Consider the following 57,671-nt stretch of genomic DNA (forward strand, 5'->3'; position numbering starts at 1 on the left):
CTCTCCATTGTAGAATGAAGTGTGAGATCGTGACCATTTATAAATAAACGGAAACGTATCTATTAATTATTTAATATCTGTCGCCGTTCCGGATCTGATTTGAATTGACTTATAAAAATCTCATTCTTCAGCTTTCGTCTTTCGACTACTCGCTGCGCTACATGATCATAAAAACTTAAAGAACTTCTCGCCTCCGCTTCGCGCTTCGGCCTTGTATATCATCCCCAAACGGGGCCGATCTGTCATTTTTCCTGCGGCTCCGGGCGTCGCGCCCTGTGCCGTTCCCCGTAGTTGGGACTGCAAAGGTAGAAGGTTTTTTCGGTTCCGCAAAATTTATTTTAAAATAATTTTTCGGTCGTTTTTCTCGGTCGATCGTCGTGCGGAATCCGCCTTTCCGATCATCCTTTCCTTCCCTTGTTTCAGTGGCCGTATGGCCGTCCCTCCCTTGCGGAGTGGTGCAAAGATAGGGACTTTGGAACCGTATTTCCAAGACCCAGGGTGAACATTTTTCTCGGTAACGCCGTAACTCGCTAGACTATTGGGAGATAATTTTATCCAGATGGACCGAAAATGTGCAGGATATGCCGCAATATGGTCGGAAGCCTGTCCAGGGGCAGCTTTTGCAGGGAAGGGAATATCCATTATCCTTACTCCTGATTGCTTTCTGTCACCGTCCTATCGGGAATGTGCTTCTGGGCGGATTCCGAGGGGTTCTGTTCGACACACCTTCGGATCTCCTTCGGAACTCGTTCGGAACTCCTTCGGATCTCGTTCGGTTCAGACCGAACGAGATCCGAACAAGATCCCTAGAAGATCCGAGAGAATTCCTTGGGAGATTCGAAGGAAAACGGGGGAAATTAGGGGTTGGACATGAATTATAGTGGGGTCATTATATTATCCAGGTCATTAATATGATATTATTGAAAGGCTGACTATCACTTTTAACAAAAATGCAGACAGCGTAAAACTGATTCAATCTAATAGAATAGATTCTTACAAAACAACCAAAACAAGATAACTCGACAATAAAAAGCATTGCTAGGCATCAAGGAGATGGTATAAGTAATAGGAAGAAAAATCTAAAGCCCCGAAAACAAGAAAGTAGTGATGGAATTGGAAAAGCTCAGAATACAAGACCAGATAATTTAAACACTGAATATCACCAAACCTACTTTATATCATTTAACATAAGGAGGAGATAAAGAAAGTCATTCTGCAGAGCGAATTTGTGAAAAATACCCTTATTGGGGTATGGTGAACCTAAAGGTATCTCTATAACTTTAGTAACCAACCAATTAATTAACAGCAAGATGAAGAAGCTCCTATTTTTGATTGTTTTAATATGTATTGCAATTCAAGCCAAATCGCAAGCTAGTCGGAAGGACAGTACGGCATTACCACTTTATAATTTATTTCAATTGGCAAAATATATGAATGCCAAAGGGCTGAAGAATCATCAAATGGATCAAGTTTATTACACCTTGACAAGTATACTCGACCGATCACAGCGATCAAAAACAACAGAAGAATCATCCCAAAAACTAAGATTAAATTTCATAGAGGATTATGATGCATTGAAAATCAATATTATTAAAAAGGATATTAACAACAACATTTTCGATATACCTAGTGTTGAAAAAAAACTTCAACTTAATCCTAACTCGACAAATAAACATAGGAAAGATTTGCTTCAAGAGGTAATTACTCATGAGCAAAATGTCAATAAACTAAAGGAGGAAAATCAAAAGTTACCTATACTTTCTAATTTAAAAGGAAAGTTGGATGGGCATCAATTCACTTTAGCTAGATTAGATTCAGTAAAATCTAAAACGGAAATTGATAGTATAAGAAAAGTTGTCCAAAAAGATATAGATGATATAAAAAATCAGAACATTCACCCTATCAAAGGTCTGACATTGAATGATACAGTTGTTAGTTTACAAAAGTCCATTGCTGATACAATTAGCAAACATGAAAAAACTCGAGATTCTTTAATATCGATGGTTGACTCATTTAGCACGAAATCGGCCCCTCATATAGCAGAATATGCTAAGGTTATTTTTAACGAAATAAAAAAATCTAATAAGACCTCCTTATTATTGGATTTCAGTTCCCAAGGTTTTGAGAGTTCCTCAGAAAAATCGACTCAGATTATTCAGGTTCAAAGTACTATTCAGCAGGCCGAGCAGAATAGCCGGTCTTCCTTTTCCTTACCCTCGGAGTCGGATTTGATTCAAGCGATGGCCATTTTCTTGGCGAACCGAGCAAAGCAAGAGACAGTTATATGGTTTTTGGATCGATTAAAGCAGGACATCAACAATCCATTTGTATATGATGCCTTTCCCAACACCCATAAAATGTTAATACAACAGACCAATTTTAACAGTCCAGATTTTGGTTCAGCATGGCGATTGGCCTTTGCGGAAGATTTCATTCATTTACCATCTAATTTAATTGCAAGCGATTGGATCGATCGAAATTGGTCTGGAAGTAAGAAAAAATTAGATGAATTGAAAGTAACCGTTGGCTTAGGGCAACAATTACTGCAATTGGTTCATAAACAGTATTCGTATCGTGACATCATCAAGCACTTTCATTTGAACCCAGCTGTTCCAGATACTTCCAAACTAAATTACATCAATCAGATATTCGACAATCTGTATATTCTCACCAATGAATTCTTTATGATTGACAATGTGGATACGAAGCCTACTTATCGATTGCTAAGTTATGAGGAACTGTCCAGTCTCACAGAAGAAGAGATAAACACCTTATCGTCTTTGATAGAAATAAAATATGGGAGTTACTTCAAGACAAAGAAGGGTCAGTTTCCGGACCTAAAAAACCTTAGCAGTTTATTATTGACCCTATCGCAGTTTGACAAGATAGCGAAGCAAGATCAGGGCGGTCAGGAATCCGGACAAAAGAACAATTTCTGGGAATTTATGGATCAAAACATCCTACAGATTAAAAACACATTTGAATTTAAACCTGAAGAAGTACGTGTGATCGATAATTTTAAATCTGCCCTTTCGATTTATAAACATATTTACCAGAAGAACTTTGATGTTGCCTTGGATACCTTATTGGGTATTTTACAAAAAGAGGTTTTCAAACAAGGTATTTCTGTAAACATTCACACATCTGGAAAGATTGATTTGATAGAAATGGGTTCTGATGGTGTGGAAAAAGATATATCCACCTTGAATAAAAAAGGAAGGTTTAAGCCCAAAGAGGAAATAAAACTTAAAATAAAGGATGGGAAAATCACTATAAACGACAATTTTCCAATAACTATTGAGGATGCACGAAAAGCTATTAAATTTCTGAAATATGCTTCTACAGCCAATAAAAAAGACAAAGAAAATATTATCAACCTGGCTATACAAGATTCCAAAAATGAATTTTGGTATAAATTAGTTGACTTATTAAATCCTGATTTGAACTCAGGAGGGAAGAAAGATAGCACGCAAATATACGATTATGATAGATTAGTATTGATTGGTTTTTTGATTGACTTTATGGATAATCCGATGGAAGCCCTACGAACTCCTATTTACAGTGAATATGCCGCGGAGGTTAGCAATGACTATTTAAAGAATAGAGGATTACATCATTTAGCGAAATTAAAACAAGTCACCAGTTTCTTTTCGGATATTTCGAACAGTACGGATGAGAAGAGTTTGGCGGCTGCGATTGATCGCAATGTATTACCGGCGACCTCTTATCGGATGAAGCGGGAGTCCAAATTCAGCATCAGCATCAACGGTTATGTCGGTCCATATGCAGGGATGCAATGGGTCTTAAATTCACAAACAGATTATAACAATGGTTGGATTTATGGGATTACCGCCCCAGTTGGTTTCACCTTTTCAGGTAGTAACCAGGGAATCTTTCTTCAAGTTCTGGATCTAGGCAATTTGGTGAATCAATATTTATGGCAGAGTGATCCGGAGATTGATGAGGAAAAGCTGAAAGTTCGTCAAATTATTAGCCCTGGTATTAATTTCATGAAGTACCTAAAAAACAGTCCATTTGTATTTTTTGTTGGAGCGAATTATGTCATGACAGAAACTACAGAAAAGCCAAAAGGATCTTTAAACCTATTTCAATATAAGGCGGGAATTCAAGTCGATATACCCATCATAAATCTGAACCGATAATTTTTTCATTAACATTTAAAACTAATCCTCAAAAGATAAAGCATGAGATTTCCAGTGGATTTGAGGTTGAAGGCCAATAGCGGGGCAAGCTGCTTGCCTGGAATGGTTCAATTCTAGGCGCTTCGTCTGTTGCATAGATTGCATTTCGAACTCATAATTTATTTACACTAAAAAAGGGAGGCCATTCCACAGCCTCCCTAAACTAACGAAGTAAGCAAGGCTTACTTCCACCCTCCACCTAATGCTTTATAAAGCACAATTTGATTCAATAATTTTTCTTTTTGCACATCCACTTGCGCCACTTGCGCGGCAATGGTGCCTTTTTGCGCGGTGATAATATCCAAGTAATTAACTCGTCCAGCCATAAATAAGGCTTCGGCAGCAACAATGGCTTCCTCCAAGGCCTGGGTCTGTGCCTGCACATGCACTTCCCTTTTCACGATAGCATCTTGGGTTTTTAATGCCAAAGACACCTCGTTGACAGCTTGCATGACCTGTTTCTCATAAGACAAGAAATGAATACCGTACTCCGCTTTCATGGATTCATATTGTGACTTCAATTCGCGCTGTTTGAAGATTGGCATGCTAATTCCGCCAAAGAGGCCATAAGTAACAGACTTATCGAGCGTAAACAATTTGTCCAGGCTGAACGATTGCAGCCCCAGGTAGGGACTAATAGCAATAGCAGGCAAAAAGGACAACCTGGAAGCTTCTAGGTCATGTTGACTAGCCTTTAGTTCCAAGGTAGCTTGACGAATATCCAACCTGTTATTTAGCAATTCCGAAAGGGAGCCAATTTGCAGATCTTGAAAAAGAGCTTGCTGACCATTGACATTATCCATTCTACTGATGGGTTGATAAACACGACCGATTAAGTTATTAATCTGATGTTCGTAGGACAGGATATCCTGCTCGGCGAGTTCCCGATTGGCTTTAGACTCGGCGAGAATGGAACGGAATTGTTGTACCGCCAATTCGTCAGCCCTACCGGCATCCTTCTGCGCCTCGATGATTTCTAAGGCACGTTCGTGCAATTTGATATTCTGTTCATAGACTTGGATCTTTTGATCCAAGCTGATTAATTCATAATAAGCAGAGGCAATACTAGCCACGAGTTCTGTTTCCAACAGACGCTTTGTTTCGTGTTTGGCTAGGAACTGTGCAAATGCAGCCTCTCTCCTATTTCGAAGTTTCCCCCAGAGGTCAATTTCCCATGAAGACCTCACCCCTACAAAATAATCGGGGATAAAAGGTTCTGGGATTTTCTCATCTGCATTCAGATTTTCGGAGAAATTAGAATCGTAGTTACCGATTCCGGATTCGGTATAATGACCATACTTACGGAGTCCGGCTTCCACCGCCGCTTCTAAAGAAGGCAGACCAGCTGCTTTTCGCATTCTGAAATTTGCTTGTGCCAATTCAATTCGATGTATCGTTTGGCGGACATCGTGGTTATTTTTCAGTGCCGAATCTATAAGTGAGATTAATTTGGCATCTGTAAACACATCTCGCCAAGGCAAATTCGCCAAGGTTTGTGCAGAGTCTGTCATTAAATCGGTAGCATTTGCTTGGATAGTGGTATCCAACTGCTTTTCACTTGTTTTGTTTGGAACAGCACAAGACCCCATAAATGCTATTACAGCTACAGCAACAACTGCTTGTTTTAGTTTCTTGGTTTTATTTCTTTTAAAAAAAAAGATTAATATAGCCCAAAGTGGCTAATAAAGAGTAGTTTACAAGAACCGAAAGTGCTATCGGTAACGATTTAGTAATGGTGCTTACTGCACTCGCTTTCATCTGATTACCTTGTAAATCATTATTGCAAATTTAATAAAAAAAGGGTTAAGTCGTAGTGTACTTAACCCTTTTTCTGCTTTTCCAATATACATCAAAAAGCGTAATTGGAAATAAATCTTTCCCAATATGGGGACACAATGTGATAATGGTTTACATATTATTTCCAAGTTTTGGTATATCAATTAAAATGTGGTTCCGAAACAAGTAGTGATAACTTTTAACAGACTAAGCTATGGAAATCGTGTTGAACAAAATATTATCGGAAATTCAGCGTCAGGAAGATATGCTATCTTCTCAAATGATGCAAACTGCGGATGAGGCTTACCAAATGACCTTATTCTTAAAGGAAATGCTGTTTACTATAAAGATGAAAGTCTTGCAGACCGGATTTAAGGACGAACGGCAGGAAATCAATTTTTTCAAGAATATCAAACCGCAGATTTTAGGAAAACTTATTTATTACAATAAGGTATTCCGTATTGAAACCACCTGTCCTGTAAGTACCGGGAGAATACATCAAAGCTATTTTGAAAACCAACTGAAAATCCTGAAATCCGAATATAAGGAAAGCATATCCAATGAAGATTTTTACAGGTACTACCGTGCAGGCAGAACAGACCGTGACCACAGTTATTTCAGGCTCGGAAAAGTCAATTACCACGATGGTTTAAAGAGTGCCGTATTTGAAATTGACCTTAGCTTTTCAACCTACTACGATAACAAAGTTGCCCACATTATAGCCAATGAATTACTCTATACTTTTTTGCTTACCAAAATCAATCCTGAAAAAAATCCCGATACCATTTTAATGAACGGGGATGCAAGCAAAGACATTTCGTGGACTAATTCACAAAATGCACTGATAGAATTGATTTACGCCCTGTATGCTTCCAATTCTATTGCATACGGTAAAATAGGCATCAGAAAATTAGCTCTGATTTTTCAAATCTTATTCCGAACGCCCTTGAACGATATACACCATTCTTTCCACCGAATGAAAACAAGGGCAGGCTCCCGGACGGCGTTTTTAGACCAACTCAAAATTTCCCTCGAAGAGTATATGGATAAAGACCTTTAGCCGTAACAGCAAAAGTGTTTCAAAGCAGTACATTTTGTGTACTGCTTTTTTTGTCCATATCTGCCAATTGGCAAAAGTTGGCAAAAAGCTACAACAAAATAACTGAAACACGCTAAAACCCTTATTAAACAAGGATTTTCCTCATTGCAAAAAAAAATCAAAAAAGTGCCAAACCAATGGGTAAGCATTGGCAGACAAACACTGCCACACTTCTGAATTTTGCCCTGTGAACATTAAACAGCAGTGCAATGAATATTATAACAGTTGACGAAGAAGTGTGGAAGCACCTCAATGAGCGGTTGAAAGCCATTAGCGAATATATCCTCAAACTGGAAGATACAAGCTACGATAGCTTATGGCTCAACAACCACGAAGTCTGCCAGTATCTCCACATCAGCGAAAAAACGTTGTGGCGTATGCGCACCAACGGGCAGATAGCTTTTTCAAAAATGTACGGGCAGTATTACTATACGATTGGTGCTATCAAGGAAATGCTCAACGCTAACGCCGTGCAGACGACCGATGAATATGTGGAGCAGCTTATGGCGAAAGGCAAAAGCTATATCGAGAAAGGCAGAAAGCTGAAATCAGGTAATCATTAAAAGCGTACCCGTATGAATATCGACAAAATGGAATTTGTGGCGTGGATGGAACGCATAATGGACAGGCTGGACATTCTTGGCAACCACATAGACGATTTACAAAAGAAGCGCAACAGCATAGACGGCGAAGAGTTACTGGATAATCAGGATTTATTGCAAATGCTGAAAATCAGTAACCGTTCCCTGCAACGGTATCGCTCCATAGGTAAGCTCCCTTATTATACCATTAGCGGAAAACTGTATTACAAGCTATCCGATGTGCATCAGTTCATCAGGGAAAGTTTTAACCCTCCGTTACCTAAACTGGATGCCAATAAGTGACAAACGCTGCCTTTGAGTGCCACATAAAGCAAATCAGTGAAGGCTTCCTTTACATTCGATCGTGAAATTTTGAAATTTTCAGATTATGAGCGAAGAAACAACTAATAAACAGGAAATGCCCGAACAGCTTTCGGACATCTTACTCGTACTGGATAAAGAGAAAATGAAAATCCAGGCAGTAAAGAGTATAGACGAAAACGGGAAAATGGAAACCGTTGACCCCACGAAGAAAAATCAAAACCAGTTTATGCGTGTGGATAAAAGCGGTGATTTCTTTTCCAACTTCTTTTCCAATTTTTTCAGCCAGTTAAAGAACCCTACAAACTTTACTTTCTTCAAAGTGCCTGCCTCGGTTGCTGCTGAAAAAGCAGAGGAATTACAAAAGCACGTAGATAAGCCCACTCCACAGGGCGAAAAAGTGCTGAAAGAACACGAAGTGAAAGCAGAACCCCAACCCGATAAAAAACAAGAAAATCAAAATAATATGGCAACAGCACAAACAACAACGGAAACAAGCGAATATCGCTACAAGCCGGAGCAGATTGATTGGGACACAATGAAAAACCTCGGATTGAGCAAAGAGTATCTTGAAAAAAGGAACCTGCTCGACCCTTTGTTACGAGGTTATAAAACCAATGAGCTTTTACCGATAGGTATCAACCTCGGGGGCTCGATCCTCCGCACGGATGCCCGCCTGTCTTTACAGCAAGCGGAAGACGGCAATGTTATCGTGGCAATACACGGTATCAAAAGAGAACCTAACCTCCACTTTGAATTTTTCGGTCACAAGTTTACGGACGAAGACAAGAAAAACCTGCTCGAAACGGGTAATATGGGGCGTATCGTCAATTTGGTAAACTCCAAAACAGGCGACCTGATGCCGTCTATTATCAGCATTGACAGGCTGACCAATGATGTGATTGCGCTACACACGGAGTTTATCAAAATTCCCGATGAAATTAAGGGCGTAAAGCTGAATGACGAACAAAAACAAACTTTAATGGAGGGTAAACCACTCTATTTAGAGGGTATGACTTCCACGAAAGGAACGGAGTTTTCGGCAACGGTACAATTCAATGCGGACAAACGATATGTTGAGTTCCTGTTTGACAGAAGCAACAACAATCAGCAAGCGCAAACGAACCAACAGAACACCCAACAAAGCAACCAGCAAAGCCAACCGCAGGAAGCTCCAAGAACTTTCAGGGGCAAAGAACTGGATGATGAGCAGTACAATAAGTTCAAAGCCGGACAAACCATATACGTTGAACTGAAAGATAAAAAAGACCAACCGTATAAGGGTTATATCACTTTCGATAAAGATACCGGAAAGACCAATTTTGAGTTTCCCGGTCAGTACAAAGCACGGGTAGAACCTGCCGAAACCCATAAAACGCAGACTGCCGTCAATTCGGAGGGTAAAACCAACGAAGCGACCAGGAACGTCCAAGAGCCTTTGAAGTCCGGGCAGCAAAGACCGAAAAACGAAAAGCAGCAGGAACAACAGGACAACAAGCCTGCAAAATCCAAAGGCAGAAAAATGTAATACAGTATGAAAACAATCATTGCAGAAAAACCAAGCGTAGCAAGGGAAATAGCCGGACTTGTGGGAGCATCCGATAAAAAGGACGGCTACCTGACAGGTAGCGGCTATTTTGTTACGTGGGCATTTGGTCATTTGATAGGACTGGGAATGCCCGAAGACTACCGGATTTCGGGATTTGACAAAGCATCCCTGCCAATATTGCCCAACCCCTTTTTATTGACCGTTCGCAAGGTCAAAAAGGACAAAGGGTACACCGCCGATACTGGCGCATTAAAGCAACTGAAAGTCATTGAGCAGCTTTTTAAGCAAAGCAACAGCATCATCGTTGCTACCGATGCAGGTCGTGAGGGCGAACTCATTTTCAGGTACATTTATGAATACCTGAAATGCAACAAACCTTTTGAACGCCTTTGGATAAGTTCGCTTACCGAAAAGGCAATAAAGCAAGGCTTCGACAACCTGAAAGACGGAAAAGAATTTGACGGGCTGTATCAAGCAGCGCAAGGCAGAAGCCGTGCCGACTGGCTTGTAGGCATCAATGCTACACAGGCATTGAGCATTGCCGCAGGAAACGGCATTTATTCGCTCGGAAGAGTACAAACGCCCACACTGGCTTTGATATGCAAACGCTACCTCGACAATAAGAATTTCACGGTAAAGAAATACTGGCAGATACAATTAACGCACAACAAAGCCCAGGTTGATTTCAAAAGTATTTCCGCAACCAAATGGGACGAAAAGCAACTTGCTGATGATACCCTTAAAGCTATTCAGCGTGGCGCAACGGCAACCTTTACATCAGTAGAAACCAAAAGCGTTACAGAACAACCGCCCTTGCTTTTCGACCTGACAGGCTTACAAAAGGAAGCCAACAAAAGGCTGAAATTATCTGCTGAAGCAACGCTCAATATTGCGCAAAGCCTGTACGAAAAGAAGTTTATCACGTACCCACGTACCGGGAGCAAATACATCCCTGAAGATATGTGGGCAGAAATTCCAAACCTCGTGCGGGCATTGCAAAATCGTGAGGATTGCAAGCAAGCCCTTACCAAAATCAAATGGGGACGGTTCAACAAACGTATCGTGAATGACCTCCGTGTAACGGACCATCACGGTTTGTTGATTACGGACAAAGTGCCGTCCGTACTTAATGCAGACGAAAACAAGATTTACAATATGATTGCGCTTCGCTTGCTTGAAGCCATATCGCAAGCCTGTGTCAAAGAAATAACCGATGTATCATTACAGGTATTGCATTACGACTTTACGGCAAAAGGCTGTAAAATTCAGGAAGCGGGTTGGCGTTCCATAAAAGGAAGTTTTACCGATGACGGCGAAGAGCCAGTGCAGGAATTACCTGAACTGCATAAAGGCGACGAACTTGCCATAAAGGAAGCCGCCGTTTTGGAAAAGCAGACCAAACCGCCAGTGCTTTACACCGAAGCCGGGCTTTTGTCGGCTATGGAAACCGCAGGGAAAGAAATTGAGAACGAAGAAGAGCGCAAAGCCCTCAAAAATATCGGTATCGGTACCCCTGCAACAAGAGCCGCCATTATCGAAACCCTGTTTACCCGTAATTATATCCAACGGGATAAACGTTCTTTAATCCCTACAGAAAAAGGATTACAGGTGTATGGGCTTGTTAAAGACCGGAAAATTGCGGATGTGGCAATGACCGCCGAATGGGAACTGGCATTGCAGAAAATCGAAAATAACGAAGCGGATGCCGGAACGTTCCAAAAGGAAATGGAAACCTATGCCAAATCTATTACTGATGAATTGCTGCAAACCTCTATTGCAAGCACTAACCAACCCAATCTGACCTGCCCGAAATGCAAAAGTCAGCAGCTTATTATCCGTGACAAGATTGTGAAATGCCCTGATGAGGCTTGTAACTGGGTACAGTTCCGCACCGTCTGCGGTGTACAAATCAGTATCGAAAATGTAACAAGCCTTGTCAATAAAGGCAAAACCTCTCTTATTAAAGGAATGACAAGCAAAGCGGGAAAGAAATTCGATGCTTACATCATTCTGAAAGAAAACGCTGAAAGTTCCTTTGAGTTTGAGAAAAACAAAAGCAGTAAACGCAATGGAAAATAAACCGTCAATCGTACCCAAAGAAATCAGGAACCTGATTTATACTATCCGGGGCAAACAGGTAATGTTGGATAGCGACCTCGCTGCCTTATATCAGGTAGAAACAAAGAACCTGAACAAAGCCGTTAAACGGAATATTGAGCGTTTTCCTGTATCATTCTGCTTTCAACTGACCGAAGAGGAAGTTGAAAACTTGAGGTTCCAAATTGGAACCTCAAGTTTAAATTACGGTGGCAGGCGTTATTTGCCCTATGTTTTTACCGAACAGGGCGTTGCAATGGCATCTGCCATACTCCGGTCTGATATAGCCGTTAAAATGAGTGTGGAAATAATGGAAGCCTTTGTAGAAATGAGGCGTATGCTTATCAGCAACGCTTCTTTGTTTCATCGTTTGGATAATATCGAATTAAAGCAACTGGAAGCCGACCAAAAATTTGAAGAGATTTTTAAGGCTTTGGAAAGCGACAAGCTGCACAGCGAAAAAGGCATTTTCTACAACGGGCAGGTATTTGATGCCTACACCTTTGTTTCCGATATTATCCGAAGTGCCGTAAGCTCAATTATCCTGCTTGATAATTACGTGGATGATACGGTGCTTATTTTACTGGGTAAGCGTAAAAACAATGTAACCGCTACAATCCTTACCAAAAGCATCAGCAATCAGTTACGGTTAGACTTACAACGCTACAATAGCCAATATCCTCCAGTAACTATTGAGGTTTTCTCCGATGCCCACGACCGATTTTTGATTATTGATAATGCAGAACTCTACCATATAGGAGCATCACTCAAAGACCTGGGCAAAAAATGGTTTGCGTTTTCAAGAATGGATATTGAAGTCGGCAGGATGCTCCAAATCTTAAATAATGAATAAAAAACCTCTGATAATTCGGAGGTTTTTCGCTAAATAGGTTATACTCACAAATTTAGACAAGTAGCTTTCTAAAGTAAATTATTAAGCTTCTCTTATTTACAACAGCTATTTCCTGCTTGTATTGGCGGGCATTTTACAGTACCATAACTGCAATACACACAACAATCCCCCTGTAATGGTTTTAATCTTGTTTTGCAATTTTCACATTCATAAAAATACTGGCAAGCATCTGTTGGCATTGTTTCCTCTTTTTTGTGTCCACAGTTTGGGCAAGTTATTATTGATTTTAATTTAATTTCCATTATGATATAACTTTACTTTTTAGTGATTTATAACCTGTCGAATTGATAGCTTTTTCGATTTCGGCAATACTTGTTTGCTTGTTGTCAAACTTAACAATAGCGTTGCCTTTCTCATAGGAAACGACAACTTCGATAATTCCTTTTAGTTTGCTAATCTCTGTTTTAATATGATGTTCACAACCTGAACAAGTCATCCCTTTGATTGTAAACTCAACTTTCTGGATTTTGGAAGTTTGGGTAATAATTGCTTTACTTTCGGTCTTTGGAAAAAAGATGTGGGCATAAAGGGGAAATGACAAAAGTAAAGCCGCCATAACAGTAATAATTCCTAAAAATGATTTTGTTTGCATAAAATTCGGTTTTTCATTTATTTCACATTCACAGTCAATTTGCTTTTTGGGTTTCAACTTTTGAAACCAAGCAAAACCAAGCACTAAAATTGTCAAGCCAATAAAATATGGTCGGAAAGGTTCGAGCCAAGAAAAGGTTGAAGCAATCCCGCTTGTCCCTGCTATTAGAGCTAAAACAGGCGTAATGCAACATAATGACGCAGCAATTGCTGTAAAAAGTCCAGTGCCGATTAGTTTGTTGTCCGTTTTCATATAGTTTATAAAATTTTATTATCATCAAGTATTTCAAAAAATGGGGTCAACATTTTTTCATACTCTTTTGTCAATGAATAAAAAATAGTTTGTGCTTTTCTTTCCGTTTCAATTAGTCTACGGTCTTTGAGCTTTCGTAAATGTTGAGAAATTGCAGAAATTGTCATACCGAGAATATCGCTTAAATCACAAACACATAGTCGTTTTTCTTCATAAATCAGAAACAGGATTTTCAGTCTTACATTGTTTCCCGCCAATTCAAGTCCATTCGACAAATAGTCAAACGAACCGTGAAGTTCTGAAACTCGTTCTTTACAGCGATTGATTTGTTTAATGTCCGCCTGTTGTCTTATACAAGAAGTACTATCCATGTTGCAAATATAGTTAATTTGCTTATTTAAGCAATTGCTAAAATACAAAAAGTTAAAACCGGCTTGGTTGAACTGTTTGTTCCTACTGTATATTTTCGTAAAAGGTTAGTAAATTTCCGTATAAGTCCAAAGTTGCAAATTCTCTTGTGTCGTAGTAAGTGGTTTCTATTTCGGTTTTTTCATTGTGTAATACTTCCTTTTCTTTTAGTTCTTTATACAGTTCGTCAATGCCTTTTATTTCAATCCGGCAACTGTGTGTACCTGCCAAAAAACTTTCCGCTCCGCTACTAATCGGTTTGAGAAATAAAAAAATACTTTTCCATTTCCAGCTATAATTACAGGAAGCCCATAAATGTAAGTCTATACCATTCCTAATTAATATTGCAAAGGTTTCTTCCATATGTCTGCAATCAAAGCCCAATCGGGCTTTATAAAAGGCAACTGCTTTTTCAATATCCCGAACAGGAAATGCAGGTATGGTCTTTATTAGTTTTATCATTTTCGCGATATTATTTTAATTATTGAACCTTATATTTTTTGTACATCTGTTGAAATCATATTGCCATTTCATAACTTTTGCTTGTTTCTAACTGTAATACTTCTTCTTTAACCATAAACTTGCACGTACTAATAGAATTAGTACCGGAACTTCTACCAACGGTCCTATAACGCCTACAAACGCTTGTGGGGAATGAATACCGAAAACGGCTATTGCTACCGCTATTGCCAATTCAAAGTTGTTTCCTGTGGCTGTAAATGCGATGGATGCGTTTTTGTCGTAAGGAACGTTTAAAGATTTATTGATAAAGAAGCTGACAAAAAACATTAGTACAAAATAGATGATTAACGGTATGGCTACTTTTACTACATCCATTACTTCATTATAGCCATACGTATATTATTTTTTAAAACCTTTTTGAAGCTCCTGCTATGTACCTAATTATTTTAACATTTGATTTGGAAAATAGAAATAAAGGCAATACTTTTAAAGTGCGAGTAAAAAAGTTAAAATGCCCTATTTATATAGTGCCAAAGCAATGAGGTACTGTATATACGGCGGTGGCTTTTGTGTATAGCAGACTATTATAGGACTACCATACGGTAAGCCTATTGCTGTATATACTTTTTGGTGCAGGAGCAACAAAAAGGAAATGGTTTAGCACCGCATTAAGGCGGATGGGTTATGGCGGTATGTACAAATTTCGTTCTCATAAATAATATTTTATGTGGTTATGGAACGATGTTTCGGGAGTGTAAAGAATTCTTTGCAGAAAAAGCAAGGAGCGGTTTCACACTTTCAATCCGTGGGTGTCCTACGACCCTTACAAATAAATTGTTTGCAATTGAAAGCTTACGTGAAAACCGCTCGCATGCCGTATGCAAAAGTAAGAAACTTTTTAGACATGGAGCGATTTCACGATACTCTCGTCTGCAATTTTAGGACTTTACGGAACGAGAAATCATCGTTTTAATTGCCCATGAAAGGCTAATTATCAATTCGCTATTACAAATATATAAATATTTTTTAAATGTGGCAATAAAACCACAAATAATTTTTAATGGAAAATAATTTTACCAAAAGCTTTGAAAAAATTGGGCAGCTAATAAGAAATAAAAGACTAGAAAAGCGACTAACACAACAACAATTAGCTGATAGAATCCCAAAAACTGATCGCGCTAAAATCAGTGATATGGAAAATGGAAAAGAAGATTTTTATTTTTCGACTCTACTGAAAATATGTGATGCTCTTGAAACAGATATTGAGTTCTTTTTAAAAGAAAAATAACTATAAAGGTTTATGAAATTTCCTACTCCGGAATACGATAAAATAAAAGTAACGGTGGAACAAACATTTAACGAAGCAGGAACTAAAGTTATAAAAAGCGAAGTTATAAAAATTGAACCCATAAAATAAAGCATTCAATTTAAACGAGATAACACAAAAAAGAGTTACTTTTAAAGTAAATAACTTTTATTATGAAATGGTCTGCAAAACCCATAATACATAAAGAAGAAAAACGTATCGGCGTGTATTTTGAAAAAGATGCAGATTTGATTGCTCGCATTAAAAAACTTGAAGATGCCCGATGGAGCCAATCTCTAAAAGCTTGGCACCTACCAGATACGGAAGAAAACAGAATTTTATTTAAAATCCCTTTACAATCGTTACGCTTACCCTCAGATGAGGGGTTGGTGCAAATAGCCCGTTTTAAGCAATGGCTACGTTCTAAACGATATAGCGAAAACACCATTAATACCTACAGCGAAGCCCTAAAATCATTTCTGGTATTTTATAGAGATAAAGCAATTTGTGAAATTACAAATGAAGATGTGATTATTTATAACAACGAGTATATTTTAAAAAACAACCTTTCCTCATCGTATCAAAATCAAATTGTGAACGCCATTAAATTATTTTTCCGTACGATATTAGAAACTAAAATTGAGATTGATAAAATTCATCGTCCAAGAAGAGAAAAAAAACTACCAAATGTTTTAAGCAAAGAAGAAGTGAAAGCTATTTTAAACGCTCACAGCAACATCAAGCACAAAACAATCCTTTCCCTTATTTACAGTTGCGGTTTACGTTGTGGCGAATTATTGGCTTTACAACCATTTCATATCGACTCTAAAAGAAATTTGGTTTTAATAAAAAACGCTAAAGGTAAAAAAGACCGTATAGCTCCTTTGTCTAGAAAAATTTTAGAAATGTTACGAGAGTATTATAAAGTATACAAACCAACTACATACTTATTTGAAGGACAAATAAAAGGACAACCTTATGATGCACGTAGCTTGCAACTTATACTGAAACATGCTTTGCAAAAGGCTGGAATTACAAAACCAGTAACTTTACATTGGTTAAGACACAGTTTTGCAACCCATTTATTAGAGAGCGGTACCGATTTACGGTACATTCAAGAGTTATTAGGACACAAAAGTAGCAAGACAACCGAAATTTACACACATGTGAGCACAAAAAATATCCAACAAATTAAAAGTCCGTTTGATGACTTATAAGAAAAAAGCGATATATTTGAGATGGAAATAATGCGATATAAACCTTCGCTAATCTACCTTTTTTTAGGTGTATACACGAAGGTTTGTTTCGCCTATATACTAGTTGGTGGTAATTTAAGACAGTCTCTCAAATTTCAACCTTGAATCTTTGATATCATTAAAATTTTCGACAGCCCATCCAACAAGATTTTTAATATGAGGAATCAAACTTTTACCTCTTTTTGTTAGTTCATATTCGACACGCGGAGGAATAACCGGATGAACCTTACGCTTCACTAATCCATCTGATTCAAGCCTTTTTAATGTTGTTGAAAGCATCTTTTGAGAAATCGAGCCAATGGCTTTATGAATCTCATTAAAACGAAGCAATCCTTCTTCATCTAAAATAGATAAAACCAACATAGACCATTTGTTCCCAATATGGTTTAGCACATTACGTATAGGACAATTCTCGATATCCGAATATTTGTTTAACATTTTTTCATCCATAACTTACTGTAAATCAGTGTTTATAACTTTTTTGTAATTAGCTTACCATTTGGTAAGCTCTTTATTTCATCGATAAAATTAAGTATTTTTGCTTACTTAAAGTAAGTTAATATAAAAAATATATCTAAAATGAATGTACTATTATTAGGCGCAACAGGAAGATTGGGAAGTGAAATACTAAAAAGATTAATAGATGAAAAAATTGAGACTACAGCTCTTGTCAGGAACCCCGATAAATTGAAACTAAATTCAGAACACCTAACAGTTGTAAAGGGAGATGTTACTAATTCAATAGACCTAAATAAAGCAATGAAGAGTGTTGATGTAGTAATAACTGCATTAAATATTTCAAGGAAAAGCGACTTTCCTTGGGCTAAACTTCGTACCCCTAAAACATTGCTTTCTGACACGATGAAAATTTTAGTGGACTTGGGTGAAAAAAACGACATTCAAAAAATAATAACCATATCAGCTTGGGGAGCAAATGAATCTAAAAATGACCTACCAATGTGGTTTAAATGGCTAATTAATAACAGTAATGTCAAATATGGTTATGAAGACCACGAGAGACAGGAAAATATACTTGTAAAATCAGATGTAGATTGGATGATAATTAGACCTGTGGGATTAAGTGACTCTCAAAAAAATAAAAAAGCTAACATTTCGACAGATTCAAAGACCTTTGGCTTATTGGTAGCCAGAAAGACCGTTGCAAATTTTATCGTTACAAATTTAAAAGGCAATCAATTTGTTAAGAAGATAGTTACTATATCTTAAATTGAATAATAAAAACTACCACCAACAACGTATATAAAAAACAGCGGTTTAGGTGCTTTCTTTAAAGTTGGTTTTGTAAATTTATCGTCAGTAATAAACCGAAAAGTTAGTGCATAAAAATCCGCTACTTTTCATATACAAGACCGTTATACACAAGCAAAACGAACACTTTTAGATTGTTCTTCGATAATTGAATAATGCGATATAATTAACAAGCATAACTAAAAGACCTAAACCTACAATAATTGCAGAGTGTATTAAATTAAGTTCTATAAACTTTTTATTTGCTCCTGATAAAATTGAATACCAAAGAATAGGGCAAAATACTCCAATCAATATAATATTACGTCCTGTTTTTATACCTAACTTGAATGACAGAATTCTGTCATTCAAGTTTTTATTGGTATGTGATCTAGTCTTTCCCTTAACTGCGTCAAAACATTTTCTTCCTATAAAAGAATAAGGACAAGCTTTGAAAAGGAAGTTAATAATATTTTTAAAAGATCTCATAAATTTCACTTTAAAAGAAAAAGTAAAAGATAAAACCTCCAACAATCGCCATTGTCATAACCGAAAGAATAAATGCCATTATTGCTTTTGGTTTTAACATTGAAGAGATGAGTGCTATTTCAGGTAAACTAGCACCCGTTCCGCCAATTATTAAAGCAATTGCCGCGCCCATACTCATACCTTTCACAATAAGTGCTTTTAATATAGGAATAGCCATCTCAATTCGCAGATATAGAGGAACACCAATTCCTGCCGCAATAGGGATAGCAAGTGGACTATCATTTCCTAGATATTTTTGAATCCAAGTATCTGGCACAAATGCTACTAAAGCAGCACTTATAACCGCCCCAATTAAAACATATGGAAGTATACGTTTGAACAATGCCCAACCAAACGAAAATGCCTCATTCAATTTCGGATTAGATTCACCACATACGCTATTTGATGAAGTACCGCAACTTGCAACTTGTTGAGATGAATTATTATTTGATGAAGTACCGCAACTTGCAACTTGTTGAGATGAATTATTATTTGATGAAGTACCGCAACTTGCAACTTGTTGAGATGAATTATTATTTGATGAAGTTCCACAACTTACAACCTGTTGAGATGAATCTTCAACATTAGTGTCTTTGGAATCTAGGTTGATTCTTTTAACTTCATTCTTAATCGATGTTTTTCCAAAAAGAGTTCCGAATAAAACCGAACCGATAAAAACAATGAGAAAGTAAACCAATGCAACTTTCCACCCAAAAACACCAAAAATAAAACCTACCACAACAAAATTTGCCAATGGCGCTGAAAGTAAAAAAGAAAAAACCATAGCAAATGGTGCTCCCATCTCTACCATCCCCATTGATACTGGAACCATAGAGGCACTACAAAATGGTGTGGGAAGACCTAGCAATGCCCCCATTAAGCCACCAAACTTACCTGTTTTTGATAATCTCTTCTGAAGTTTCTCTTGTGGAACAAAGGCTCTTATTAAACCAGTAACAACCGATACCAATGCAATAATAATTACTAAACCTACACCTACATGTAAAAACTCATCTAATGCTAAACTTAATTTTTCGTTCATGATATTTATTCTTAAATTTGTAAAAAAACTATTCCTATTTATTTTTTAATCAACTAATTCTATTTATAATTATCACGTCTATCTGATAATCATCTACTTATTCATTTACACTTTAAATCCTTCTTTCAAGTTTTTTTGAAAAAATTAATTTAATCCATTTTCTTATTTTTTTGTCATGATATTTATTTTAAATATTAGTAATACACATGCGCTTATCTACATATGTTGTGGTAAAAAAAAACCTTTTGCTTATTTTCCCATCCCTATAAAAATGATTAGTTCGTTCATTCTTGAATTCATATGCTTAGTTAGTAACAATTTAATTTTGGTTTTTTATGTGTTCTATCCTTATTACTCGTACAACCTCTTAAAACAATTACCAAAATCCATTATATTTTTTTTCATTCATAATATTCATTCCAAATATTAGTAATACATATGCATTTATCCACATATGTTATGTTCGTAAAATTCAATTACATATTTTTCCCAATGGCTAAGAAATATGTTGATTATTCTCTTTAATTATCACGCTTAGCCAGTAGTGATTTACATTTATTTATTTCCTTTTTCATTTGTGCGGTAGGCATTGCTTTTATAGCTTCTTGAACCAAGTGCCTAAATTCACTGGTAATTGGAGTTAAATTATAATAAACCCATTTACCATCTCCCACATCCGAAATTAAATTCGCCTCCTTTAATATTTTTAAATGTCGAGATACATTATACTGGTACTCATCCAGTACCTCAACAATTTCTGAAACACAAACTTTTTCATCAATATTTGTAAGCAACCAAATGATTTTTAATCTTTTGGTATCCGATAAGGCTTTAAATACTTTAATGCATTCATCCATCTTTTCAATACAATAAACATATGCGTTAATGCGCATATAGAAAGCGATGCAAATATATAAAAACTTTTTAATTTATTAGTTTTTATCTAAAAAAGATTAATAAAGCCTAAATCGGCTAATAAAGAGTAGTTTACAAGAGTGGAGAACTCTATCGGTAACGATTTAGTAATGGTGCTTACTGCACTTGCTTTCACTTGATTACCTTGTAAATCATTAATGCAAATGTAATAAAAAATGGGTAGAGTACATTAGTGCTTTACCCATTTTTTCGCCCTTTCCTTTCTACTGAAATATCAATAAAATCTCCCCACTGGGGGTATTCTGTGATATTGGTTTCAATATTATTCCCAAATTTTGGCATATCAACAATAGATGCAGCTCCGAAACAAATTGTGAGAACTTCTAAACGACTATGCTATGGAAATCGTGTTGAATAAGATATTAGCGCAAATTCATCATCAGGAAGATAAATTTTCTTCTCAAAAGATGCCAACGGCGGAAGAGGCTTATCAAATGACCCTGTTCCTAAAGGAAATGTTGTTCAATATAAAAGCCCAAGTCGTACAGGATGGATTTACAAATGAACAGCAAGAAATTGACTTTTTCAAGAACATTAAACCACAAATCTTAGGGAAGCTCATTTACTATAATAAAGTCTTCCGCATCGAAACTACCTGCCCTGTGAGCAATGGCAAAATACACCAAAGCTATTATGAGAACCTATTAAAAACCCTCAAATTACAATATAAAGAAACTATTTGCAATGAGGATTTTTACAGATACTACCGTGCAGGCAGAATAGACCGTGACCATACTTATTTCAGGCTCGGACAAATCAATTACCACGATGGATTAAAGAGTGGTGTATTTGAAATTGACCTTAGCTTTTCAACATATTTTGATAACAAAATAGCCCACATTATAGCGAATGAATTACTTTATACTTATATGCTTACTAAAATCAGCCCCGAAGAAAATCCAGATTTGATTTTATTAAATGGAGAAGCAAACAAGGATATTTCGTGGACAAATTCTCAAAATGCACTTATCGAACTGATATATGCTCTTTATGCTTCTAATTCCATTGCACACGGAAAAATCGGCATCCGAAAATTAGCTTTGATTTTTCAAGTGCTATTCCGAACTCCCTTAAACGATATACATCACTCTTTCCACCGAATGAAAACAAGGGCAGGTTCCCGAACGGCATTTTTAGACCAGCTCAAAATATCCCTCGAAGAATATATGGATAAAGACCTTTAGCTACATTAAAAAACGGTATGTCCAGAGCAGTACACAAAATGTACTGCTTTTTCTTTGCCCATATCTGCCAATTGGCAAATGCTCTCAAAACTTCATTACAAAATATCCAAAATCCCCTAAAATCCTTATTAAACAAGGGTTTTCACTAATTGTAAAAATTTTCAAAAAACCGCCAAACCAATTGGCAAGGCTTGGCAGACAAACACTGCCACCTTTCACAATTTTGCATAGCGAACTTTAAAAAGCTGTGCAATGAAAATAATAACCATTGAAGAAGAAGCGTGGCAACAGCTAAACAGCCGTATCAATGCCATTGCCGACTACCTGAAAAGATTGGATGATAGAAGCTATGATGACCTGTGGGTCAATAACCACGAGGTATGCCAATACCTGCATATCAGCGAAAAGACCTTATGGCGCATGCGCACCAAAGGCGAGATTGCTTATTCAAAAATCTACGGTCAGTATTTCTACACCATAGGAGCAATTAAGGATATGCTCAATGCCAATGCCATACAGAGCAGTGATGAATTTGTGCAGGAGCTTATGGCAAAAGGCAAAAGCTATATCGAAAAAGGCAGAAAGCTAAAGGCAGACAAAAAATAGGTATGAACCCTTAAAGTATATTCCTATGAATATTGACAGAATGGAATTTTTGGCGTGGATGGAACGCTTAATGGGTCGCCTTGATATACTGGGCGATAATATAGACGAGTTGCAAAAGAAACGCAACAGTATAGATGGCGAGGAACTGCTCGATAATCAGGATTTGCTTCAAATGCTGAAAATAAGCAACCGCTCTCTGCAACGGTATCGCTCCATTGGCAAACTACCTTATTATACGATAAGTGGAAAATTGTATTACAAGCTATCTGATGTACATCAGTTCATAAGAGAGAGTTTTAACCCTCCCTCAAAATGAACGCCAATGAAAGACAAAGGCTGCCTTTGAGTGCCAAATTGAGCAATACAGCCAACGCTTCATTTACATTCGGCAGTGAATTTTTAAAACTTTCAAAATATGAGCGAAGAAATCACAAACAAACAGGAAATGCCCGAACAATTATCGGACATATTATTGGTGCTGGATAAAGAAAAAATGAAAATCCAAGCCGTAAAGAGTATTGACGAGAACGGAAAAATGGAAACCGTTGACCCCACGAAGAAAAACCAAAACCAGTTTATGCGTGTGGATAAAAGCGGCGACTTTTTTTCCAACTTCTTCTCCAATTTTTTCAGCCAATTAAAGAACCCTACCAATTTTTCATTCTTCAAAGTGCCTGCACCTATTGCAGTCGAAAAAGCACAGGAAATGCAAAAGCAGGTAAATAAGCCCACTCCAGAAGGCGAAAAAGTGATGAAAGAACACGAAGTAAAAATAGAGCCGCAACAGGATAAGAAACAAGAAAATCAAAATAATATGGCAACAACACAAACAACACAGCAAGCCAGCGAGTACCGCTACAAACCGGAGCAGATTGATTGGGACACAATGAAAAACCTCGGATTAAGCAAGGAATACCTTGAAAAAAGAAACCTGCTTGACCCTTTGTTACGAGGTTACAAAACCAATGAACTTTTGCCGATAGGCGTTAACTTCGGAGGTTCTGTTCTTCGCACAGATGCCCGATTGTCTTTACAGCAAGCCGAAGATGGAAATGTTATCGTAGCAATGCACGGTATCAAAAAAGAACCCAACCTGCATTTTGAGTTTTTCGGACACAAGTTTACCGATGAGGACAAAAAGAACCTGCTCGAAACAGGTAATATGGGGCGTGTGGTTAACCTGACCAATTCCAAAACGGGCGAACTGATGCCATCCATTATCAGCATAGACAGGCTAACCAATGATGTAATTGCCTTACGGACGGATTTCATAAAAATTCCCGATGAAATTAAAGGTGTAAAACTGAACGATGAGCAAAAACAAACTTTAATGGAGGGTAAACCGCTAAAGTTAGACGGTATGATTTCCACGAAAGGAACGGAGTTCTCGGCAACGGTCCAATTCAATGCAGACAAACGTTATGTGGAGTTCCTGTTTGACCGCAATAATTCCAACAGGCAAACTCAAAGCAACGGTCAAACTCAAAACAATCAGCAAAGCCAGCCGCAGGAAGCTCCAAAAACATTCAGAGGTAAAGAATTGACCGATGATCAACATAAGGATTTCAAAGCCGGTCAAACCATCTACATTGATGGATTGAAAGATAAAAAAGGGCAACCATATCAAGGTTATATCACTTTCAATAAAGAAAATGGAAAAACCAATTTTGAATTTCCAAATCAATATAAGGAAAGGATAAAACCGACCGAAGCCCATAAAACGCAAACTGCTGTCAATTCGGAAGGTAAAACCAATGAGGCCACCAAGAACATCAAAGAGCCTTTGAAGTCTGGTCAACAAACACCGAAAAATAAACAACAGCAGGAACAACAGGAAAAGCCCAAAGCTCCAGCAAAAACCAGAGGCAAAAAAATATCTTAAAGTATGAAAACAATCATTGCAGAAAAACCAAGCGTAGCAAGGGAAATAGCAGGACTTGTGGGAGCATCTGATAAAAAGGATGGCTACCTTACAGGCAATGGCTATTTTGTTACGTGGGCATTCGGTCATTTAATAGGATTGGGAATGCCCGAAGATTACGGGATTTCGGGATTTGACAAAGCAGCTTTGCCAATACTCCCCAATCCTTTTTTGCTGACCGTCCGGAAAGTGAAAAAAGACAAAGGTTATACCGCCGATACAGGTGCATTAAAGCAATTGAAAGTCATTGAACAGCTTTTTAGCCGTAGCAACAGCATTATTGTTGCTACCGATGCAGGACGTGAGGGCGAACTCATTTTCAGGTACATTTATGAATACCTGAAATGTAACAAGCCCTTTGAACGCCTTTGGATAAGCTCGCTTACCGAAAAAGCCATTAAACAAGGCTTTGATAACCTTAAAGACGGGGCAGCATTTGACAGACTTTACCAGGCGGCACAAGGCAGAAGCCGTGCCGATTGGCTCGTGGGCATCAATGCTACACAGGCATTGAGCATAGCCGCAGGAAATGGTATCTATTCACTCGGAAGAGTGCAAACGCCTACATTGGTTTTGATATGCAAACGCTATCTGGAAAACAAAAATTTCTCGGTAAAGAGATATTGGCAGATACAGTTATCGCACAACAAAGAGCTGATAGATTTTAAAAGCATTTCCAAAACCAAATGGGAAGACCAAAAACTTGCCGATGATACGCTGAAAGCCATTCGGCGAAGCGAAATGGCAACGGTTACATCGGTAGAAACCAAAAGTGTAACGGAGCAACCTCCTTTATTGTTCGACCTAACCGGACTGCAAAAGGAAGCTAACAAAAAACTGAACCTTTCTGCCGAAGAAACGCTCAATATTGCCCAAAGCCTCTACGAAAAAAAGTTTATCACATATCCACGTACCGGGAGCAAGTACATACCAGAAGATGTGTGGGCAGAAATTCCCAATCTCGTAAGAGCTTTGCAGGACAGAGAAACTTGCAAGCAAGCAGTGTCAAAAATAAAATGGGGACGTTTCAATAAACGCATCGTGAACGATTTGCGTGTTACCGACCACCACGGATTATTGATTACGGATAAAATCCCGTCTGCCCTGAACGCAAAGGAAAGCTCCGTTTATGATATGATTGCCTTTCGGTTGCTCGAAGCCCTTTCACAAGCCTGCATCAAAGAGATAACCGATGTGGGTTTACAGGCGTTGCATTATGATTTTACGGCAAAGGGTTGTAAGGTTATAGAAGCGGGCTGGCGTTCCATCAAAGGCAGTTTCTCCGATGATGATACCGAGCCTGTACAGGATTTGCCCGAACTGAAAAAAGGCGATGAACTTAAAAAAAAAGAAGCCTCCGTTTTGGAAAAAAAAACCAAACCGCCTGTATTATATACCGAAGCAGGGCTTTTGTCGGCTATGGAAAGTGCAGGAAAGGAAATCGAAAATGAAGACGAACGGAAAGCCCTGCAAAATATCGGTATTGGCACTCCGGCTACAAGAGCCGCAATAATTGAAACCCTGTTTACCCGTAACTATGTACAACGTGAAAAGAAATCCTTAATCCCTACCGAAAAAGGATTGCAGGTGTACGAATTGGTCAAAGACCGTAAAATTGCGGATGTGGCAATGACCGCCGAATGGGAATTGGCTTTGCAAAAAATCGAAAACAACGAAGCCGATGCAGGGGCATTTCAAAAAGAAATGGAAACTTACGCCTCATCTATTACCAATGAACTGTTGCAAACTTCGATTGCTCAAAATAACCTGCCAAAATTGGTTTGCCCGAAATGTAAAAGCCAGCAACTCACTATCCGTGATAAAATAGTGAAGTGTCCTGATGAGGCTTGTAATTGGGTACAGTTCCGTAATGTATGTGGCGTACAAATCGGCATAGCCGATATTGAAAGCCTTATCAATAAAAAGAAAACTTCACTCATCAAAGGAATGAAAAGCAAGGCAGGTAAGAAATTCGATGCTTATATCGTGTTGAATGAGGATTGCAAAACCTCTTTTGAGTTTACCAAAAATAAAAGCTACAAAAAGTAATGGAAAATAAGCCTATTAGCATAATGGAAATCAAAAACCTGATTTATTCCATACGTGGAAAGCAAGTGATGTTGGATAGCGACCTCGCTTCCTTATACCAAGTGGAAACAAAAAACCTCAACAAAGCCGTAAAAAGAAATATTGAAAGGTTTCCTGCTTCTTTCTGCTTTCAACTGACCGAAGAGGACGTTGAAAACTTGAGGTTCCAAATTGGAACCTCAAGTTTGAGCTACGGCGGAAGACGTTATCTGCCCTATGTTTTTACCGAACAAGGGGTCGCAATGGCTTCTGCCATACTCCGTTCAGATATAGCGGTTAAAGTCAGTGTTGAAATTATGGAAGCCTTTGTAGAAATGCGGAGAATGCTTACCAGCAATGCCTCTCTTTTTCATCGTTTAGATAACATTGAACTGAAACAATTAGAAGCCGACCAAAAATTTGAAGAGATTTTTAAGGCTTTGGAAAGCGATAAGCTCCACAGTGAAAAAGGAATTTTCTACAATGGGCAGGTTTTTGATGCCTATGTCTTTGTATCAGACATTGTTCGTAATGCCAAAAACTCCATTATCCTGCTGGATAATTATGTGGATGACACAGTATTGACCTTATTGGGCAAACGCAATGATGATGTTACTGCCACAATCTATACCAAAAGCATTAACAATCAACTACGTTTGGATGTACAACGGTACAACAGCCAATATCCTCTGATTGAAATTGAGATTTTTTCCGATGCCCACGACCGATTTTTGATTATTGACGGTACGGAGCTTTACCACATCGGGGCATCACTAAAAGACCTGGGCAAAAAATGGTTTGCCTTTTCGAGAATGGATATTGAGGTGGGCAGAATGCTCAAAATCTTAAACCAACAATAAACCCTCTAATTCAGAGGGTTTTCTTTAGTTTTTTGATGCTTCAAAATGCTCTTGTACGTTCTTAAATTAACTTCAATAATATTTTTTCTTTAGCCATAAACTTGCCCTTACCAATAATATGAGTACCGGAACTTCTACCAGTGGGCCGATAACGCCCACAAATGCCTGTGGCGAATGAATACCGAAAACCGCTATTGCTACGGCTATTGCCAATTCAAAATTGTTTCCTGTGGCTGTAAATGCGATGGATGCGTTTTTATCGTAAGGAACTTTAAGGGATTTATTGATAAAGAAGCTCACGAAAAACATCAGTACAAAATAGATTACTAACGGTATTGCCACTTTTACTACATCCATTGGCAATTCCAATATTTTATCGCCTTTCAGACTGAACATTAATACGATTGTAAACAGTAAAGCATATAATGTAATGGGCGATATTCGGGGTACAAATTTCCTGTTATACCATTCTGTACCTTTTGATTTGATAAGGAAGTAACGACTTAAAAAACCTGCTAAAAATGGAATGCCTAAGTATATCAATACGCTTTCGGTTACGTCTTTCATTGATACGCTTACATTGAAGTTGGCTAATCCTAATTTTGAAGGTAATACGTTGATGAACAGCCAAACTAAGAAGCTATAAGAAAGTATCTGGAAGATACTGTTTAATGCAACTAACATAGCTGTATATTCTCTGTTTGCTTTAGCTAAGTCACTCCAAACGATTACCATTGCGATGCACCTTGCCAAACCTATCAATATCAAGCCTGTCATATAATCGGGTTCGTTCCGTAAAAACAAAACTGCTAAACCGAACATCAGTACCGTGCCGATAACCCAATTCAGCAATAAGGATATACCGATTACTTTTTTATCCTTAAATGCCATAGGTAACAATGAATAATCAACCTTTGCCAATGGCGGGTACATCATCAATATTAAACCTATTGCCAACGGAATGTTTGTAGTGCCTACGGATAGGGCATTTGTAATTTTTGAAATACCGGGAAAGATATATCCCAATCCTATACCTACTGCCATTGCAAGGAATATCCATAAGGTAAGGTATCTGTCTAAGAATTTTAGTTTTGGTTGCATTGCGTGGCTAATTTGTAAGTTCTTTATATTGGTTTGATGTCAATAATTTTTCTAATTCTGCAATATCTTTTATTTCAATTTTTATCAGCCAACCATTTCCAAAAGGTTCTGAATTGATTAGTGTTGGTTCTTTTAATAAGCGTTGGTTCGTTTCAATGATTTTACCCGATACAGGCATAAATAAATCACTGACCGTTTTAACCGCTTCAACAGAGCCGAATACTTCATCCTGCTGAAAACTATATCCAACATTGGGTAAATCTGCATATACGATTTCGCCCAATTCGCTTTGTGCAAATTCTGTAATGCCTATTGTACCTGTGTTGTCGTGTACGCTTATCCACGTATGTTCTTTTGAATACTTTCTATCGGTTGGAAATTCCATTTTTATAAATTTTTAGATTAGTAACCTCTCCTTAAATTTTCTGCGTATTCGTTTGGTAAAATGCTTTCCTCTACTGCTTTTGCTGCTCTTTCAATATCATAATCAAAGCGTATAAATTCCACACTGATACTGTCTTTATCCAATACAGAACTTTGCTCGTTGATAGTAAGTATTACATAACCGCCTCTTACATCGCTGTCTTTCGGCTTTCCTACCGAACCTATATTGATGGCGTGTCTGAAATGGTCTTGTCCGTCAATTCCCGAATTTAAAATACGGTGGTATGGCTTATGCGTATGCCCGAAACACATAATGTCTGCGTCTGCCTGTTCCATAATTCTAAGCATACTTTTTTCTTCCCTGTCTTCAAATAAGTATTCGTTTATCTTTCTTGGGCTACCGTGTACCAATAGTAAATTGAGCTTGTCCTCGTTCAACTGAAATTCTACTTTGATATGTGCCGGAAGTGTACGCAAATAGGCTCTTTCTTCATCTTTCATAATAGAGTTGGTAAAGGAAATAGATACGCTGCCATTGCCTTTTTCACTATCGGTTTTATAAGCACATCCGCAATCATTGCTCATACGCCCGATGCCAAAATCATAATTCCCTGCAATGGTTGGTATTTTCCTTTTACGGATTTCGTTCACTACTTCATTTGCCCAAATGTTATAGCCTACCAAATCGCCTAAGCAATAAATACTGTCGGGATTTCTTTTTTCTACATCTTCAAAAAATGCTTCTAATGCAGGTAGATTGGCGTGAATGTCACTGAATAATGCGATTTTCATTTTTATTTATTTTTATGATTATACTATTAACAACATCCTGAATTTGGTGTGCAACAAGTGGTACTGTTTAGCTCTGATAGTTTTACCTTTTGTTTCTCTGTTGGAATACCGCAAGCATCCTGAGCAAGACAAGCGGTTTGTTTATTCTTCAATACAAAATATTTTCCGTTAAAGTCTAAATCGTATTTACCAATCGTTTCGCTTTGGTATTCTACTTCTATTTCAGCATCTTCAATACCCAATTTTTCTTCAGACAGTTTGATGATATTCAATAGTTTTCCTGGTTTCAATCTATGTTCATAATCGTTGGCATTCCATAGCTGAAAGTTTACTACTTTTTCATTGCGGATTACACCGCCGCAATCAATAAAATTTTTATTGATTTGTCCCACTTCGGTAACGTGGAAATGTTCGGGAACAGGCGTTCCGTTCTCTAACTGAAATTCAACATTCTCTAATGTTGGTAACATTTCTTTGATTTTTGATAGTTTCATATTAACTGAATTTTAAGTAGCACAATAAATGTTATATTGCAATATAACGATGTTAAATATTAAAAAAATGCTATGGGCAGCACTTGGTTACTTTTACCTCCTGATTGAAAAACGCATTAAATTCCTCTTGAATTTCATTCCATACTTTTTCATCAATACAATAGCAAACAGATTTTCCCTCAATCGTTCCCTGAACGATACCGATGTTTTTTAATTCCTTTAGATGTTGTGAAATGGTTGCCTGTGCCAACCCTAATTCCTCAACCAAATCGTTACAGATGCAGGCATCTTGATTGATGATATATTGAAGTATAGCAATCCTTGCAGGATGCGCCAAAACCTTAAATCGAGAAGCCAGCTTATTCTGTTGGTCTGTAAATATTTCTGATTTGGTAAGTCCCATAGTTTACACTTTTACATCGCAATATTACGATAATAAGTTTAAACACAAAAGTAGTTTATGAAAAAATATTCAAATCTTAATTCTTTTCAAGTTTCTATTTCAATTTACTAAGTGGTAAAACCCTACCTCTCAAAGCCAAACCCTGCCACTTCTGCAAAGGGGCTCATCTACTGCTATAATTTTAGGCTTCAAGTAAAATTCTAAGCAAAATTATAGTATGGATACACAGCAAAAAGACCTATCGTATTTCAGGTTACGATTACAAGAATTATTAAATACCAGCTTTCCCGAAAAAGCAAATGACCAAAAATTTATTGAGCAACGTTCTTCGTGGGGCGCCAATGCTTACGAGGGGGCTTTTAGTTCGGGAAACGCTATTGAGCAATGCAACGAAATAGCCAATTACATACTTTTTGAGGGCTTGCACTTCTCCAAATTCGACACCGTTTTTCAGGTGGTATGCAATGAGTTTGATACCATAATGGCAGATGAGGAACTGCGACCGTTCGCCCTGAAAATGTTCGCGGTTTGTGAGCCTGTTTTCTCCGGCTACCAGCTAACCGATGATTTCGCTTATAACACAGAGTACGACCTGCTCTATACCGAAATAACCGGAACCATCGCAATATGGATAGAGGAAAATGGGCTTCAGTAAAAAGCAACATCTCCAACAGAACATTGATGCCCTGCGAATTGCTTTTAAACTGGAAAAGGAGAAACGACAAGCCACCGTAGGCGAAAGACTGCTAATGATGCAATACAGCGGATTTGGCGGTCTTAAATTCGTGTTGAACCCCATAGCGAACGAAATAGACATCAATAATTGGAGAAAAACAGAACACGACCTTTTCCCGATTACGCAGGAACTCCACCAACTACTCAAAGAAAATTCAGAAGACGAAAAGCAATACCGCAGGTATGTGGACAGTATGAAAAGCTCCGTACTGACGGCTTTTTATACACCGCCACAGGTCATAGATGCGATTTCCGCAACTTTGCGTGAAAGCGGTCTGAACATTGATAAATTCCTCGAACCCTCCGCAGGTATCGGGTCTTTCATACAATCCTTTTCAGAAAATAAAAAAGCCAGTGTTACTGCTTATGAAAAGGATTTGCTCACAGGCAAGATTTTAAAACAGCTTTATCCCGAAAGGATAATCCGTATAAGCGGTTTTGAGGAAATCCCCGAAAAGGGACAAAACAGCTTTGATGTAATCGCCAGTAATATTCCATTTGGCGATACTTCCGTTTTCGACCTTTCCTATTCCCGAAGCAGGGACAGTGCAAAAGTACAGGCAGCCCGAAGCATACACAATTACTTCTTTCTGAAAGGTGGTGATATGCTCCGTGAGGGCGGTTTGCTGGCTTACATTACTTCACAGGGCATTCTGAATAGTCCGAAGAACGAGCCGATACGCAGGGCGTTGATGCAGGATAATAATTTGGTTTCGGCTGTCCGCTTACCCAACAACCTGTTTACGGAATATGCAGGTACGGAAGTCGGCAGTGATTTGATTATCCTGCAAAAGAATACGGGAAAACAAAACTTGACCGAAGCCGAAGAACTGTTTTGCCAAAGCAGGCAAACGGAATACAACACTCCGGGCAATGCGCTCTTTCAGGACAGCACAAGGATTGTGCATACCGACCGCAAATTAGATACCGACCCTTACGGACAACCTGCACTCATCTATACTCATAAAGACGGTGTTAACGGAATTGCCCAAGACCTCAAACAAATGCTTACGGATGATTTTGGTAAGCACCTGAATTTGAATTTATACAAAGGCGAACGGAACGATGAGCCTGCATTACAAATTCCTGTTACACCAACACCAACGGTTACACCTCCGGTTATCGAACCTGTAACCATTCAGCCGGAAATACAATCTTTATCTGTTCCTATAATCAATCGGGAAAGTCCGCAGGAATTAAAGCAACTAAGCATTTTCGACTTGTTTGAAAATGTGGACGAGCCTGTAATGGTTGCTGCTCCATCCAAAAAAACGACACAAGTTAAAAGGCAAAGCACCAACAAAAGAAGAGGTGCAATAGGTCGCCAACCTGACCTGTTCAGCAGTGCGATGCAGCAACCTTATACGCCTCCGATTACCAATAGAACTGCCAACGGAAGCCCATCTACCAATGGCAAAAAACAGGAAGCTATCGGCGACCTGTTTTCACAAATAAACGGGAATGGCCAAGCTGATAAGCCAGCCGTTCCCAATACCATTCCCGAACCTGCTCCTTATAGTGGCGAACTGCAATCGTACCACCGTAACGATTGTCTTGTTGTGGATAATGGTTGGGTCGGTCATCTGCAAGATGTAGATACATCAGACGGTACGGCAGTTTTCCACCCTTTGCAGTTACCGACCTTACAGAAAGCAAGAGCCGAAGCGTACATTGCTGTACGTGATGTTTACCAAGACCTTTACAATAAAGAGGCAAAGTTTCAGACCGAATACAAGGAAGAAAGGGAAACCCTTAACCGCCTTTACGATGCCTTTGTCAAAAGGTACGGAAACCTTAACAGTGCCGATAATATCAAGCTCATCAAAGCGGATAGTTCCGGCAAGGAAATCCCTTATTTGGAGCGTGTTGTTGGTGGCGTGGTACACAAAGCGGATATATTCAGCCGTCCGGTAAGTTTTTCAACGCTAACCATAGCAACCGACAATCCCGATGAAGCGTTGGCTGCTTCGCTGAACAAATACGGAAGCGTGGATTTGGACTATATGTCCGAAATCAGCGGTATTACCGATGATGCTTTGAAAGAAGCCTTACACGGTCGCATTTACTACAATCCTTTGCAAAAGGAATATGAAATATCCGAACGCTGGATTGCAGGAAACGTAGTAGAGAAAGCCCAAGAGGTACTGAACTACATTGAAAACAATCCCAATGATACTGAAGCCAAAACAAGCCTTACCGTTTTGGAAGAAGCCCGACCAAGACGAATTGAGTTTGAGGAACTCGATTTTAATTTGGGCGAACGCTGGATACCCACTGGCATTTATGCCCGCTTTGCTTCACATCTTTTTGATACGGACGTACTCGTTCATTACTCTGAAAGCTCCGATGACTTTTCAGTAAAGTGCGACCGTAAGAATTTGCATATATGGGAAAAATACGCTGTCAAAGCTGAAAGCAGAACGTTTGACGGGATTGCCCTGCTCAAACACGCATTGGTTAATACCACGCCGGATATTACCAAAAAAGTAATGGTTGGCGACCAAGAGGTCAAGGTGCGGGATATGGAAGCCATACAAATGGCGAATACCAAGATTGACGAAATCCGTACCGCCTTTACCGAATGGCTCCACGCCCAAAATGATGAGTTTAAAAGCAGGCTGACCGACCAATACAACGATACTTTTAACTGCTTCGTCCGACCGAACTATGACGGAACGCATCAGGACTTTCCGGGCTTAGACCGTAAGGCATTGGGCATTGAAGACCTGTATTCAAGCCAAAAGGACACGGTTTGGATGATAAAGCTGAACAACGGTGCTATCTGCGACCACGAAGTAGGTGCAGGAAAAACGTTGGTTATGTGTACGGCAGCACAGGAAATGAAGCGTTTGGGACTGGCACACAAACCGATGATTATCGGTCTGAAAAGCAACGTTCACGAAATTGCCGAAGCCTACCGCACCGCTTACCCACACGCTAAAATCCTGTTTCCGGGCAAAGAAGATTTTACGCCCCAAAAACGCCTGCGGATATTCGGCGATATTAAAAACAACGATTGGGATTGTGTAATCCTCACACACGACCAATTTGGTATGATACCGCAGTCGCCCGAAATTCAAAAGAAAATACTCGAAATCGAATTGGACAGCGTAGAGCGTAACCTCGATGCCCTGCAATCGCAAGGCAAGGAAGTTACAAGGGGAATGCTTGCCGGAGTAATCAAGCGGAAAGAGAACCTCGAAGTGAAGCTCAAAACCCTGCAACACGATATTGAAAACCGCAAAGATGATGTGGTTGACTTTAAGATGATGGGCATAGACCATTTGTTTGTGGACGAAAGTCACCAGTTCAAAAATCTAATGTTCAACACAAGACATACACGGGTTGCGGGATTGGGCAATGTGGACGGTAGCCAAAAGGCATTGAACCTGCTCTTTGCTATCCGTACCATTCAGGAACGCATCAATGCGGATATGGGAGCAACTTTCCTTTCGGGAACGACCATAAGCAATTCACTTACGGAACTGTACCTACTTTTTAAGTACCTGCGACCAAGAGCATTGGAAAAACAAGGCATTCACTCTTTTGATGCGTGGGCTGCTATTTATGCAAGAAAAACAACGGATTATGAGTTTTCTGTGGCGAATAACATCGTGGCAAAAGAACGTTTTCGTTACTTTATCAAAGTACCCGAACTGGCACAATTCTATTCTGAAATTACAGATTACCGAACAGCAAAGGATATCGGCATTGACCGCCCCAATAAGAACGAGGTATTGTATAACATACCGCCTACTCCAGACCAGGAAGATTTTATCAAAAAGCTAATGGAGTTTGCCAAAACAGGAAATGCTACCTTATTAGGAAGAGAACCTTTATCACAAAGCGAAGAAAAAGCAAAGATGCTTATCGCAACGGACTACGCCCGTAAAATGTCTTTGGATATGCGGATGGTAAGCGGTGCGTATGATGACCACCCCGATAATAAGGCTTCGCATTGTGCGGCAAACATTGCCAAGTATTACAACCAATACAACGCACAGAAAGGAACGCAGTTCATTTTCTCCGATTTGGGAACATACAAGCCGGGCGAATGGAATGTGTACTCCGAAATCAAACGCAAGCTCGTGGAAGACCACGGCATACCTGCACACGAAGTCCGGTTTATACAAGAGGCTAAAAATGATAAGCAACGCAAGGAACTTATCAAAGGAATGAACGAGGGCAAAATCCGTGTACTGTTCGGTTCTACAAGTATGTTGGGTACAGGTGTGAATGCACAGAAAAGAGCGGTTGCCATTCATCATTTGGACACGCCTTGGCGACCGTCTGATCTTGCTCAACGGGATGGTCGGGCAATAAGAAAGGGAAATGAAATAGCCAAATTCTTTGCTGATAACAAAGTAGATGTAGTCATTTATGCTGTTGAAAAATCGTTGGATAGTTACAAATTCAATTTACTTTACAATAAACAGCTTTTCATCGACCAACTAAAGAATAACAATTTGGGTAAAAGAACAATTGATGAAGGCAGCATGGACGAAAAATCGGGCATGAACTTTTCAGAATATGTGGCGATCCTTTCGGGTAATACCGATCTGTTGGACAAAGCCAAATTGGAAAAACAGATTGCCGGACTGGAAAGCGAAAAGCAGGCGTTCAACCGTTCTAAATACAGTGCGAAATATAAATTGGAAGACTATACGGCAGAATTGGACAAAGCCAAATCTCGTTTTGACCGCATGAGCTTAGATTGGAATAATCTGCAAAGGCGTGTTCAAAAATGTCTAGACGGTTCTATTGCCAATCCTATTCAATTAGAGGGCTTATCGGCTAATGCAGATGTAAAACAAATCGGTGCTAAGCTCAATCAGCTAGCAGAAAAAGTCCGTACAGGTGGCGATTATGAAGAAATCGGCAGTTTGTATGGTTTTCAGCTCTTGGTAAAAACCGAAATTTCTCAAAAAGAAGGCATTGATATTCGGGTAAACCGCTTTTTTGTACAGGGCGAGGGAAACATTAAATACACGCACAACAACGGTGCAATGGCTAAAGACCCCGAAACAGCAGCAATCAATTTTTTAAGAGCTTTGGAAAAATTACCTTCTTATATCAAGAAAGAAAAGGAAAATATAGACGAGTTTCAAAAAGATCTGCCTGTTCTTCAGCAGGTGGTTAATGGCACATGGTCTAAGGAAAATAGATTAAGTGAACTTAAAACAGAACTCGCTGCTGTCGAAAGAAAAATACAATTGTCCATTGAGCCTGTTAATCAGATTGAAGAACCTGCTGAACAAGTCGAAAAAAAGGAAAATCAGAAGATTTCAGAAAGTATTATCAGAACGAAAAGTGTTCATTTACCAAGAGGTATATTGTGAATGTAAATGGATTAATAAAGAAAACGGGAATCTGTAAGTTTCCGTTTTCTTTTTAATTTCTAATCTTCTTCCTGTTCGTCCATCCGTTTTATTAATGCATCACGCAAGTTGTCAAGGAATTTTGTTCTATTTATCTTTCGGGCTTTCAATTCCATAAATGTATGGTAGAAGTCGCCCAAATCAACATTGAAAATACTTTCAAATGTTTTAGCTATTATTTTAATATCAGTATGATCAAATGCACCTTGAGCATGTAAGGCATATATCAATTCAGTTAATGCCGTTTTACTTCCTCGCCAATTTAAGTTAGGTAACTCTATTGATTTACTTTTATGTACCGGTCTGTGAAGTTGGTCTTCAAGATATACTTGTATCAGATCATTGGCTATAATTTTAGCTGCTTTGTAATCGTGAGATGTAGAAAATCTATGATCGGTTTCAAAATAGATTGTATCCAAACTTAGTTTTAGATCGTGTTTACCACGAACAAATAATTTATCGTCAATAAAAGAATTATTGGTTCTATAGTATTTATAAAATTCAAGGTTATTTTCAAAATACTTTTTAAGTTTTTTTAATTCTTCATTCAAATATTTTTTTAATGCCTTTGTGTCATTAGGTTTTTTCATTTCTATCTTGTAGATAGCATTATGAAAGATAAGTTTTGCAACAATAGCTGGTTTTTGATATTTGAAAAAATGAATTTCGTCGTTAATATTCTTAAATCCATTTTTTAATACAAACTCTTTAATTTTAGATAGAGCATTTACGATAAGTTTTATTACCTCTTCAATACGTTGGATAGGACAATTAGCTTCAATTTCAAGATCCCTAATTTCGTCTTCTAGCTTGTTTAGTGTTTCTTCGTAAAATTTATTCATTAAACTATATTAAGATATTAATATTTTTCTTATATACTTTATAAATGATTTGTTTTAACAATCGTGTGCTTCATTTCTCATCTTATTTAATTTTCTGACAATCAAATAACTGAATTTCAACTAAAATATAACTGTATTAACATTTTATTCATTATGATAAGATTGAATGTAAAAAACGTCGCCTATTCAGTTATTAAGAACTATTTCTAATCACATGCTTCTCTTCAAACATTGTTTCGAAGGAAAGAGCTATAAGGAATTATTAAAAAAAAATAACTCGAATAAGATAAAGCCTTGCGAAAGTGGTGTTTCGAAAGGCTCAATTATTTGTAATAGTTATTTCGGATATATAGCCTATTGTTCTATCAATGTTTCATTTTCATTCCACCAACTTTACCTGTTTTGCTCAGCGCAATTTTTAAAGACTTTATAAGTTCCTCCGCATTTCCAATTGCCCAATAGTGTAAGAAAAATACGTGTGGCTTTTCCTGCACCATGTGATTATGAACAGCAACCACTTCAATTCCATTTTCAATAAGCGCCTTAATCACTGGAGCTACTTCATCCTCTAGCATAGCAAAATCTCCTGCGATTGCAGCCTTTTCCTCTGTTCCTTGAATGGCAATCCAGGTATTATAACCAAAGAAAGTTGAGATTGGTATTCCATGCTCTGTAATGGGCGCATCTGGGCGACCAATGGTATATTTGTAAACGCCATTATTCATCTCTCCTGTGATACCCAAGATAGCGTCCAATTTTTTTGTGTCAATCGTGTTTTCAACCTTTCTCCCTGCAAAAGTACCTTTCAATGGATCTGCACCTCGCATTTCTTTAACTTTATTCAATACTGCTTTTGCCTTCATTGCCATCTGTTCAGCGGGACCACTTCCTCCGATATGCATATACATGACGTTCGGATGATTTCTAACGAAATGGTTATGTATCGCCGTAATGGTAAGTCCCTGCTTTATAACCTCGAACTGTACTTGTTTCAGATCAGTTTCTGTAATTACGATATCACCCATGATCATTGCACCATCGGTACTTGGCGTAAATGCTATCCACGTACCCAAACCCATTGGCGGTATGATTTTAAATCCGTCAACCTCTATATCCAAATCATTCTGAGGCACCGTTATTTTAAACTCTCCATTGTTTTCGACGCCTTTCATTTCCAAAATAGCCTCTATTTTTGCTATATCTAATTTTTTTACTGAGGCGTTATGCATCATTTTAACTTGCCCCTTCTTCTGTGCATAAATAGAATTGCTACAAGCAAGCGTAATAATTGTTGAAAATGCGACCAACTTAATAATACTAATTGTCTTTTTCATAACTTTAATTTATTTAAAATTTATACTACTATTTTTTAATTAACGGGATTATCCGTGTATCTGTTTTCAGTTCTTCCGATCCTTTTAACACCAAAGTATCTCCTTTTTGGACATCACCAAAAATTTCAGTTCTATCTCCCATATTAAATCCAGGGCGAACATCGATCCAATGCGTTACTCCATTTGACACTTTAATTACAAACTTTTTCTCCAAGGTAGTAACCACCGCTGATGCCGGAACTACAATTCCTTCCTGTTGTCTTAAAAATGATAATTTTGCATCCGCATAACTGCCTGGCTTTAATTTATTATCCGTATTACCAATTTCAAATTCCCAAATCTCGCTTCGACTATCATGATCTATTCGTCCTGCTTTCCGTACCAGTTTTGCCTCAAATTTCTTATCAGGCAATGACCTTGTAGACACTTCAGCAACACCATTAGATAAAACAGCATCCGTGTATATTTCTGGAACTGAAACCTGCAAACGCAGAACACTATTATCTGATATTTCAAATAACGGCTTATCATTGGGAGACCCCACAAAAGAACCTGTTACAATATTTCTTTTTGTAATAACTCCACTATACGGAGCAACAATAGCAAGATAGTTGCCAATTTGTTTAGCCGATGCAACAGATGACTGATTAGCCTTATACTCAAGGCTATCGGCCATCATTTGATTTTTCACACGCTGCAATTCGCCAGTAGCAATCACACCGTCAGTTCGAGAAGCAGAATAAATCCGTTCAAAATAATCTTTACTGGATAAGTAACGTGCCCGTGAAGCATTAGCTTTATCGTTCAGCTCTTGGATACGTGTATTTAATTCCGGCGCCTCAATCAAAGCCAAAACCTGTCCTTTGCTAACCTTAGAACCAATATCCACCAGCATTTTACGTACATAGCCCGGCACCTTTGCCCTTATTTGGGCATCTTCTAGTGGAAGCAGCTCCGCAGGAAGAGCAAGTATTTTTTTAACCGTATCGGTTTCAATTGTAAATACATTGACCGAGTCAATTTTATTTTCATTAACATCACTATTTTTTTCCTGACCATTTTGAGTGCAGGCAGCAACGAATAGCAGAAGTGATACACTCGCAACTGCATTAATTATCGGTAATTTATGTTTAAATATTCTTGTCATAATATAGAGAATTTGTATCGTTTGGATCAAGAGATACGGATATTTGCTTCTTTTTTCTTAACATTTCATAAACTAATGGAACCAGCCAAAGACTAATTACTGTACTAAATAACAATCCCCCTATCACGGCAATGCCCAAAGGTGCAGTTTGCTGTCCGCTTTCACCCAAACCAAGAGACATCGGTATCATTCCGGCAATCATTGCTGTACTTGTCATAATAATAGGGCGGAAACGGCTAAGTGCCGCCTGCACACCAATCAAGTTATTATCTTCTTGATTCTTTCGGATACTTTCAGCACTTGCTACAATCAAAATAGAATTAGATACCGCGACTCCGACAGCCATTATACAACCCATAAATGACTGAATGTTTATAGTATTACCAGTAAGCCACAGCAGCAGCATAGAACCTGCCAACACACCAGGAAGCACAGATAACACTGAAAGACTTAATTGTAGAGATTGAAAATAAGCAGTCAACATCAGACCAATTACGACAATCGCCAGTAAAAGTCCGTTAGACAGTTCACCAGTTGTTTGATTCAGCATTTCCGATTGTCCTCGCAAATACACCTTAACACCCTGAGGCTGCTCACCCAATCTCTGTATTGCCTCATTGATATCCTTCACTGCACTACCAAGGTCTTTTTTGTGAATATTAGCCGTAAGCGTGATAAACCGCTGTTGATTAATCCGATCATATTCACCTATAGTATTCCCTGTTTTCCAATCAGCTACATCTCTTAGATAAACTGTGTTATCTCCAGATTTTCCCACCGGTATCTGATTCACCTGTTCCGGATTATTCATTACAAACTGCGGGTATTCTACCTGCACCTGATAAGCATTTCCAGAAGCTTTATCCAACCAATACACCGGCTGCGTATAACGGCTCGAAGAAGTACCTTCTGCGACAGACCTTCCCGCCTCATCAACGGTCAGACCCATTTGACCTAGTCGAATACGATCATAATTGATATGCATAGTCGGGTAATCCAATGGCTGCGCCAACTGCAAATCACGCAGATAAGAAATAGAGCCAAGAGATTTTTTTAACCGATCAGCCAATTCTCTACTCTGTGTCAGATTTTTTCCCTGAACCACAATCTCAACAGGGTTACTGGCGCCCATACTCATGACCTGATCCACCAAGTCAGCAGGTTCAAACGACAATTGAGCACCAGGTAGACTTTTTGTAACCGACCCACGTAATCGTTCTTTCAAATCTTCGATTTCCACACCAGAACCCTTTTTCAAATTCACTTTTATAACAGCTTCATGAGGACCACTCGTGTATAAAAAGATAGGGTTAATCGCAAATGTAGGTGGTTGTAAACCCACAAATGACGAAGTAATAGCTACATTATCTTTTCCTGCCTCATCAGCTAATAATTGCAAAGTCTTTTTAGTTGCTTCCTCCGTACGTTCTATCCGTGTACCCGTAGGCATTCGCAACCTCAACTGAAGCTGTCCTGCATCCACCTTAGGGAAGATTTCCGACCCCGCCTGCCTATACCCAACGAAAGCTGCCAGCAGTAGAAGCACAAGAACAATGGGAACAGCCAATTTTCGCATTGGAAATGTTCTCTGAATTGTCTTGGATAGACTTTCTTTAAGTTTATCCAATCGTGGCTCCGGATGTTGTTTATAAGTATCTTTTAACATCCAGTTAGATAACACAGGAACCAACGTTTGTGACAATAGGAAAGATGCAATCATCGCAAATCCCACAGCCAATGAAAGTGGAAGAAACATCGAACGCGGTACGCCAGTCATCAGCACAGAAGGTACGAAAACAGCTAAAATGCTCAATAAAATCAATATTTTGGGAGTAGCGATTTCTTTACAAGCATCCCATATTGCTCTCGATTTTGATTTCCCTAATTCAAGATGATGATGTATATTTTCAATGGTCACCGTCGATTCATCCACCAATATACCGACCGCCAAAGCAAGTCCCCCTAAAGTCATGATATTAATAGTCTGTCCCGTGAGGTAAAGACACATAACCGACACTAACAACGCCAGAGGAATAGTAACAATCACAATGATGGCACTACGCAGATCCCGTAAAAAAAGCAACACCATCAGTCCCGTTAGTAAAGCACCAAGAGCACCTTCAACAAGCAAGCTTTTTAAAGAGTTTACAACATATCCAGACTGATCAAATTCATAAGATACCTTTATATCATCAGGGATAGCCGATTGCATATCAGGTAGCGCTTTCTTGATAGCTTGTACCACATCCCACGTAGAAGCATCCGCTCGCTTAGTGACTGGAATATATACTGAACGCTTACCATTGATCAACGCATAACCAGTTCCTACGTCAGCGCCATTATCCACAGAAGCCACATCTCTTACCAGTACGGAAGTACCATCAACATTTTTGACCGCAACATTTTCAAGCTCTTTAAAATTATCAACTACACTATTGGTTGCCGTAATTACAGCTTTATCTGCCGTACGCATTGTTCCAGCTGGCAGTATAGAATTATTTTTCGCAATTGCAACGGCTATTTCGTCCGGTGTCAAGTTATAACTTCTTACTCTTTCCGGATCCGCTTTGATAACGATTGTTCGTTGATTTCCCCCAAATGGAGGCGGAGCCGATACTCCTTGTAAAGCCGCAAACATAGGTCGCACCTTAAATAAAGCCAAATCCTGAATTTCATTGAGCGATTTTGTCTCACTCCTGAATACCAGTTGACCTACAGGAACAGACCCAGCATCATACCGCATGACGAATGGAGGCAATGTACCAGGAGGCATAAAGGACCGAGATCTATTCACATAAGAAATAACCTCCGCCATCGCATTGGCCATATTCGTACCATCATAAAACTGAAGCTTAATTAAACTCAATCCCTGAATAGATTTACTCTCGACAGCTTTAATTCCCGTGACGTACAGAAAGTGATACTCATAGTAAGAAGTAACATACCCTTCCATTTGCTGAGGTGATAATCCGCCATAAGTTTGAGCAACATAAATAGTAGGCGCATTTACCGCTGGAAAGATGTCAACTGGTGTCTTCTTGATGGAAAGTATAGAAAAAATCACGATCCCAACGACCAACACCATAATCGCAATAGGCTTGCGAAGTGCCAGTTGAATTAATTTTATCATATCCCTTATTTCATTTCATTTAAAAAAATATTCACATCACCTTTTACAGCAGCTTCCAGCAACTGAGCCTTCCAAGTATCCCAATAAGCTTGCTTAACATCAAGTTCAGATTTCAATAAGGTATACTGAGCCTGTATCAGGTCCGAAAAATTAACCAAACCAGTATTATACCTAATCTGCATAGCTTGGAAAGCTGCTTGTGCAGACCTTAACTGCTCCTTGGTTTCAGACACCACCTGAAGACTATGATCAAGTGTAGTATTGGCAATCTGTTGCTGAGAGAAGAGTTGAGAACGTTCATTCTGCAAAAGTTCTTCAGCACCCTTTGATAAAGAGGATTGATGTGCTAATAGCCGTTTAGCTTCACCATACTTCATAATCGGAAAAGTAAGTTGTAACCCTACACTGTAATTATATCGAGTAAGGTTCAACCCCTCCCAAGCATGTAAACTGCCATCAGCCAGAAAACCAGAACCCCTAGCAAAACCTGCTCCCCATACATTTATTTTAGGTAGATATGATTTTTTAATCTGCTGTTCCTTTGACTGGCTTAATTCAAATTGGCTTTGCGAATATTTGATAATTGGATGTAAATCAAGATTACTATCCGTCAATATTCTACTTGAAGGTAATGTCGACAAAAAAGCAGAATCCCGAGGAACAGGTAGATTCTCGATTACAATTAAACGAGCCAGATTCCATTGCAAAATCTCCAACTGTTTATGCGAATTGATGTATTCCACTTTCGCTTTTGATAATTCAGACTGAAACAATTCAGTATCGACACCAGCTTTTATCCCGCTGCTAGTCAATACACGACTTTGCTTTAGATTTGCTTCCACACGCTTAATATTCTGTTGATGTATATGCAGATTAGCATTCGCCAACAGGATATCCAGATAACTACTGATGATATTGATAGCGTGCTGAAACTGTTCTTTTTGTAATAAAGATTTCTGAACAGTAGCCTCAGCGACAGCGGTATTTATACGGGCATCTCTTTCACCAAAAGTAACCGCCTGCCAATTCAACAATATTCCTGCTGCACTTCCTGTGCCCGGTTCAAATTTATTCTCGGTAGACGGAGGACCTGAGATGGGCAATATCCCGTTTGGATTAAAAACACCTATCAGGTTATTAGCCGTAGAAATCCCTGCCTGATAACTAGCATCAAGAGTCGGCAACCTGCTATATTTTACCACATCTACATGCTTTTCTGCCGCTATTGCGTCAAACGTTCTGGCTCGGAGAAGATGATAATTCTGATTGCCCAAAACGATAACATCGTTCAGACTTAGTAACGTATCTTGCTGCGCCGAAGCCTGGGTTACAGAAATCGCCATTATAAAAATGGGCAGACATTTCTTTTTAAAAATACTTTGCAACATAATATTTATCAGCTATTGATAATTTTGATTATGTAGCAAAGCTATAATGTGATTTTGGAGAGATTTTGGAGAAACAATCAGCTAAAGCAAATTTCTACATTATGCCAACCATTTATATAATTGTATTTTACAGTGTAACCATATAATTGACAGATTTGCTTTACCAGCGCCAATCCTAAACCTGTAGTATTCTTTTGATAAGTGTTCTTCCGGAAGCGTTCAAATAAGGCTTCTGGATCTATGAGCAAAGGATTCCCTGTATTTTCTATTTTTACCTTACTGTCTTCTATACTAATTCTTATTTCTTTTTTTTCATTATTATGTACGATAGCATTATTGATAATATTTGAAACAAGGATTTCAATCAATGTTCGATTAGCGGTAACCGTAATATGGTCAACAACTGTACTTGTCATACGAGGACAATCATCTATGTATGCTTCACAGTTTCCTGATATTTCCTGAACAACCTCATTTACATTTATACGTTCAGTCTCAGGAAATTGATTATTCTCAATTTTGGCAAGTAATAACAAAGTCTTGTTCATCTCACTCAAGCGATTTGTTGCATTTGTTATATCACCTAGCAATAGCGCTTCCTTCTCATCAATATTTGGATAATTAATAAGTAATTCAAGCTTGGCCCGGATAATAGCAAGTGGTGTCTGGCTTTCGTGCGAAGCATTTTCAACAAACTGCTTTTGATTATGATAGGCTCTATTTACATTTTCAACCAGTTTATTGAGTGATTCATTAAGCCTGTCAAATTCAGTAGTTCCAGTTAACGCAGGAAGTCGCAACTCATTGTTCCTGTTAAGATCAAACTTTTCAGCAGCATCTATACTTGAAAAGAAAGGTTGCCAAAGCCTAACAGAGCTTTTTCGGCTTACCAGGACAATCGTAATCAATAAAACCAAAAGGATAATCGCTTCCGAAAAAAATACCTTGGCAATAAGATGAGCTGTCTCCGTTGAAGAAATATAGGTCGAGACAAGATAAGAAGCATTCTTCCATTGATATTCTTTTGTTAATACCTTAAAAGGAAGTTTCTTTCCTTCCATTTCATAGAATAGGGCGGTATCTCTAGGGATATTTAATACCACCTCACTTGATGTATTTTTCTCTTCAATACTATATTCACCGGTTATGTGTCGTTCTAGATTTCCCGATGTAGCCATAAAGCTGTTCCATACATTTTGTTGTTTTAGCAAAAGATACTTCTCCTCAGCGTGGTGAGCATGTCCTTTCAACACAAAATAAAAGATAGCCGAACTGATAACTAGGATAAGTGGAAGCCAAATCAACAATGATTTGGTATGACGTTGTAAAAGTGGGCTACTCATAATGAAATCTTATATCCTAATCCATAAACTGTCTGTATCAACTCATCACAATCTCTTTCTTTCAATTTACGTTTTAGGTTTTTTATTTGAGAGTAAACAAAATCAAACGACGGCATATTATCGGTGCGGTCTCCATACAAATGCTCTGCTATAGCCTGCCTGCTAACCACCCGGTTAGCATTATTGAGCAGATAAGCCAGTAGATCAAATTCGCTTCTGGTAAACTGAAGTTCTTCCCCATGACAGGTAATTTGTCTATTTAAAAGATTAAGCTGTAAACTACCCACTTCAAGTACCGCGCTACCTTGATTATACTTTCTACGGATCAAAGCTTTTACCCTGGCATTTAGTTCAGACAAATGAAAAGGTTTGGTAACATAGTCGTCTGCTCCCAACAATAACCCATCAATTTTGTCATCCAGGGAATCACGAGCGGAGATGATAATGACACCATCTTGCTTTTTATCCTCTCTAATATGTTGTAATAGTTTTAATCCGTTTCCATCAGGAAGATTGATATCAAGGATAATACAATCATAATCGAAAGATTCCACTCGTTCGATCCCTTCATAAAACGTTGTGACTCCCTCGCAACGGAAATATTCCTGCTTGAAATATTCCAAAATGCTTTGTAACAAATCGGATTCGTCTTCGATTACCAATAGCCTCATTTGATTCGATTTGTACAAATTTAAACAATAATTTTGGAGAGAATTTGGATACTAACGTTAGACATACTTAAAATATCAATAACGCTCCCCATAATTATAGCAATTTAATGTAGCTTTGAGGAGTATTAAAAGATATTATAAAACTTAACTAAATACATTCGTAGCTAAAAACGTCTGTTTTTTTGAGTAAAACAAAGCCTTGCAAAATTTATTTTTTACAAGGCTTTATGTGTTTTTCTTCAATATTATTACAATTGATATTTCAGTAATTCTGCAATTACATCTTGATACTCTTTTTCGGTAAGTAAATAATTATTACTAGCTTGGTAGTAGTAACTGGCTTCTAAGAAATATTGAATGGTTGTAATTTCTCCGAATCGCAAAGCTTTATCTAGTAACTGAATGCTGTTGATACTTTCTAAAACCGTTTGGTATTCGTCGAGTGTTTTTTGTAAGTTGGTGTATTTTTCATAAAGGCTTTTTATGTTGTAATAATGCTCCACTTTATGTTCATTCAACTGTACTTCGTTCATTTCCAACTCAGCCATACTTTGTTTTACACGGTTTTTATTTTCCCATAGAGGGATAGACATCCCAATACGAGCTCCGTGAAAATTTTGTCCCAAAATACCTTGATAGTGATAACCTGCTTCAAATTTTGGTAAAGCCATTGCCTTGGTAACCTGAATTTGTTGTTGGGCAATTGTTGTTTGTTGTTGCAATAGTTTTCTTGTTGGATCTTGAGCTTCGATGATTTCTTCTAGCTCTTCAAAAGAAGGTATTGCAATAACTTCAGGATATTCCGATTCATTAAAAATAACATCAATACCACCATTGAGTTCTGTTAATTTTTGCTGAAGCTGATTAATTGAAGATGTATTCAACTTCAAATCTTTATTAATTTCAATTAACTGTAATTTTGCTTTGTTGACATCTAAAATATTTCCTTCACCTCTATTTAATTTGGTTTGAAAATCCGAAAGAAACTTTTCAGTTTTGGTTTTTCTTTCTTTGATTTTTTCTTGCAATTTATTCCGGTAAATAAGTTCTATAGCCGATTTTTTCGCTTCTAACAAAATATCTTGTTTAGTAGCAAGTAATGCGAAATCTCCTTGTTTACTCTTTTCGTTGGCTAAATTTTTCTTTTTACCGTACACTGTAGGAAAATCAAATCTTTGTATCACACTAATATCGGTTTGATTTCCAGCCACTGCACTGGGGGTACCACGCATATAATCGTAACTTATTGTAGGATCATACAAGGTATTTCCTGTTTTGAATTGCAATTTTTGAGCTTCCCAATATTTGGATTGACTTTGTAAAGTTTTGTTATTCTTACTAATATCAGTCAGGATTGTTTCCAACCCTGACTGTGCTTCTGCGTTGGCTACCCAAAGACAGGCAACCAACAAAGCGATGCTATTTATTTTCATTTTGTAGCTTCTTTTTTGTTCGATAAATAATAGACTGCTGGTACAATGAAGATATTCAGAATGGTAGAAGTAAGTAAACCACCTAAAATAACTTTTGCCATTGGACTTTGAATCTCGTTACCTGGTAAATCTCCAGCAATAGCTAGCGGAATAAGTGCTAAACCTGCGGTTAAAGCAGTCATTAAAATAGGGCTTAACCTATCTTTAGAACCTTGTATTACGGTATCAAAAAGCGTATATCCTTCTTCACGAAGTGTATTGTAATGCGATATTAATAAAATCCCATTACGTGTTGCCACCCCAAATAAAGTGATAAAACCAATGATTGCAGGAATACTTAAAATTCCGCTGGTGAAATAAATACTGAACACCCCGCCAATTAAAGCTAATGGTAAGTTTATCAGAATGATAGCCGCTAATTTTACGGTTTTAAATTCTCTGAATAAGATTAAGAAAATGATTAAAATAGACAGCAATGAAGTAGCTATAAGCGTTTTCGATGCTTCGGCTTCAGCTTCAAATTGACCACCATATTCGATATGATAATCTTCTGGAAGTTTTACTTTTTCATTGATAATTTTCTGAATTTCCTCTACCACACTTTTTTGATCTCTACCCGAAACATTGGCAGACACTACCGTTTTACGTTGTACATTTTCACGGTTAATGGTATTAGGACCAGTAGTACTTACGACATCAGCTACATAGTACAAAGGAATTTTTTGACCATTAGTCCCATCAATCATTGCATTTTTAATCTTGTCAATATTTCCTCTATTGGCATCATCTAAACGAAGCATCAAATCAAAGGTCTTGTTTCCCTCATATATTTCAGATACTTTTTCACCTGCAAAAGAAACATCTACAAACTCATTAAATTGGCGCTTACACCAAACACATTCATCATCGCTAAGGCAAACAGCATTGCTAATGGAATAGCGGAAGCTACTATTAATCCGGCTCTAAAATTTCCTAAAAAAAGTACTAATACAAAGATAACAATCAACGCACCTTCTATCAGGTTTTTTTCTACGGTACTCATTGCCTTGTCAACTAAAACTGAACGGTCTATATAGGGTTCAATAATAATATCATCAGGTAATGACTTTTGTATAGTAGGAAGTTTTTCTTTTATTTTTTCAATTACATTATTGGCATTTTCGCCTTTTAGCATCATTACCACACCGCCTACTGCATCAACTTCTCCATTATATGTCATAGCCCCATATCTTACAGCATTACCAAATCGTACATCTGCCACATCTTTTATAAAAATTGGAACACTGCCAGGATTATTTTTTACACTGATGTTTTTTATATCTTCTAATGATGTAACCAAACCAATACCTCTAACAAAATAAGCACTTGGTTTCTTATCAATATATGCTCCCCCTGTATTTTGGTTATTTTTTTCAAGAGCGTTGAAAATATCGGTAATACTTATATCCATAGCCTTTAAGCGATTAGGATTAACAGCAACTTCATATTGCTTTAGCTCGCCACCAAAACTATTTACTTCTGCAATTCCGGGTGTACCATACAGTTGCCTTGCAACAATCCAGTCCTGCATTGTACGAAGGTCTTTGGCATTGTATTTATTTTCACTTCCCTTTTTGGGATGTATTATATATTCGTATATCTGACCAAGCCCTGTACTGACCGGAGCCAGTTCAGGTGTCCCTATTCCGTTCGGAATTTTTTCTTCTGCTTCTTTCAGTTTTTCATTAATGAGCTGTCGGGCAAAATAAATGTCTACTTTTTCCTTAAATACAACTGTAATTACGGACAAACCAAACCTAGAAATACTTCTGGTTTCTTCTAAATCGGGAATATTAGCAATGCTTTGCTCTATCGGAAAAGTTACTAATTGTTCTACTTCCTGAGCCGCCAATGTGGGGCAAACCGTAATTATTTGCACCTGATTATTTGTAATATCGGGTACGGCATCAATGGGTAATTTTGTGGCACTCCACACTCCCCAAATAATGAGCAACAATGTCATTATTCCAATGACGAGCTTGTTCTTAATGCTAAATTTTATGATACTGTCTAACACAATTCATTTGATTAATAATTAATAATAATGGATATAAATACTTTCTGTCCGTTACAGAAAGGACAGCTAAATGTGCAATTTAGATAATACACCTATCTAATAGTAAATGAATATATCATCCATTACCAATAAATACATTTGCTGAAAATATTAAGTATTAATCTTTGGCGGCTGCCAAATGTTTCCGTGATAATTGGAAATGAAATTGAAATTTTGAAGTGGGAATTTTTGTATCTTGCTAAGACTTGGCTTTGCCTCGTTTATTTTGAACGTTTGAAACGTAAAATTCACAACGGTATGACAAGTAGCACAAGAACAAAAAGGACTGCATAAATCGCCGTTTTTCGTTTGACCATTGCTTGTATTAGAAAGCTCTGATTTTGAAGTATTACTGGTATCCATACCACACGCATCAGTACACGGCATTAAGGATAATGCCAGAAAATATATACTGAATATGAATATAAATAGTTTCATCAGCTACAAATATAAATAAATAGATTGTGCAATAGAATTGCAAAGTTGAAAAAATCTATTTGTTACATTTGTCGCATTTCCCCTTAAGAACTAAATTAGCTCCATCTAATTTAAAGTTTTGAGGAACTTCGATGTTCGGAATTTCTGTTTCAGTAAGGCAAAAAGTATGTTTGCAGTCGGTACAATAAAAATGTGTGTGCAGTTCTGATAAATTACAATTGCATCCTGATTGGCAAAGTGCGTATTTAATCACTCCGCTTCCATCATCAATGGTATGGACAAGTTTGTGTTCCAGGAATACTTTAAGTGTTCTGAAGAGAGTAATATTATCTGCTTTTTCAAACTGTTCTGCCAGCTCTTTATGACTTACTGCATATTGTTGTTTCAATAACTTTTCAACCACCAACAAACGCATAGCGGTGGGTTTTATAGCTTTTTGCTGTAAAATTTTTTCTAATTCAGTCATTGTGATTTAATTTTCTATCGTCCAATCATCATTATCGTCCTCGTCAACTGATATTTGCTCAATGATGCTGTTTGCTGCACTGTCAGAGTATGTACCATAACCATTTACGAAAACACCTTTTGCTCCATCTTTTTGGTTTCTCATCGCATATAAGATAGCCTCATCTTCCAAGTCATTAAGCCCAGTAAAACGATAAATTTTATCAATAACAATGTCCCTTAAATTAACTTTCTCTCCGTCTATTTTGTACGAAATGTTTTCTTCCAATAGATTAAAGTCTTCCGTATAACCCCTTTGTCTTAGTACTTCAATTACTTCTGATAATGTTTTTTCTGTTGATAGCATAAGTATTCTTCTTAAATTTTTGAAAATATTTTTTGAAAAAACTGAACATTTTTTTCTCTTAATTGGTTTCTAATAGCAACATTTTTTATCCTGTTGTATTGATGGACAAGGAACACTGGCATAACTACAATACACACAACAATCGCCTTGTAATGGTTTTAATCTTGTCTTGCAATTTTCACATTCATAAAAATATTGGCAAGCATCTGTTGGCATTGTTTCCTCTTTTTTGTATCCGCAATTTGGGCAAGTTATAATTGATTGTAATTTAATTTCCATTATGATATAATTTTACTTTTTAGTGATTTATAACCTGTCGAATTGATAGCTTTTTCAATTTCTATAATACTTGTTTGTTTGTTGTCAAACTTAACAATGGCATTGCCTTTCTCATAAGAAACCACAACTTCCACAATTCCTTTTAGTTTACTAACTTCCGTTTTAACGTGGTGTTCACAACCTGAACAAGTCATCCCTTTGATTGTAAACTCAACTTTCTGAATTTTGGAAGTTTGGGTAATAATTGCTTTACTTTCGGTCTTTGGAAAAAAAATGTGAGCATAAAGCGGAAATGATAAAAGTAAAGCCGCCATAACGGTAATAATTCCTAAAAATGATTTTGTTTTCATAAAGTTTGATTTTTCAGTTGTTTCACAGTTGCAGTCAATTTTCTTTTGCGGTTTCAATTTTTGATACCAAGCAAAAGCAAGCACTAAAATAGTTAACCCGATAAAATATGGACGAAAAGGTTCGAGCCAAGAGAAAGTTGAAGCAAGTCCACTTGTTCCTGCTATGAGAGCCAAAACAGGTGTAATGCAACATAATGAAGCTGCTATTGCTGTCAAAAGTCCAGTCCCAATTAGTTTTCCGTCCGTTACCATATTGTTTCTAAATTTTTTTTATCGTCAAGTATTTTAAAAAATGGGTCCAACATTTTCTCATACTCTTTTGTCAATGAGTAAAAAATGGTTTGCGCCTCTCTTTCGGTTTCAATAAGCTTTCGGTCTTTAAGTTTTCTCAAGTGCTGAGAAATCGCTGAAATTGTCATTCCAAGAATTTCACTCACATCACAAACACAAAGTCGTTTTTCTTCATAAAGAAGAAACAGAATTTTCAGTCTTACATTGTTTCCAGTCAATTCAAGTGCGTTCGACAAATAGTCAAACGAACTGTGGAGTTCCGAAACTCTTTCTTTACAGCGATTGATTTGTTTAATGTCTGCCTGTTGTCGTGTACAAGAAGTATTATCCATAATGCAAATGTAACTAATTTGTTTATTTAAGCAAATGCTAAATTATGAGTATTAAAATTTGGCATTTTATATGTTGACGTAATGGTGCTGTTACTTTTAATTCTTCTAACAATATATTAATAGAAAAATCACAAAAATATTTAGTATAATCATTCTTTCTGCACCAAATGCTGTAAGTTAGGGTCATTCTTGATACGCTCCATTTCACTAACAACAATATTCAGAATGTCTGATTTTATCTGCTTGTAATTGTTTTCTATTTCCTGCTTCATCTTATCCTCGCCCTGCTCATTTACAAAAGATAAGATTTGCGGTATTTGCTGATAGGCTTTGCTTTCTGCCGCTACCTTTTCATTGTCCACTACAATTTCGGCGTGAAATATCTTCTGCTCGATACGTTCATCAAAGTTATCTGATACAGAACCAACAAACAAACCTTGTGTAAGTGTTGAGATTTTGGAAGCCGGAATAAGGCTGTCTAACTGTGTCGAAATAGAGGTAGATTTATCATTGCGGTTAATGGTCATACTTTGGCGTTTCTGTAATACTTTACCGAAACGTTCCGAAAGGCTTTTTGCTGTTTCGCCAACCACCTGACCACTGAATATATTACCGACAGTATTCTGTATTACCTTGCTTTCCTTGTCGCCGTAATCCCTTGTTAATTGCGAAAAATCCTGAAAGCCCAAACATACCGCTACCTTATTACTTCTCGCCGTTGCGATAAGATTGTCCAGTCCCCTGAAATAAATTGTGGGCAACTCATCTATGATAACGGAACTCTTTAGCTGTCCCTTTTTGTTTATCAGCTTTACAATCCTCGAATTGTATAAACCCAAAGCTGCGGAATAAATATTTTGACGGTCGGGATTGTTACCCACGCACAAAATTTTAGGTTCTTTCGGGTTGTTGATGTCAAGCGTAAAATCATCGCCCGTCATTACCCAGTAAAGTTGTGGGCTAATCATCCTTGATAGCGGAATTTTTGCCGATGCGATTTGTCCTTGTAACTGGTCTTGCGCTCCACCTTGCCACGCATCCATAAAGGGCGACAAATAATTTTCCAAATCCGGGTATGAAGTTAAAATCGTGAATACATCCGAATACTTTTTATTCAGTAATTCAATAGCGTGTGGGAATGTACAATACTTGCCATCCTCATAGATTTTCAGATACCAAATAATAGCAGCCAATAAGATAATTGGGCTTTCCACGAAAAAATCCCCTTGCTTCTGTATCCACGACCTGTTAAGGTTCAGCATTATGGTATATGCGGCTTCGTAGGCATCTGAAATATCCGTCATAAAGTCGGGATTGAGCGGGTTGCAACGGTGGCTCTTGCGTGGGTCGTCGAAATTTATCACGTAAAATTTCGGCTGAACTTTGTACTTATCCCTGTGCTTCAGCAAATGATTGTAGGCAATGGTGGAAAGGTCGTCGAACTTGAAATCGTAGATGTACATACTAAAGCCTTTCTCAATCTGCTGCTTGATGTAGTTGTTTACGATAGCATAAGATTTGCCTGAACCCGGAGTACCCAAAACTATTGATGCCCTGAACGGATTTACAATGTTTATCCAACCGTTGTTCCATTTGTCTTTGTAGTAAAATTTGGTGGGCAGGTTAACGGAATACTCGTTTTCCATCAGCTTGGTTTCCTGTTGAAAGCTCTCGTTCTCGTTGTTGAACACATCGTCCATCAGGTTAGTGCGAAGCAATCGGCTCATCCATACGCCCGCCATCAACAAGGCGATATAACCTAACGAGATAGTAAGTATATACAGGAATGTACCTATTACTGGAGATAGCTTTAGCAACGGAGTGTTCAGGAAGAACAGCACAAAACCAACGCCCAAAGCCACGTAGATTTTAGACCAGGTTATCTTCTCGTTCTTTACACCCTTTGTTCCTAAGCAGCTTAAAGCCAGTAAAACCAAAGCAAATGCTTTGGTGTAAAGGATATGTGAAAACAAACCCGCCGTCCGGTCGAAATTGCCTAATATCTTATTGATGACTTCCAACGTCCAGCCACGTTCTAAAAAGAAACCGTAGCAGAACCAATAAAGGTGCATCAGCACCAAAAGAATACTGACCGCCCGCATAAAAGCCATTATCTTGGCAAGCCCTCTTAAATCGTCTTCTCCCTGCATTATTTAAAGTTTTAATGTTCGGGCGTGAATTTAAAGGCTCTATGGAGTGGCTCTAAGAATGTGGCAGCCAGTGGCGTTGTGTGGCAGTGTTTGGCTAAATATTATTTCTGACCTCGTTGGTGTTTGCGCTTCTTCTTCATCTTATTGGCAAAGTCTTGTTCTTCGTAATCTTCGCCCTGTGCTTCGGGCAGTAAGCCACCCAGTGCTTCAATCAAACCGTCTTCGTGTTTATCCGTAGATAAGAAGTCGAACAAATGGTGTGGTTCTTCCTGCGGAAGATCCGCATCATTTGATATGGATAGTTTGGGTTGTAAAACGGCAGGTTCTTTAATATCCGGTTTGATATTATTGTTCCAATAATCATTAAAGGTGTTCGCAGAAAGTTCTGTTGCCAAACGTGAACCGTTCCAAACTGATTTGGAATTGTGGTCAATAAATGTGATACCATAAATACGACCTGTATCATTTTGGCGCACTACTACGTTAATGCCCTGTTCCGATAACTGCTTTTTAAATGCCTGTTCATCGCCAGTGGTTTTCAAGGCGATGGTAACGGCAGATTTTAGGGTCTGCTTGGTGGGGCTGTCTTTCAAAGCGGTTTTGCATTTCGCAAAATGCAGTTCCAATGCCGGAAGCCCTGCGCTCTTTCCGAACAGCGAAGCCTTGAACGGATGCCCGGCTCTTTCGCCTTTTTCATTTAGCGGAATATATAATAAGCCCTGCTGCATCTTTCCCTGTAATTCGCCCTCGATTTTCTCGGCGGTAATATTGAAGAGGGAAAGCAGGGCATTGTACTCGCCCAAAGTTTGGTACTGGTAGTAGTTCGGCAGGTGGCGAACGACCGAAGCGATTTGGCTCTTTACATCTCCTGTCCGATAATCTACCGGACGGAAAACCTTATCAGTTTGGTTGCGCTCTTTGTCTGTTGCGGGTATCAGCCCGTGTTGTCTTTCCAGTTCACGGCATACATTCATAGACCGCATTTTCTCGAATTTATCCGAAATCTTTTTACCCTGCTCGTCCACGCAAACCGATACAATGTGTATATGGTTGCGGTCAATATCCGTGTGTTTGAATACCACAAAAGGCTGTTCTCCGTAACCCATTTCCCGCATATACTGTTCTGCCATTTCCCGAAACTTATCATCATTTACCTTGTCGTTTGGGTCAGGATTGAGCGAAATATGCAGCGTATGTTTCTCGGTGTTTCGGTTGGCTATCAGGTAAGGCGCAAAAGATTGTGCTAATTGTGCCACGGAATAATGACCGCTTGCGGTTTCAATCATCTTGTTGGCAAACAAAATCTGCCCGTTTTCATTCTCCACTTTAAGCTGATTGTACGCCAATGCCCCGTATAAATTTCCGCTTCTTCCGATTTTCGCTATCACTATTACATTATTTTTTTAGGTGTTCTTCCTCAAATTTTTCGGTAATCTGAATGATTTTCTGACACAGCATTGCCATTTCAGCCGTCTGTTTTTCCAGTTTGTACAGAAACGCAGCCGCCTTTTTCTCGGAAAAATTCTTGTACAACAGCTTTACAATTTGGTTATAGTTCACACCGATGGAACGGAACTGGCTGTGAAAAGAGGTCAGCCGCATATAAAAATCAACCGTTCCCTTGTCAATCTGGATGGTCTTTATGGTCTTTTCAAAGATGCAGGACGTTATAAAGTGCGCCTTTACCTGCATACCTGATTTATCAAAAAGGGCAAGAAAACGGGCGTGTTCCTGCTCGTTAAAGGAAATCGTATAGCGAATGGTCGCCGGGTCTTCTTTGGGGCGGCGTCCTGTCTTTTTCAATTGCTTTTTGTTGTTATCGTTCATCACTAATCCATTTTAAAATCCATACAAAACCCTGACTTCGGAAGGTGTTTTCTGCCCCCTGCAAAGGGCAAGTTGTTTTGAGCATCGGAAATCATTCCGAGATGCTCAAAACACAACTTGCCGTGTTCCGTTGAACACAAAAATCCGCCCTTCGGGACGGATTAAATGTAACAGGGAAAACGGCTCGATGCCGTTCCCGTTACCCTCCATTTTGTCAAAAGACTTTTGCATAAATCCGTTAATAATAATCATTGTACAAAGTAAAGCCCTACCTGTAAGAGTATTGCAATGCGATACCCGGACAAAGACTGCCTTTGAGTGCCAAACACTGCCACACCTCAATCAGCGGATAAATCAATCGCTTTATTTGCCGTATAATTTTAGTGCAGGTAGTAAAAAATGTATTTCGACAAAGAAGAAAATCAGGTTTGCAAACAGGCAGTTTGGAATAAAAGCATAAGGTTTTAAAAGCATAAAACAATAAAAGTGTAAAAGCATAAAAGCGGTAAAGCAATTTACCTATTGTAAGGTTTGCCACTTGCTAAAGAATGTGCCTGACAAGGCAAAAATGAAAGCAAATACCTGTGCAGGAAAGTACGCAAAAGGGAATGCAGGAATATAGGAATGAGGTAATAATCAGATAAACCAATATTCAATCCTGCAAAACAAATAAAGTGTGTAACAATAAATTTTTAAATAATGGAAACAACAAAGAAAACTTTAAAAATCAGCTTCTCCACCCAAAAAGGCGGTGTGGGAAAATCTACAATGACCACCTTGCTGGCAAGTGTGCTTCACTACCGTTTAGGTTTTAATGTGCTGGTGATGGACTGCGACTTTCCGCAACACAGCCTGACCAATATGCGTGAACGGGATAAGAGAACCATAATGCAGAACGACTACCATAAAAAGGCGGCAATGAAGCAGTTTCAAGCCATCAACAAAAAAGCGTACCCGATTATCAAATGCAAGGCTGAAACAGCTCTGGAGAAAGCATCGGAATACAGAAGCCAGTCGGCGGTTGTGCCGGATGTTATTTTCTTCGACCTGCCGGGAACAGCCAATACCAAAGGTGTACTGACAACCTTAAAAAAAATGGACTTCATCTTTTCGCCCATTACTGCCGACCGTTTGGTAGTGGAAAGTACATTGGGCTTTACCAAAGCCTTTCTCGGACTTCCCCAAACGGACGAGGGCAATCCCGAACAAGAGATGTGGCTGTTCTGGAACCAAGTGGATGGCAGGGAAAAAACAGGTTTGTATGATGCGTATCAAAGTGTCATCAAAGAACTCAACCTGCCCATAATGGAAACAAGG

51 protein-coding genes and 2 pseudogenes (1 of these 53 running past the window's edge) are annotated in these 57,671 nt (G+C 38.2%); 19 read left to right on the forward strand and 34 right to left on the reverse strand.

Features of this window, described 5'->3' with window-relative positions:
- Positions 1-1,310 precede the first annotated feature (1,310 nt).
- A complete protein-coding gene (locus ABD676_RS16610; protein ID WP_344675865.1) occupies positions 1,311-4,163 on the forward strand; it encodes a hypothetical protein in 2,853 nt (950 codons plus the stop codon).
- Positions 4,164-4,384: 221 nt separating this feature from the next.
- On the opposite strand, the gene ABD676_RS16615 is transcribed toward ABD676_RS16610, so the two are convergent.
- Complete coding sequence (locus ABD676_RS16615) at positions 4,385-5,791, reverse strand: TolC family protein (protein WP_344675866.1); 1,407 nt, start codon at positions 5,789-5,791, stop codon at positions 4,385-4,387.
- 401 nt (positions 5,792-6,192) lie between these two features.
- Between ABD676_RS16615 and ABD676_RS16620 the strand changes: the two genes are divergently transcribed.
- The 6 genes from ABD676_RS16620 to ABD676_RS16645 all read left to right on the forward strand — a co-directional run bounded on the left by ABD676_RS16620 (position 6,193) and on the right by ABD676_RS16645 (position 12,478).
- Positions 6,193-7,038: an RteC domain-containing protein gene (locus ABD676_RS16620; protein WP_312716352.1), complete on the forward strand. Its 846-nt coding sequence runs from the start codon at positions 6,193-6,195 to the stop codon at positions 7,036-7,038.
- Between the two features lie 248 nt (positions 7,039-7,286).
- The gene (locus tag ABD676_RS16625; protein WP_013632656.1) at positions 7,287-7,640 is read left to right on the forward strand and encodes a helix-turn-helix domain-containing protein; all 354 of its coding nucleotides are present in this window, start codon (positions 7,287-7,289) and stop codon (positions 7,638-7,640) included.
- A 45-nt stretch (positions 7,641-7,685) separates the two neighbouring features.
- Positions 7,686-7,961 carry a helix-turn-helix domain-containing protein gene (locus ABD676_RS16630; protein WP_425565303.1) on the forward strand — a complete coding sequence of 92 codons (276 nt, stop codon included), beginning with the start codon at positions 7,686-7,688 and terminating at the stop codon, positions 7,959-7,961.
- 85 nt (positions 7,962-8,046) lie between these two features.
- On the forward strand, positions 8,047-9,507 hold the full coding sequence (locus tag ABD676_RS16635) for a DUF3945 domain-containing protein (protein WP_312994851.1): 1,461 nt from the start codon (positions 8,047-8,049) through the stop codon (positions 9,505-9,507).
- A gap of 6 nt (positions 9,508-9,513) precedes the next feature.
- Positions 9,514-11,607 (forward strand): type IA DNA topoisomerase, encoded by a 2,094-nt coding sequence (locus tag ABD676_RS16640; protein ID WP_312994849.1) that lies wholly within the window; start codon positions 9,514-9,516, stop codon positions 11,605-11,607.
- Positions 11,597-12,478, forward strand: a complete 882-nt coding sequence (locus tag ABD676_RS16645; protein WP_162031335.1) for an ORF6N domain-containing protein — start codon at positions 11,597-11,599, stop codon at positions 12,476-12,478. The genes ABD676_RS16640 and ABD676_RS16645 overlap by 11 nt, the downstream gene beginning before the upstream one ends.
- 92 nt (positions 12,479-12,570) lie before the next feature.
- Here the strand turns inward: ABD676_RS16645 and ABD676_RS16650 are convergent, their stop codons facing one another.
- From ABD676_RS16650 to ABD676_RS16670, 5 genes and pseudogenes are all read right to left on the reverse strand, one after another.
- On the reverse strand, positions 12,571-12,780 hold the full coding sequence (locus ABD676_RS16650; protein ID WP_078704224.1) for a GDCCVxC domain-containing (seleno)protein: 210 nt from the start codon (positions 12,778-12,780) through the stop codon (positions 12,571-12,573).
- A complete protein-coding gene (gene merTP / locus ABD676_RS16655) occupies positions 12,780-13,382 on the reverse strand; it encodes a mercuric transport protein MerTP (RefSeq protein ID WP_003002375.1) in 603 nt (200 codons plus the stop codon). Before merTP (ABD676_RS16655) ends, ABD676_RS16650 begins: the two co-directional genes overlap by 1 nt.
- Positions 13,383-13,387: 5 nt before the next feature.
- Positions 13,388-13,753, reverse strand: coding sequence for an ArsR/SmtB family transcription factor (locus ABD676_RS16660; protein WP_003002377.1), 366 nt, complete (start codon positions 13,751-13,753; stop codon positions 13,388-13,390).
- Between the two features lie 82 nt (positions 13,754-13,835).
- Positions 13,836-14,252: a bleomycin resistance protein gene (locus tag ABD676_RS16665; RefSeq protein WP_003002379.1), complete on the reverse strand. Its 417-nt coding sequence runs from the start codon at positions 14,250-14,252 to the stop codon at positions 13,836-13,838.
- Between the two features lie 87 nt (positions 14,253-14,339).
- A pseudogene (locus ABD676_RS16670) lies at positions 14,340-14,627 on the reverse strand (arsenic resistance protein); the annotation flags it as partial.
- A 685-nt stretch (positions 14,628-15,312) separates the two neighbouring features.
- Between ABD676_RS16670 and ABD676_RS16675 the strand changes: the two are divergent.
- Both ABD676_RS16675 and xerA read left to right on the forward strand, forming a co-directional pair.
- Entirely contained in the window at positions 15,313-15,540 is a 228-nt protein-coding gene (locus tag ABD676_RS16675; RefSeq protein ID WP_312715753.1) for a helix-turn-helix domain-containing protein, read from the forward strand.
- 191 nt (positions 15,541-15,731) lie between these two features.
- Positions 15,732-16,775, forward strand: a complete 1,044-nt coding sequence (xerA, locus tag ABD676_RS16680; protein ID WP_312715751.1) for a site-specific tyrosine recombinase/integron integrase — start codon at positions 15,732-15,734, stop codon at positions 16,773-16,775.
- Between the two features lie 114 nt (positions 16,776-16,889).
- Here xerA and ABD676_RS16685 read toward each other — a convergent pair whose 3' ends face one another.
- Complete coding sequence (locus ABD676_RS16685; RefSeq protein ID WP_344675867.1) at positions 16,890-17,264, reverse strand: winged helix-turn-helix transcriptional regulator; 375 nt, start codon at positions 17,262-17,264, stop codon at positions 16,890-16,892.
- A gap of 129 nt (positions 17,265-17,393) precedes the next feature.
- Between ABD676_RS16685 and ABD676_RS16690 the strand changes: the two genes are divergently transcribed.
- A complete protein-coding gene (locus tag ABD676_RS16690; protein ID WP_344675868.1) occupies positions 17,394-18,041 on the forward strand; it encodes an NAD(P)-dependent oxidoreductase in 648 nt (215 codons plus the stop codon).
- 171 nt (positions 18,042-18,212) lie between these two features.
- Here ABD676_RS16690 and ABD676_RS16695 read toward each other — a convergent pair whose 3' ends face one another.
- The 3 genes from ABD676_RS16695 to ABD676_RS16705 all read right to left on the reverse strand — a co-directional run bounded on the left by ABD676_RS16695 (position 18,213) and on the right by ABD676_RS16705 (position 20,525).
- Positions 18,213-18,551, reverse strand: a complete 339-nt coding sequence (locus ABD676_RS16695; RefSeq protein WP_150544843.1) for a hypothetical protein — start codon at positions 18,549-18,551, stop codon at positions 18,213-18,215.
- A 10-nt stretch (positions 18,552-18,561) separates the two neighbouring features.
- A complete protein-coding gene (locus ABD676_RS16700) occupies positions 18,562-19,632 on the reverse strand; it encodes a permease (protein WP_344675869.1) in 1,071 nt (356 codons plus the stop codon).
- A gap of 521 nt (positions 19,633-20,153) precedes the next feature.
- On the reverse strand, positions 20,154-20,525 hold the full coding sequence (locus ABD676_RS16705) for an ArsR/SmtB family transcription factor (RefSeq protein WP_312715737.1): 372 nt from the start codon (positions 20,523-20,525) through the stop codon (positions 20,154-20,156).
- Between the two features lie 381 nt (positions 20,526-20,906).
- On the opposite strand from ABD676_RS16705, the gene ABD676_RS16710 reads away from it, so the two are divergent.
- From ABD676_RS16710 to ABD676_RS16735, 6 genes are all read left to right on the forward strand, one after another.
- Positions 20,907-21,752 carry an RteC domain-containing protein gene (locus ABD676_RS16710; RefSeq protein WP_160813741.1) on the forward strand — a complete coding sequence of 282 codons (846 nt, stop codon included), beginning with the start codon at positions 20,907-20,909 and terminating at the stop codon, positions 21,750-21,752.
- A 252-nt stretch (positions 21,753-22,004) separates the two neighbouring features.
- Positions 22,005-22,358: a helix-turn-helix domain-containing protein gene (locus ABD676_RS16715; RefSeq protein WP_078798962.1), complete on the forward strand. Its 354-nt coding sequence runs from the start codon at positions 22,005-22,007 to the stop codon at positions 22,356-22,358.
- Between the two features lie 25 nt (positions 22,359-22,383).
- Positions 22,384-22,674, forward strand: coding sequence for a helix-turn-helix domain-containing protein (locus tag ABD676_RS16720; protein ID WP_078798963.1), 291 nt, complete (start codon positions 22,384-22,386; stop codon positions 22,672-22,674).
- Positions 22,675-22,773: 99 nt separating this feature from the next.
- On the forward strand, positions 22,774-24,240 hold the full coding sequence (locus tag ABD676_RS16725) for a DUF3945 domain-containing protein (protein WP_344675871.1): 1,467 nt from the start codon (positions 22,774-22,776) through the stop codon (positions 24,238-24,240).
- A gap of 3 nt (positions 24,241-24,243) precedes the next feature.
- Complete coding sequence (locus ABD676_RS16730) at positions 24,244-26,328, forward strand: type IA DNA topoisomerase (RefSeq protein WP_344675872.1); 2,085 nt, start codon at positions 24,244-24,246, stop codon at positions 26,326-26,328.
- Positions 26,328-27,206 carry an ORF6N domain-containing protein gene (locus ABD676_RS16735; RefSeq protein ID WP_182981962.1) on the forward strand — a complete coding sequence of 293 codons (879 nt, stop codon included), beginning with the start codon at positions 26,328-26,330 and terminating at the stop codon, positions 27,204-27,206. The genes ABD676_RS16730 and ABD676_RS16735 overlap by 1 nt, the downstream gene beginning before the upstream one ends.
- 72 nt (positions 27,207-27,278) lie before the next feature.
- On the opposite strand, the gene arsB is transcribed toward ABD676_RS16735, so the two are convergent.
- The 5 genes from arsB to ABD676_RS16760 all read right to left on the reverse strand — a co-directional run bounded on the left by arsB (position 27,279) and on the right by ABD676_RS16760 (position 30,380).
- Positions 27,279-28,307: an ACR3 family arsenite efflux transporter gene (gene arsB / locus ABD676_RS16740; RefSeq protein WP_182981963.1), complete on the reverse strand. Its 1,029-nt coding sequence runs from the start codon at positions 28,305-28,307 to the stop codon at positions 27,279-27,281.
- Positions 28,308-28,314: 7 nt separating this feature from the next.
- Positions 28,315-28,692, reverse strand: a complete 378-nt coding sequence (gene gcvH, locus ABD676_RS16745; RefSeq protein WP_078798968.1) for a glycine cleavage system protein GcvH — start codon at positions 28,690-28,692, stop codon at positions 28,315-28,317.
- A 17-nt stretch (positions 28,693-28,709) separates the two neighbouring features.
- Entirely contained in the window at positions 28,710-29,483 is a 774-nt protein-coding gene (locus tag ABD676_RS16750) for a metallophosphoesterase family protein (RefSeq protein ID WP_078798969.1), read from the reverse strand.
- Between the two features lie 26 nt (positions 29,484-29,509).
- Positions 29,510-29,977 (reverse strand): DUF6428 family protein, encoded by a 468-nt coding sequence (locus tag ABD676_RS16755; protein ID WP_182981964.1) that lies wholly within the window; start codon positions 29,975-29,977, stop codon positions 29,510-29,512.
- Between the two features lie 70 nt (positions 29,978-30,047).
- Entirely contained in the window at positions 30,048-30,380 is a 333-nt protein-coding gene (locus tag ABD676_RS16760) for an ArsR/SmtB family transcription factor (RefSeq protein ID WP_078798971.1), read from the reverse strand.
- Between the two features lie 217 nt (positions 30,381-30,597).
- Between ABD676_RS16760 and ABD676_RS16765 the strand changes: the two genes are divergently transcribed.
- Both ABD676_RS16765 and ABD676_RS16770 read left to right on the forward strand, forming a co-directional pair.
- Positions 30,598-31,035 carry a DUF1896 domain-containing protein gene (locus ABD676_RS16765; protein WP_160813493.1) on the forward strand — a complete coding sequence of 146 codons (438 nt, stop codon included), beginning with the start codon at positions 30,598-30,600 and terminating at the stop codon, positions 31,033-31,035.
- A complete protein-coding gene (locus ABD676_RS16770; RefSeq protein WP_344675873.1) occupies positions 31,022-36,454 on the forward strand; it encodes an N-6 DNA methylase in 5,433 nt (1,810 codons plus the stop codon). The genes ABD676_RS16765 and ABD676_RS16770 overlap by 14 nt, the downstream gene beginning before the upstream one ends.
- A gap of 59 nt (positions 36,455-36,513) precedes the next feature.
- On the opposite strand, the gene ABD676_RS16775 is transcribed toward ABD676_RS16770, so the two are convergent.
- The 19 genes and pseudogenes from ABD676_RS16775 to mobA all read right to left on the reverse strand — a co-directional run bounded on the left by ABD676_RS16775 (position 36,514) and on the right by mobA (position 56,354).
- On the reverse strand, positions 36,514-37,335 hold the full coding sequence (locus tag ABD676_RS16775) for an RteC domain-containing protein (RefSeq protein WP_048499052.1): 822 nt from the start codon (positions 37,333-37,335) through the stop codon (positions 36,514-36,516).
- 365 nt (positions 37,336-37,700) lie between these two features.
- Positions 37,701-38,669, reverse strand: a complete 969-nt coding sequence (locus tag ABD676_RS16780; RefSeq protein ID WP_053215438.1) for a DUF1259 domain-containing protein — start codon at positions 38,667-38,669, stop codon at positions 37,701-37,703.
- Between the two features lie 28 nt (positions 38,670-38,697).
- Entirely contained in the window at positions 38,698-39,816 is a 1,119-nt protein-coding gene (locus ABD676_RS16785) for an efflux RND transporter periplasmic adaptor subunit (protein WP_048499051.1), read from the reverse strand.
- A complete protein-coding gene (locus ABD676_RS16790) occupies positions 39,800-42,946 on the reverse strand; it encodes an efflux RND transporter permease subunit (RefSeq protein WP_048499050.1) in 3,147 nt (1,048 codons plus the stop codon). The genes ABD676_RS16785 and ABD676_RS16790 overlap by 17 nt, the downstream gene beginning before the upstream one ends.
- A gap of 5 nt (positions 42,947-42,951) precedes the next feature.
- Positions 42,952-44,289 (reverse strand): TolC family protein, encoded by a 1,338-nt coding sequence (locus ABD676_RS16795; protein WP_182981966.1) that lies wholly within the window; start codon positions 44,287-44,289, stop codon positions 42,952-42,954.
- 122 nt (positions 44,290-44,411) lie between these two features.
- Complete coding sequence (locus ABD676_RS16800; protein ID WP_048499048.1) at positions 44,412-45,677, reverse strand: sensor histidine kinase; 1,266 nt, start codon at positions 45,675-45,677, stop codon at positions 44,412-44,414.
- On the reverse strand, positions 45,674-46,348 hold the full coding sequence (locus tag ABD676_RS16805) for a response regulator transcription factor (protein WP_048499047.1): 675 nt from the start codon (positions 46,346-46,348) through the stop codon (positions 45,674-45,676). The genes ABD676_RS16800 and ABD676_RS16805 overlap by 4 nt, the downstream gene beginning before the upstream one ends.
- Positions 46,349-46,596: 248 nt before the next feature.
- Positions 46,597-47,781, reverse strand: a complete 1,185-nt coding sequence (locus ABD676_RS16810; protein ID WP_048499046.1) for a TolC family protein — start codon at positions 47,779-47,781, stop codon at positions 46,597-46,599.
- Positions 47,778-48,737, reverse strand: coding sequence for an efflux RND transporter permease subunit (locus ABD676_RS16815; protein ID WP_310889275.1), 960 nt, complete (start codon positions 48,735-48,737; stop codon positions 47,778-47,780). The genes ABD676_RS16810 and ABD676_RS16815 overlap by 4 nt, the downstream gene beginning before the upstream one ends.
- Positions 48,647-49,837, reverse strand: a pseudogene (locus ABD676_RS16820) (efflux RND transporter permease subunit); the annotation flags it as partial. The pseudogene ABD676_RS16820 and the gene ABD676_RS16815, both read right to left, overlap by 91 nt.
- Before the next feature lie 150 nt (positions 49,838-49,987).
- A complete protein-coding gene (locus ABD676_RS18285) occupies positions 49,988-50,314 on the reverse strand; it encodes a DUF6660 family protein (RefSeq protein ID WP_371131589.1) in 327 nt (108 codons plus the stop codon).
- Between the two features lie 55 nt (positions 50,315-50,369).
- The gene (locus tag ABD676_RS16825) at positions 50,370-50,780 is read right to left on the reverse strand and encodes a Fur family transcriptional regulator (protein ID WP_048499044.1); all 411 of its coding nucleotides are present in this window, start codon (positions 50,778-50,780) and stop codon (positions 50,370-50,372) included.
- A 6-nt stretch (positions 50,781-50,786) separates the two neighbouring features.
- Positions 50,787-51,125, reverse strand: a complete 339-nt coding sequence (locus ABD676_RS16830; protein WP_024566615.1) for a hypothetical protein — start codon at positions 51,123-51,125, stop codon at positions 50,787-50,789.
- A gap of 69 nt (positions 51,126-51,194) precedes the next feature.
- On the reverse strand, positions 51,195-51,404 hold the full coding sequence (locus ABD676_RS16835; protein ID WP_078679374.1) for a GDCCVxC domain-containing (seleno)protein: 210 nt from the start codon (positions 51,402-51,404) through the stop codon (positions 51,195-51,197).
- The gene (merTP, locus tag ABD676_RS16840; RefSeq protein WP_024566614.1) at positions 51,404-52,006 is read right to left on the reverse strand and encodes a mercuric transport protein MerTP; all 603 of its coding nucleotides are present in this window, start codon (positions 52,004-52,006) and stop codon (positions 51,404-51,406) included. Before merTP (ABD676_RS16840) ends, ABD676_RS16835 begins: the two co-directional genes overlap by 1 nt.
- The gene (locus tag ABD676_RS16845; protein WP_024566613.1) at positions 52,000-52,377 is read right to left on the reverse strand and encodes an ArsR/SmtB family transcription factor; all 378 of its coding nucleotides are present in this window, start codon (positions 52,375-52,377) and stop codon (positions 52,000-52,002) included. The genes merTP (ABD676_RS16840) and ABD676_RS16845 overlap by 7 nt, the downstream gene beginning before the upstream one ends.
- A gap of 149 nt (positions 52,378-52,526) precedes the next feature.
- Complete coding sequence (mobC, locus tag ABD676_RS16850; RefSeq protein ID WP_182981968.1) at positions 52,527-54,527, reverse strand: conjugal transfer protein MobC; 2,001 nt, start codon at positions 54,525-54,527, stop codon at positions 52,527-52,529.
- A gap of 101 nt (positions 54,528-54,628) precedes the next feature.
- Positions 54,629-55,915 carry a conjugal transfer protein MobB gene (mobB, locus tag ABD676_RS16855; protein ID WP_078798983.1) on the reverse strand — a complete coding sequence of 429 codons (1,287 nt, stop codon included), beginning with the start codon at positions 55,913-55,915 and terminating at the stop codon, positions 54,629-54,631.
- A gap of 7 nt (positions 55,916-55,922) precedes the next feature.
- The gene (gene mobA / locus ABD676_RS16860) at positions 55,923-56,354 is read right to left on the reverse strand and encodes a conjugal transfer protein MobA (protein ID WP_182981969.1); all 432 of its coding nucleotides are present in this window, start codon (positions 56,352-56,354) and stop codon (positions 55,923-55,925) included.
- Positions 56,355-57,053: 699 nt separating this feature from the next.
- On the opposite strand from mobA, the gene ABD676_RS16865 reads away from it, so the two are divergent.
- Positions 57,054-57,671 carry the 5' portion of a ParA family protein gene (locus ABD676_RS16865; protein ID WP_123860956.1) on the forward strand. 150 nt of this gene lie beyond the right edge of the window, so only the first 618 of its 768 coding nucleotides appear in the window; it begins with the start codon at positions 57,054-57,056; the stop codon falls past the right edge of the window.

It is taken from the genome of Sphingobacterium kyonggiense (assembly GCF_039536825.1).
Classification (GTDB): domain Bacteria; phylum Bacteroidota; class Bacteroidia; order Sphingobacteriales; family Sphingobacteriaceae; genus Sphingobacterium; species Sphingobacterium kyonggiense.

Coding starts and splice junctions, on each gene's coding strand:
- ABD676_RS16610 (WP_344675865.1), top strand. CDS start 1,311: ATGAAGAAGCTCCTATTTTTGATTGTTTTAATATGTATTGCAATTCAA.
- ABD676_RS16615 (WP_344675866.1), bottom strand. CDS start 5,791: ATGGGGTCTTGTGCTGTTCCAAACAAAACAAGTGAAAAGCAGTTGGAT.
- ABD676_RS16620 (WP_312716352.1), top strand. CDS start 6,193: ATGGAAATCGTGTTGAACAAAATATTATCGGAAATTCAGCGTCAGGAA.
- ABD676_RS16625 (WP_013632656.1), top strand. CDS start 7,287: ATGAATATTATAACAGTTGACGAAGAAGTGTGGAAGCACCTCAATGAG.
- ABD676_RS16630 (WP_425565303.1), top strand. CDS start 7,686: ATGGAACGCATAATGGACAGGCTGGACATTCTTGGCAACCACATAGAC.
- ABD676_RS16635 (WP_312994851.1), top strand. CDS start 8,047: ATGAGCGAAGAAACAACTAATAAACAGGAAATGCCCGAACAGCTTTCG.
- ABD676_RS16640 (WP_312994849.1), top strand. CDS start 9,514: ATGAAAACAATCATTGCAGAAAAACCAAGCGTAGCAAGGGAAATAGCC.
- ABD676_RS16645 (WP_162031335.1), top strand. CDS start 11,597: ATGGAAAATAAACCGTCAATCGTACCCAAAGAAATCAGGAACCTGATT.
- ABD676_RS16650 (WP_078704224.1), bottom strand. CDS start 12,780: ATGGAAATTAAATTAAAATCAATAATAACTTGCCCAAACTGTGGACAC.
- merTP (WP_003002375.1), bottom strand. CDS start 13,382: ATGAAAACGGACAACAAACTAATCGGCACTGGACTTTTTACAGCAATT.
- ABD676_RS16660 (WP_003002377.1), bottom strand. CDS start 13,753: ATGGATAGTACTTCTTGTATAAGACAACAGGCGGACATTAAACAAATC.
- ABD676_RS16665 (WP_003002379.1), bottom strand. CDS start 14,252: ATGATAAAACTAATAAAGACCATACCTGCATTTCCTGTTCGGGATATT.
- ABD676_RS16675 (WP_312715753.1), top strand. CDS start 15,313: ATGGAAAATAATTTTACCAAAAGCTTTGAAAAAATTGGGCAGCTAATA.
- xerA (WP_312715751.1), top strand. CDS start 15,732: ATGAAATGGTCTGCAAAACCCATAATACATAAAGAAGAAAAACGTATC.
- ABD676_RS16685 (WP_344675867.1), bottom strand. CDS start 17,264: ATGGATGAAAAAATGTTAAACAAATATTCGGATATCGAGAATTGTCCT.
- ABD676_RS16690 (WP_344675868.1), top strand. CDS start 17,394: ATGAATGTACTATTATTAGGCGCAACAGGAAGATTGGGAAGTGAAATA.
- ABD676_RS16695 (WP_150544843.1), bottom strand. CDS start 18,551: ATGAGATCTTTTAAAAATATTATTAACTTCCTTTTCAAAGCTTGTCCT.
- ABD676_RS16700 (WP_344675869.1), bottom strand. CDS start 19,632: ATGAACGAAAAATTAAGTTTAGCATTAGATGAGTTTTTACATGTAGGT.
- ABD676_RS16705 (WP_312715737.1), bottom strand. CDS start 20,525: ATGCGCATTAACGCATATGTTTATTGTATTGAAAAGATGGATGAATGC.
- ABD676_RS16710 (WP_160813741.1), top strand. CDS start 20,907: ATGGAAATCGTGTTGAATAAGATATTAGCGCAAATTCATCATCAGGAA.
- ABD676_RS16715 (WP_078798962.1), top strand. CDS start 22,005: ATGAAAATAATAACCATTGAAGAAGAAGCGTGGCAACAGCTAAACAGC.
- ABD676_RS16720 (WP_078798963.1), top strand. CDS start 22,384: ATGAATATTGACAGAATGGAATTTTTGGCGTGGATGGAACGCTTAATG.
- ABD676_RS16725 (WP_344675871.1), top strand. CDS start 22,774: ATGAGCGAAGAAATCACAAACAAACAGGAAATGCCCGAACAATTATCG.
- ABD676_RS16730 (WP_344675872.1), top strand. CDS start 24,244: ATGAAAACAATCATTGCAGAAAAACCAAGCGTAGCAAGGGAAATAGCA.
- ABD676_RS16735 (WP_182981962.1), top strand. CDS start 26,328: ATGGAAAATAAGCCTATTAGCATAATGGAAATCAAAAACCTGATTTAT.
- arsB (WP_182981963.1), bottom strand. CDS start 28,307: ATGCAACCAAAACTAAAATTCTTAGACAGATACCTTACCTTATGGATA.
- gcvH (WP_078798968.1), bottom strand. CDS start 28,692: ATGGAATTTCCAACCGATAGAAAGTATTCAAAAGAACATACGTGGATA.
- ABD676_RS16750 (WP_078798969.1), bottom strand. CDS start 29,483: ATGAAAATCGCATTATTCAGTGACATTCACGCCAATCTACCTGCATTA.
- ABD676_RS16755 (WP_182981964.1), bottom strand. CDS start 29,977: ATGAAACTATCAAAAATCAAAGAAATGTTACCAACATTAGAGAATGTT.
- ABD676_RS16760 (WP_078798971.1), bottom strand. CDS start 30,380: ATGGGACTTACCAAATCAGAAATATTTACAGACCAACAGAATAAGCTG.
- ABD676_RS16765 (WP_160813493.1), top strand. CDS start 30,598: ATGGATACACAGCAAAAAGACCTATCGTATTTCAGGTTACGATTACAA.
- ABD676_RS16770 (WP_344675873.1), top strand. CDS start 31,022: ATGGGCTTCAGTAAAAAGCAACATCTCCAACAGAACATTGATGCCCTG.
- ABD676_RS16775 (WP_048499052.1), bottom strand. CDS start 37,335: ATGAATAAATTTTACGAAGAAACACTAAACAAGCTAGAAGACGAAATT.
- ABD676_RS16780 (WP_053215438.1), bottom strand. CDS start 38,669: ATGAAAAAGACAATTAGTATTATTAAGTTGGTCGCATTTTCAACAATT.
- ABD676_RS16785 (WP_048499051.1), bottom strand. CDS start 39,816: ATGACAAGAATATTTAAACATAAATTACCGATAATTAATGCAGTTGCG.
- ABD676_RS16790 (WP_048499050.1), bottom strand. CDS start 42,946: ATGATAAAATTAATTCAACTGGCACTTCGCAAGCCTATTGCGATTATG.
- ABD676_RS16795 (WP_182981966.1), bottom strand. CDS start 44,289: ATGGCGATTTCTGTAACCCAGGCTTCGGCGCAGCAAGATACGTTACTA.
- ABD676_RS16800 (WP_048499048.1), bottom strand. CDS start 45,677: ATGAGTAGCCCACTTTTACAACGTCATACCAAATCATTGTTGATTTGG.
- ABD676_RS16805 (WP_048499047.1), bottom strand. CDS start 46,348: ATGAGGCTATTGGTAATCGAAGACGAATCCGATTTGTTACAAAGCATT.
- ABD676_RS16810 (WP_048499046.1), bottom strand. CDS start 47,781: ATGAAAATAAATAGCATCGCTTTGTTGGTTGCCTGTCTTTGGGTAGCC.
- ABD676_RS18285 (WP_371131589.1), bottom strand. CDS start 50,314: ATGAAACTATTTATATTCATATTCAGTATATATTTTCTGGCATTATCC.
- ABD676_RS16825 (WP_048499044.1), bottom strand. CDS start 50,780: ATGACTGAATTAGAAAAAATTTTACAGCAAAAAGCTATAAAACCCACC.
- ABD676_RS16830 (WP_024566615.1), bottom strand. CDS start 51,125: ATGCTATCAACAGAAAAAACATTATCAGAAGTAATTGAAGTACTAAGA.
- ABD676_RS16835 (WP_078679374.1), bottom strand. CDS start 51,404: ATGGAAATTAAATTACAATCAATTATAACTTGCCCAAATTGCGGATAC.
- merTP (WP_024566614.1), bottom strand. CDS start 52,006: ATGGTAACGGACGGAAAACTAATTGGGACTGGACTTTTGACAGCAATA.
- ABD676_RS16845 (WP_024566613.1), bottom strand. CDS start 52,377: ATGGATAATACTTCTTGTACACGACAACAGGCAGACATTAAACAAATC.
- mobC (WP_182981968.1), bottom strand. CDS start 54,527: ATGCAGGGAGAAGACGATTTAAGAGGGCTTGCCAAGATAATGGCTTTT.
- mobA (WP_182981969.1), bottom strand. CDS start 56,354: ATGAACGATAACAACAAAAAGCAATTGAAAAAGACAGGACGCCGCCCC.